Here is a 57671-nt window from a genome sequence, read left to right as displayed (position 1 = left end):
CGCCGGAGCGCTCCGGTTTCCGCTGGCCGGGCCGCAGGAAGGCCGTGCCGGGCGCCGACCCGGACGACGCGGCGAACGTCCTGGCGTTCCCGGAGCCGCCGGCGCGCCGGCGGCGGCGGCGTCTGCTGCTCACGGCCGGAGCTGTCGTGGCTGTCGTGGCCGCGCTGGTGGCTGTGCTGGTGTTCTCCCCGCTGCTGGCCGTGCGCACCATCAAGGTGGACGGCCTGAAGCTGGCCACCGCCAAGCAGGTCGACGCCGCCTTGGCGCCACTCAAGGGCAAGCCCCTGCCGCAGGTCGACGCCGCGCAGGTCCAGCAACTGCTCGGCCGGCTGCCACAGGTCCACTACAGCACCATCGAGGCCCGGCCGCCGTCGACCCTGCTGGTGCACATCACCGAGCGCGTGCCGGTCGCCTTGGTGAAGAACGGCAATGCCTTCGTGCAGGTCGACCAGGACGGGGTCCAGGTAGCGACGGTGAAGGACCGTTCAGCGGTGGCGCTGCCGGTGATCGACGGCGGCACGGCGGCCGTCGGCAAGAATATTTTCAAGGCGATCACCGCTGTGCTGGCGGTGCTGCCGCCGGCCATCCTGGCGCGGATGGACCACGCCCAGGCATCCTCGGTCGATTCAGTGCAGCTCACCCTCAACGACGGCAAGACCGTGGTGTGGGGCAACGCTTCGGAGAAGGAACTCAAGGCGAAGGTGCTGCAGGCACTGTTGAACGCTGCGCCGAGCACCTTGCCGGGGGCGGCCCCGGTCCAGGTCTACGACGTCAGCACCCCGCGCGACCCGGTTACCCGTTAGCGCCTCACGCGGTCAGACTTTCCGGGCAAAACGGCGACACGCGGTACTGGTCATTGCAGAACCATCCAATCCTCAATACCGTCGCAGACAGAGCTACTTGACATAACTATAACCTTCAACTTGAAGGTTAAGCTACAAAGCTTCAAGCTTTGGTTGAACCAAATCCAGGAAACGAACAAGGGACACGGAACGTGGCAGCACCGCAGAATTACTTGGCCGTCATCAAGGTCGTCGGCATCGGCGGCGGTGGCGTGAACGCAGTCAACCGCATGATCGAGGTGGGGCTGCGCGGCGTTGAGTTCATTGCGATCAACACCGACGCGCAGGCCCTCCTGATGAGCGACGCTGACGTCAAGCTCGACGTCGGCCGTGAACTGACCCGTGGCCTGGGTGCCGGAGCAAACCCCGACGTCGGACGCCAGGCCGCCGAGGACCACGCCGAGGAGATTGAGGAAGTGCTCCGCGGTGCGGACATGGTCTTCGTGACCGCCGGCGAAGGCGGCGGCACGGGCACGGGCGGCGCGCCCGTCGTGGCCCGCATCGCCCGCTCGCTCGGGGCACTCACCATCGGCGTGGTCACCCGCCCGTTCACCTTCGAGGGCCGCCGCCGCGCGAGCTCGGCCGAGAACGGCATCGACGCGCTGCGTGACGAAGTGGACACGTTGATCGTCATCCCGAACGACCGACTGCTCTCGATCAGCGACCGCAACGTGTCCGTGCTGGACGCCTTCCGCTCCGCCGACCAGGTGCTCCTGTCCGGTGTGCAGGGCATCACGGACCTGATCACCACCCCGGGCCTGATCAACCTCGACTTCGCCGACGTCAAGTCCGTGATGCAGGGCGCCGGCTCTGCGCTGATGGGCATCGGGTCCGCGCGCGGCGAGGACCGTGCCGTCAAGGCCGCCGAACTGGCGATTGCCTCCCCGCTGCTCGAGGCCTCGATCGACGGCGCGCACGGCGTGCTGCTGTCGATCCAGGGCGGTTCCGACCTGGGCCTGTTCGAGATCAACGAGGCGGCACGCCTCGTCCAGGAAGTGGCGCACCCGGAGGCGAACATCATCTTCGGTGCAGTCATCGACGACGCGCTCGGCGACGAAGCACGCGTCACGGTGATCGCGGCCGGGTTCGACAATGTGGACGCCACCAACGCCTCCCCGGAGTCCCACCAGGCCGAGCGCGCGGCAGCGGCCCAGGTCCCCGTCCCGAACCACGCCCCCGCACAGAGCTCCGCCCCGGTGGCCGCGCCGTCGTCGCTCGGTGCCTGGGGCAGGCCGTCCTCCAACGGTTCGCACAGTGACGCCGGTTTCGACGTCGACCTGCCGGCCGTCGTGGAGCCGGACCTGTCCGGCTCCCGGGCCGATGACCTGGACGTCCCCGACTTCCTGAAGTAGGACCGGGCGAATTCGGGTGTTCTGGTGGCGTGAGGAAGTGCGTCCCGGCGTGTCGGTGGCATTCACGGACACCGGCGCCGGGAACATGGCCCTTCATGTCGGCGATGACCCCGACGCGGTGCTGCTCCGCCGGGCCCGGCTCGAACGCGAGCTGGGCCTTGCCGGTGCCCCCCTGCAGTTCATGGACCAGGTCCACGGCAACGAGGTGGCGGTGATCAACGGGCCCGCGCCCGCGCCGACCGCCGACGCGATGGTGTCCACCGGCCGTGCCCTCGCCGTGATGGTTGCTGACTGCGTGCCCGTCGTGCTGGTGGGGGAGACGGCGCACGGCTCGCCGGTGCTGGCGGTGGCGCACGCAGGCAGGCCGGGCGTGGCCTCCGGTGTCGTCCCGCGCACCGTGGAGGCCATGCGGCACGCCGGCGCGGCCGCGATCAGCGCCTGGATCGGCCCCTCCGTGTGCGGGTTGTGCTACGAGGTCCCGGCCGCGATGCGCCAGGAGGTGGCCGCGGCGGTGCCGGCAACGCATGCCGTCACCCGGGTCGGCACTCCCGCCCTTGACCTGCCTGCCGGGGTCGCCAGCCAGCTGGCTGCCGCCGGCGTCAGGTACGAGTTCGCGGGCGGCTGCACCCAGGAGGAGGAGCGCCTCTTTTCGCACCGGCGCGACGCGCCGACCGGACGCTTCGCAGGACTGGTGTGGCTCCATGGCTGAGCCTGCCGACCGCAGCGCGGAACTGGCCGGGGCCCTCGCACGGGTCCGGGAGCGGATTGCCGCCGCGGCTGCCGGGCGAAAGGGGCCGGCGCCCGAACTGATCGTCGTCACCAAGTTCCACCCGGCGTCCGATATCCGCCTGCTGGCCGCGCTGGGCGTGCGGGACGTGGGGGAAAGCCGCGACCAGGAGGCTTCGGCGAAAGCGGCCGAGCTTGAAGGCCTCGGCCTGCGGTGGCACTTCATCGGCCAGCTGCAGAAGAACAAGGCGAAATCGGTGGTCCGCTATGCCCATTCGGTGCACTCGGTGGACCGGGCGTCGCTCGTGGATGCGCTCGGCAAGGCGATGGCTGCCGAACAGCAGGCCAGCGGCAGGCCGGACCTGGCCTGCTTCATCCAGGTCGACCTGCAGGACGGCGGCGGGGAGGGCCGCGGCGGAGCGTCGCCGGCCGGCGTCGCCGCCCTTGCCGACCGGATCGCCGGCACCCCCGGTCTGGCGCTGGCCGGCGTGATGGCGGTGGCGCCGCTGGGTGCGGACCCGGACGCGGCGTTCAGCCGGTTGGCCGGAATCTCGCGGGACCTGAGGCTTTCGCACCCCGCCGCCACGGCGATATCAGCGGGCATGAGCCAGGATCTTGAACAGGCCGTGGCGCACGGAGCGACACACCTGCGCGTCGGTTCGGATGTCCTCGGTGCGCGGCCGCCGGTACGGTAGCGTCAGGCCTGTTGGAGACATGTTTTACCGCACCGTTTGTACCGCACCCGGACTGCACGAAAAGAAGACACGATAGGAGCCAACCATGGCCGGCGCTCTGCGCAAGACAATGATCTATCTTGGGCTCGCCGATGGTGACGAGCACTACGAGTCCGAAACCAGCGACTCCGGGCACAAGAACGAGGATTATTCAGTGGACTACGAGCGCGAAGAGCGCCGTCCGGCCAGCGCGCAGGAACCTGCAGCGGCCGCCGCGGCACCGGCGCAGGAGGAGTACCGGGCACCCGTGACACCCATCAAGCGTGCGGCATCCAGCCGCGAGGACTCCGCAGCCCTCCGCCAGATCACCACGGTGCATCCGCGCTCCTACAACGACGCCAAGGTGATCGGCGAGAGCTTCCGCGACGGGATCCCCGTGATCATGAACGTCACGGACATGGGCGAAGCCGACGCCAAGCGCCTCGTGGACTTCTCGGCCGGCCTGGTCTTCGGCCTGCACGGCAGCATCGAGCGCGTCACCAACAAGGTCTTCCTGCTTTCGCCGTCCTACATTGAGGTCCTTGGCGATGACAAAAAGGCCAGCGAGTCGCAGACCAGCTTCTTCAACCAGAGCTGACGTGGCGGCGCCGCCGGCACGCAGTCACCGGCGCGACGCGGCCGATCGCGCGGTCCTGGCGCCCGCTAGGATGGGAGGACCGTGGGTTGACCCAGAAAAGGATCGTGTTCGAGCGTGTCGATTGTCTTCTCCCTGCTGCATCTCCTGCTCTTTCTGTTCTTCGTGACTCTGCTGGTGCGGCTGGTGTACGACTGGGTGCAGATCTTCGCGCGCAGTTGGCGCCCCCGGGGCGTCGCGCTGGTCGCCGCCCATGTGGTCTACAGCGTGACGGATCCGCCGCTGCGCCTGCTGCGCCGCTGGCTCCCGCCGATCCGTATCGGGGGCATCAGCCTGGATCTGGGCTTCCTGGTGCTCTTTATCGCGGTTTCAATAGCGATGAACGTCACCGGGAATTTGGCCTGATTTCGCTTTACGGGAATGTGGCCGCCAATATCCCCGGCAGCCGTATCCGCTGTGTTAGTCTCCGAACCAAGAAGTAAAAACTCCGAAGCACACTTACTGTGAATTAGAGTTCCCACGACAGTATTCGATACCGTAGAGTCGACCGCCGGCAGGCTGTCAGACGAACCAAACCAATGAGGTGACCAGATGGCTCTGACGCCAGAAGACGTTGTCAACAAGCGGTTTCAGCCGACCAAATTCCGCGAGGGATACGACCAGGACGAGGTCGACGATTTCCTTGATGAGATCGTCGTCGAACTGCGGCGCCTGAACCAGGAAAACGAGGACCTGCGCAAGCAGGTTGCAGACCTTTCCTCCGGCAAGCAGCCGCAGGCTGCAGCAGCCGGCGCCCCGGTGGTCGAAAAGGTCCCGGCCGAGAAGAAGGAAGAGCCGAAGGAAGAGGCCAAGCCGGCCAAGAAGGAAGAGCCCGAGGCCGCGGTCGCCAAGGTCCCGGCGCAGCCGTCTGCCGTGCAGGCTGCCCCCAGCGGCGCCAACGTGGCTGCCGAATCCGCTGCCGGCGTTCTCGCCATGGCCCAGAAGCTGCACGACCAGCACGTCAACGACGGCATCGCGCAGCGCGACAAGATCATCGCCGAAGCACAGATCGAGGCCAGCAGCCTCGTCAACGACGCCCAGGAAAAGAGCCGGAAGGTGCTCGGCGCCCTCGAGCAGCAGCGCTCGGTCCTCGAGCGCAAGGTGGAGCAGCTGCGCGGCTTCGAGCGCGACTACCGCTCGCGCCTGAAGGCTTACATCGAAGGCCAGCTGCGCGACCTCGAATCCCGCGGCTCCGTTGCCACTCCGGAGATTTCGGACGCCAACAGCAACATCTGACAACTGCCGCGGAAGCCGGCGGCTGGGGACTGCCCAGCCGCCGGCTTCTGTCATGTCCACTGCCTGAAGGCCGGGCGACCGTCCAGCCTTCGGCAACGAATATGTGCTAGAACGAAAGCAAGATGAACGAAGAATCCACCGCCCCAGCCCGCCCGGCCCCGCCGCGAGTCCGGCGGCGCGGCCCGCTTCTGGCCATCCTCGCGGGCCTGGCGGTATTCGCCTATGTCTTCGACCAGCTGACCAAGGCGTGGGTGAGCTCCACGATGTACGAAGGCCAGGTCACTGCTGTCCTGCCGCCGCTGCTGAGCTGGCACTACATCCGCAACTCCGGCGCCGCGTTCTCCATCGGCGAGAACTTCACGTGGGTCTTCAGCATCATCATGGCGGTCGTTGCCGTCCTGATCCTCTGGCAGGCCCGGCGGCTCGGCTCCGTCTGGTGGGCCGTCGCCCTCGGGATGCTGCTCGGCGGCGCGCTGGGGAACCTCACTGATCGGCTGTTCCGGCCGCCTTCCTTCGGGATGGGCCACGTCGTCGACTTCATCGCCCTGCCGAACTTCGCCATCTTCAACATCGCCGACTCCGCGATCGTCGGCGCGGTGATCCTGATCTGCATCCTGACCCTGAACGGGCTCGGACTGGACGGCCGCCGGCACGCCGCAGCCAAGGGCGCCCCTGGGGCGGCCCCGGAAGGTTCCCCGGAGGCGCCCGGTGACGCCTGAGCAGTACACGGTTCCGGAGGAGCTCTCGGGCAGCCGCGCCGACGCTGCGCTGGCCCAGCTGCTGGGAGTGTCCCGCAGCGCGGCCGCCCTGCTCTGCAGCGAAGGCAATGTCAGCGCCTCGGGCGCACCGCTGGCCAAGGCGGACAAGGTCTCGGCCGGCCAGCGGCTGGACGTGCAGGTGCCCGAGCGCCGGGACCCGCTCGCCGTCGTCGAGGAGCCGGTCGAGGGACTTGACGTGCTGCTCGACGACGAGCACTTCGTGGTGATCGACAAGCCTGTCGGCGTTGCTGCCCACCCCTCCCCGGGGTGGGTGGGGCCGACGGTGGTCGGCGGCCTCGCCGCCGCCGGCTTCCGGATCTCCACCTCCGGGGCGCCCGAACGCCGCGGCATCGTGCACCGGCTCGACGTCGGCACCTCGGGCGTGATGGTGGTGGCCAAGACCGAACTCGGCTACACCGCGCTCAAGCGGGCCTTCAAGGAGCGCACGGTGGACAAGGTGTACCACGCGCTGGTGCAGGGTCTGCCGGATCCGCTCAAGGGCACCATCGACGCGCCCATCGGCCGGCACCCCGGCTACGACTGGCGGTTCGCCGTCGTGGAGGACGGGCGGCCCTCGGTGACGCACTACGAAGTAATCGAAGCCTTCGGCAAAGCCTCGCTCGTGGAGGTGCACCTGGAGACCGGCCGGACCCACCAGATCCGCGTCCATTTCTCCGCCCTGCGCCACCCCTGTGCCGGAGATCTCACTTACGGCGCGGACCCGAAGCTCGCGGCCGCGCTCGGACTGACCCGGCAATGGCTGCACGCCCGGCAGCTGGGCTTCACCCACCCGTCAACGGGGGAGTGGGTGGTCGTCACGAGCGACTACCCGGATGACCTGCAGTACGCCCTCGACGCGCTGGCCGACGGCCGCGCCTGACCGGCCGGGGACATCGCCGGACTTAGAATGGACGGGTGGCAAGCCAGGACTCCTTCACCCATCTGCACGTCCATACCGAGTACTCGATGCTGGACGGCGCCGCCCGGCTGACGGACCTCTTCGAACACGCGAACGAACTCGGCATGACCTCGATGGCGACCACCGACCACGGGTTCGTGTTCGGTGCGTTCGACTTCTGGTCCAAGGCCAAGGCTGCCGGCATCAAGCCGATCATCGGCGTCGAGGCCTACCTCACCCCCGGTACCGCGCGGCAGGACAAGACCCGCGTGCGCTGGGGCGACGGCGGCCGCAACGACGTTTCCGGCGCAGGCGCTTACACCCACATGACGCTGTTCTCGGAGACCACCGAGGGCATGCACAACCTGTTCCGGATGTCCTCGCTGGCGTCGCTGGAGGGCTACCTCTACAAGCCGCGCATGGACCGCGAGCTGCTGCAGACCTACGGCAAGGGCCTGATTGCCACCACGGGCTGCCCCTCGGGCGAAGTGCAGACCAAGCTGCGGCTCGGGTTGTACAAGGAAGCAGTGCAGGCGGCGTCGGACTTCCGCGACATCTTCGGCCCGGAGAACTTCTTCTGCGAGCTCATGGACCACGGCCTGGACATCGAGCGCAACGTCACCAGCGACCTGCTCAAGCTCGCCAAGGACCTGAACCTGCCGCTGGTGGCCACCAACGACCTGCACTACACGCGCGCCGAGGACGCCGCCTCGCACGCGGCGCTGCTCTGCGTGCAGTCCGGGTCCACGATGGCGGACCCGAAGCGCTTCAAGTTCGACGCCGACGAGTTCTACCTCAAGTCACCGGCCGAGATGCGCTCGATCTTCCGCGACCACCCGGAGGCGTGCGACAACACGCTGCTCATCGCCGAGCGCTGCGACGTCGAGTTCAACACCAAGGCCAACTACATGCCCCGGTACCCGGTGCCGGCGGGCGAGAACGAACAGTCCTGGTTCGTGAAGGAAGTCGAAAAGGGCCTGCACTACCGCTACCCCGAAGGCATCCCGGACAAGGTCCGCAAGCAGGCCGACTACGAGGTCGGCGTCATCTCCCAGATGGGCTTTCCCGGCTACTTCCTGGTCGTGGCGGACTTCATCAACTGGGCCAAGAACAACGGCATCCGCGTCGGTCCCGGCCGCGGCTCCGGCGCCGGCTCGATGGCCGCCTACGCGATGCGCATCACCGACCTCGACCCGCTCGAGCACGGCCTGATCTTCGAGCGGTTCCTGAACCCCGACCGCGTTTCCATGCCTGACTTCGACGTCGACTTCGACGACCGCCGCCGCTCCGAAGTGATCCGCTACGTCACCGAGAAGTACGGTGACGAGCGTGTGGCCATGATCGTCACCTACGGAACGATCAAGGCCAAGCAGGCGCTGAAGGACTCCTCCCGCGTGCTCGGCTATCCGTTCTCCACCGGTGAGCGCCTGACGAAGGCGATGCCGCCGGACGTGATGGGCAAGGGCATCTCCCTCGCGGACGTGCACAACCCGGACGCGAAGCGGTACTCGGAGGCGGACGAGCTGCGCGAGCTGCTCAAGTCCGATGCCGATTCGCAGAAGGTCTTCGAGATGGCGCAGGGCCTGGAAGGCCTGAAGCGCCAGTGGGGGGTCCACGCTGCCGGCGTGATCATGTCCTCGGACCCGCTGATCGACATCATCCCGATCATGCGGCGCGACCAGGACGGCCAGGTGATCACCCAGTTCGACTATCCGACCTGTGAGGGCCTCGGCCTGATCAAGATGGACTTTTTGGGCCTGCGGAACCTGACGATCATCACGGACGCGCTGGAGAACATCAAGCTCAACCGGGACGAGGACCTGGTCCTGGAGGACCTGGCGCTCGATGACAGGGCCTCCTACGACCTGCTCGCCCGCGGCGACACCCTCGGGGTGTTCCAGCTCGACGGCGGCCCGATGCGCTCGCTCCTGAAGCTCATGCGGCCGGACAACTTCGAGGACATCTCCGCCGTGCTCGCGCTCTACCGGCCCGGCCCGATGGGCGCCAACGCGCACACCAACTACGCGCTGCGCAAGAACAAGCTCCAGGACATCACCCCGATCCACCCGGAGCTCGCGGAACCCCTCTCGGAGATCCTCGGCCAGACCTACGGCCTGATCGTGTACCAGGAGCAGGTCATGGCCATCGCGCAGAAACTGGCCGGGTACAGCCTCGGCCAGGCCGACATCCTGCGCCGCGCGATGGGCAAGAAGAAGAAGTCCGAGCTGGACAAGCAGTACGAGGGCTTCTCCGGCGGCATGAAGGCCAACGGCTACTCCGACGCGGCGGTCAAGACGCTGTGGGACATCCTGCTTCCGTTCTCCGACTACGCGTTCAACAAGGCGCACTCCGCGGCGTACGGGGTCGTCTCCTACTGGACGGCGTACCTGAAGGCGCACTACCCCTCCGAGTACATGGCCGCGCTGCTCACCTCCGTGGGCGACGACAAGGACAAACTGGCGATGTACCTGAACGAATGCCGGCGGATGGGCATCACGGTGCTGCCGCCGGACGTGAACGAATCCTCCGTCAACTTCACGCCTGTCGGCACCGACATCCGCTTCGGCATGGCCGCCGTGCGCAACGTCGGGGTGAATGTGGTCGAGGCCATGGTGAAGGCGCGGCAGGAGCAGAGCGCCTTCACCTCCTTCAAGGATTTCCTCATGAAGGTGCCGGCCGTGGTGTGCAACAAGCGCACCATTGAGTCCATGATCAAGGCGGGAGCCTTCGACTCGCTGGGCCATCCGCGGCGCGCGCTGGCCATGATCCACGAGGAGGCCATCGACTCGGTCATCACGATCAAGCGCAACGAGGCCGTGGGCCAGTTCGACCTCTTCGCCGGCATCGGGGACGAGGAACCGGAAGCCTCCCTGACCACCGAGATACCGGACCTGCCCGAGTGGGAGAAAAAGGACAAGCTCTCCTTCGAGCGCGACATGCTCGGCCTCTACGTCTCGGACCACCCTCTGCAGGGCCTGGAGGGGGTGCTGAGCCAGCACGCCGATTCCTCGATTACCCAGATCATCGGGGAAGAGGGCCCGCCCGACGGCGCCATCGTGACCATCGCCGGCATGATCACCTCGCTCTCTCGCCGCATCGCCAAGAACAGCGGCAACGCCTATGCGCGGGCCGAGATCGAAGACCTGGGCGGCTCGATGGAAGTCATGTTCTTCGGCCAGGTCTACGGTCCGATCTCCACCGTGCTGGCCGAGGACCTGATCGTCGTGGTCCGTGGCCGGCTGCAGCGGCGCGACGACGGGGCAGTGACCCTCAACGCGCAGGAAATGACCGTGCCGGACCTGAGCGACGGCCATTCCGGGCCGGTGGTGATCTCGATGCAGAACCACAAGGCGACCGAGGCGGTGGTCACGGCGCTCGGGGATGTGCTGCGCACCCATCCGGGAACCAGCGAGGTGCAGGTGCGGCTGGCCGGGACCCGGTCCATCGAGGTGATGAAGCTCGGCGTGCACCTGCGGGTCAGTCCGACGCCTGCGCTGTTCGGGGACCTGAAGGTGCTGCTCGGTCCTGCCTGCCTGGAGGCCTGAGCAGCCCCCGCCGGCCCCGCAGGCCGGGGGCCAGCTCAGATCTCGTACTCCAGCGGCGAGGGCTGGCCGTAGGCACCCCCGTGGTAGAGCAGCGGAACGTCGTCACGGCCGACGGCGCCGTCGACGACTTCGGCCACGATGACGGCGTTGCTCTCGAAGGACAGCCGGGCGACGATCCTGCCGACCAGCCAGCCGGTCACGTCATGGAGCAGCGGCACGTCCTGGGCGCCGCGCCGCCAGTGGTCCCCCTCGAACCGGTCGCGGCTCCGGGCGAAGCGGTCGGCCAGGCCGCGGTTCATCAGCCCCAGCATGTGCACCCCGACGAAATCGGCATTGGCCACCGCGGACCACGAGGAACTGGTCCGGGCCATGTTGAACGTGAACCGGGGAGGATCCGCGGACAGCGATGCCACGGACGTCGCGGTGAAGCCGTAGGGCACGCCCCCATGGTTCGCCGTCACGATGACCACCCCCGCGGCATGGCGGCGGAACATCTCCCTGAAGATGTCGCTCCGGTCTGCGCGTGCCTCGGTCACTGGCCGCCTTCCCCTCGTTGCTGACAGCTTGCTCCCAGTTTCCACGCAATGCGCCGGGCCGTCCATGCCCGGACGACAGGTTTGTTAATGTGGATCCATGACGCAGCCCGCCTCCTCCGGCCAGCCGGCCTACCCTCCGGCCGCCTACACCCCTGCGGTTCCCGCCGACCTGACGTCGGCGCCCCCGGCATCCCTGATCCGGTGGTTCAGCCTCACCGCCGCCGCGGGCATCCCGGTGGGCCTGCTCTGGTGGTTCCTCGCTCCGGGCGGAGCCTTCTACGCCTCAGGGGAGAACGCCGACACCTGGCTGCCCCGCGACCTGACGCTCGGGCTCATCGGGCTCGTGGCCGGCCTTGTGGTCGCGGGCCTGCTGTTCCCGAAGCGGCGCGCGCCCGGCGCGTCCTCGAAGGTGAACGCCGCCGTCGTCGGCAGCATCGTCGGCTCACTGGTGGCGTGGCAGGTCGGCGTGCTGGCCGGCTCCTGGTGGGGCCATGCTCCGGCGAACCCTGTGAGCGACAGCGTTCTGTTCTCCTTGCGTTCCTACAGCGTGCTGGCGATCTGGCCCGGGGCGGCGGCCCTCGCTTCGTTCTTCCTCAACCTCGGAAGCCTTCTGCGCTCCTCGCCGGCGCGGGCTGCCTAGGGCCGCCCGCGTAAACTGGAGCGGTGACTATCGAAGACACCGCCACCGTCAGCATCCGCGGCATCGACCTGCGCGGGGAGCACCTCAGCCTCGCCGAACTCCGGCGCGCCGTGCCCCGGGCCCGCAACGAGCGCGCCGCCGACGCCGAACAGCAGGTCGCGGCGATCATCGCCCAGGTGCGGTCCGGCGGCTTCGGGGCCCTGTCCGCGCTCGCTGAAAAGTTCGACGGCGTCCGCCAGGACCACCCGCGGGTGCCGGCGTCGGCTCTCGCGGAGGCGCTGGAGATGCTCGACCCCGCGGTCCGGAGCGCCCTGGAGGAGTCCATCAGCCGGGCCCGTGCCTTCGCTGATGCGCAGCGTCCCACCGCCGCTGAAGTCGAGCTGGGTGCCGGCGCGAAAGTGACGCAGAAATGGGTTCCGGTGGGGCGGGTCGGGCTGTATGTTCCCGGCGGCCTGGCGGTCTATCCTTCCTCGGTCATCATGAACGTGGTGCCCGCCCTCGCGGCGGGCGTCGAATCGATTGCCCTGGCCTCCCCGCCGCAGAAGGCTTCCGGTGGGCTGCCGCACCCGACGATCCTGGCTGCCGCGGAACTGCTTGGCATCGAGGAGGTCTACGCGATCGGCGGAGCCCAGGCCATCGCGGCCTTCGCCTACGGTGTGGACGCCGCCCCGGACGCCCCAGGGATCGACCCCGTCGACGTCGTCACCGGCCCGGGAAACATTTTCGTGGCCACAGCCAAGCGGCTGGTCAAGGGGGTTGTCGGGATCGATTCGGAGGCCGGCCCCACGGAGATTCTGATCCTCGCCGATGCGACGGCCCGCCCGGCGCTCGTCGCGGCGGACCTGATCAGCCAGGCCGAGCACGACCCGAACGCGGCGTCCGTGCTGGTCACCGATTCCGAGGAACTCGCCGCTGCCGTGCGCACCGAGCTTTCCGCACAGGCGGCGGCGACCAAGCACTCCGGGCGCGTCCGGCAGGCGCTGTCCGGGGAACAGTCAGCCATTGTCCTGGTGGACGACGTCGAGCAGGGCCTGCAGGTGTGCGACGCCTACGCTGCCGAGCACCTCGAGGTGATGACCGCGGATGCCGGCGCGGTCGCTTCCAGGGTCCGCAGCGCCGGCGCCATTTTTGTGGGGGACTACAGCCCGGTGAGCCTGGGTGACTACTGCGCCGGTTCCAACCACGTCCTCCCCACCAGCGGCACCGCAGCATTCTCCTCCGGTTTGAACGTGGCGACTTTCCTCCGCGCAATCCAGGTCATTGACTACGACAAGGCGGCGCTGAACGAGGTGAGCGGCCACATCGTGAGCCTTTCGCGCGCCGAGGACCTGCCGGCGCACGGGGACGCGGTCAGCATCCGCTTCCTCGGAGGCTGAGCACCTTGGTCCCATCAAATTGGTCCCGGCAGATCCGTCCCGGCAAGGCCGCGAACCACTACATGTGGTAATGACAGTCTTGTAATTCAACAATATCTAGTCCTAGAATGGGTGGACTGGCCCATCACATCAGGCGCGGAGCGGAAAGCGGGGAAACGGCGTGTACTGTCCTTTCTGCCGCAACCCGGATTCGCGGGTCGTGGACAGCCGCGTCACGGATGACGGCTCCGCCATCCGCCGGCGCCGCCAGTGCGCCCAGTGCGGGCGGCGCTTCACCACGGTGGAGACAACCAGCCTGACTGTGATCAAGCGCTCGGGGGTGGGGGAGCCGTTCAGCCGCTCCAAGGTCATCAACGGCGTCCGCAAAGCCTGCCAAGGCCGGCCCGTCACGGACGACGACCTCGCCCTTCTGGCCCAGGAAGTGGAAGAAGCCATCCGGGCCAGCGGAGCCGCGGAAATCGAAGCCCACGAGGTGGGCCTGGCTATCCTCGGCCCGCTGCAGAAGCTGGACCAAGTGGCCTATCTGCGCTTCGCAAGCGTCTACCAGGCCTTTGAATCGCTCGAGGACTTCGAGGCTGCCATTGCGGTGCTTCGCCGCGAGCAGCGCCCGGGAACGGGCAGCAAGGCGCAGAGCGCCCTTTAGACTCCGGTGGTGGCTGCGGAGGGGAAGCCGGAGCCACCACCGGCATCCAATTACTTGATGATCTTGTCGCTGATCGCCACCTGAAGCGCAGCGCCGACGATGCCGGCGTTGTTCCTCAGCTTGGCCGTCACGATCGGGGTCTGCAGCTTCAGTGCGGGCAGGAAGTCCTCGCTGCGCTTCGAAATCCCGCCGCCGACGATGAACAGTTCGGGGGAGAAGAGGAACTCGACGTGCGAGAAGTAGCGCTGCAGTCGCACGGAGTATTCTTCCCAGTCGATGCCGTCGCGTTCGCGTGCCGAGGCCGAGGCCTTGGATTCGGCGTCAAAACCGTCGATTTCCAGGTGGCCCAGCTCGGCGTTGGGCACGAGCTTGCCGTCCATGATGAAGGCCGAACCGATGCCGGTGCCCAGGGTGATGACGAGCACGACGCCGTCGACGCCCTTCCCGGCGCCGTAGCGCACCTCGGCCAGGCCGGCGGCGTCGGCGTCGTTGAGCACGTGGACCTTGCGGCCGATCCGCTCCGTGAAGAGCTTGTCCACGTCGGTGCCGATCCAGGACGGATCCACATTGGCGGCCGAGCGCGCGACGCCGTGGGAGATAATGGCCGGGAAGTCGATGCCGACCGGGACGTCCTTGCCGGGGGCCTGCGGACGGGAATCCAGTTCCGCCACCACCTGGGCGAGCACCTCCGCGACGGCTTCGGGGGTTGCCGGGCGCGGGGTATCAATGCGGAACCGGTCCCCGATCAGCTGGCCCGACTTGAGGTCGACAATGCCGCCTTTGATGCCGGTGCCACCGATATCGATGCCGATGACGGTCTTCGAACTCTTCTTGCCGGCTTTGTCGTCCTTGGGCATTGTCTCTCCGGATTCGGGGTCGGAATGGGGGTGGCGGGGCCGAGGCGGCTGTGCCGCGGCCGGGTCAGGGCAGGGTCAGGATTTCCGCGCCGGAATCCGTGACCACCAGGGTGTGCTCAAACTGGGCGGTGCGCTTCCGGTCGCGGGTCAGCACGGTCCAGTCATCGTCCCACATGTCCCATTCAATGGTGCCGAGCGTGAGCATGGGTTCGATCGTGAACACCATCCCGGGTTCCATGACGGTGTTGTAGGCCGGGGCTGCATCGTAGTGCGGAATGATCAGCCCCGTATGGAAAGCCTCGCCGACGCCGTGGCCGGTGAAGTCCCGCACTACACCGTAGCCGAAACGCTTGGCGTAGGAGGATATGGCACGTCCTATTACATTGATTTCCCGGCCGGGCGCTACTGCCTTGATCGCGCGGTTGAGGGATTCCTGCGTCCGTTCGACCAGCAGCCGCGATTCCTCGTCCACATCGCCGACCAGGAAGGTGTAGTTCGTGTCGCCGTGCACGCCGTCCTTGTAGGCCGTGATGTCGATGTTGATGATGTCCCCGTCCTGCAGGACGGTGCTGTCCGGAATGCCGTGGCAGATGACCTCATTCAGGCTCGTGCACAGCGACTTGGGGAACCCGCGGTAACCCAGGGTGCTGGGATAGGCGTTGTGGGCGACCACGAACTCGTGGCCGATCCGGTCCAGTTCATCGGTGGTGACCCCGGGCCGGATGTGCTTCCCGACCTCGACAATGGCTTGTGCGGCGATCTTGGAGGCCGCGCGGATTTTTTCCAGCGTCTCCGGGCTCTTGACCTCCGAGCCGGTGAACTTCGCCGGCGTGGGGCGGCCGACGTACTCGGGCCGGGGGATCGACGCCGGCACCGGGCGGAGCGGGCTGATCGTCCCCTGTACCAGCGTGCCGATGGGAGCGGTGGAGACAGAGTGAGGCATACCCTCGATCATATAAGGCGCGGCCCCGGCCGGCTGACTCCACCAAGCCGGCCAAGGCATAGGATCGTGCCGAGAGATCAGAGAGCCGCGACGAACCTGAGGAGGCTGCCATGCCGCAGTACTGGTACAACGTGAAGACCCACCAGGTCGAGGAGGACGCCCAGTCCGACTGGACTCAGCTGATCGGCCCTTACCAGACGCGCGAGGAAGCCGAGCACGCCCTGGAAAAGGTGCGTCAACGGAACGAGAGCTGGGAAGCCGGAGACGAGGACTGACCGGGCCCCGGCAAGGACCGCGGGGCGGCGGCCCGGCGATTCCCGCACGGTGAGCGTGACCGCCCCCAGGCGGCCACGCTCACCGCTCCCGCCCACAGCAGCTTGATGGCTTCCGCGCTCAGCGAGCACGGTACAGTCGGGCCGCCACCGTCGCTCCTGTGAGCATCAGCATTGCCCCGGGAGGCAGCGGGAATGCCCTCCGGCATCCCCGGCCGGTAAGGCAATGCCTGTCTTCGGGCCGGTACCGCGCGCGGCCAGATGAGGCGGCGGCACCTTCGAGGAGGCAGCAGGCCCGGCGGCAGACAACGACGGCCGGTGCCGTTCACAGAACCCACCCCCCAGCGAGATCGTTCCGGATTCAACCGTACGACCCGGTCGGGAAATAAGTCCAGAGATTTGCGGAACAGTCCTGCCGGCCGGCACCGGAGGTGCAGGCAGTCTAGAAGCTGTGCTCGGGCCCGGGGAACGAGCCGTCGAGGACGTCCCGCCGATAGGCCTTGGCCGCGTCGGAAAGGACGGTGTGCAGGTCCGCATACTGCTTGACGAACTTGGCGATTTTCCCGGTGCGCAGGCCGGCCATGTCCTGCCAAACCAGCACCTGGCCGGTGGTGGAGCTGCCCGCCCCGATGCCAATCGTGGGAACGGCCACCGCTGCGTCCACGCGGGCGGCGGCTTCGGCAGGCACCATTTCCATCAGCACGCAGAACGCGCCGGCATCCGCGAGGGCAACCGCATCGTCCACGAGCCGTTCGGCGGCGTCACCGCGGCCCTGGACCCGGTAGCCGCCCAGGGTGTGTTCGCTCTGCGGGGTGAACCCGATGTGCGCCATGACCGGGATGCCCGCCGCCACCATGGCGCGCACGTAGTCGGCGTAATACGCGCCGCCTTCCATCTTCACGGCATGGGCCAGGCCCTCCTTCATGAGCCGCACGGAGGACTCGATGGCCTGTGCCGGAGAAATTTCGTAGCTTCCGAAGGGAAGGTCGACGACGACGAGGGCGCGCTTGGCGGAGCGTGCCACCGCGCGGCAGAGCGGGATCATTTCGTCCAGCGTCACGGGAAGGGAGGTTTCGTTGCCGTACACGTTGTTCGAGGCGGAGTCTCCCACCAGCAGCACCTCGATGCCGGCGTCGTCAAAGATCGACGCGGTGTACTGGTCATAGGCCGTCAGCATGGCGAACCGCTCGCCCTTGAGCTTGGCCTGCTGCAGATGGTGCGTCCTGATCCGGGCTGCGGCGAGGCCGGACGGCCCGCTGCCGTAGGGGGCGACGGTTTCGGGGCCCGCGGCGTCCGGTTGCGGCGCGGATCCCGGTGCGGATTTCGGGGCGTCCGGCACCGGGGACGGGGAGTTATCAGCCATCCCCCGAGCCTAGCCTCAGGCCGCGTTCTTTAGCCACATGACCGGCGGCCGCTTCCCCTGCCGGATGCGCCGTCCCCAGGCTTTCTCTTAGTAGAGTAGACGCCAGAGACTGCGGCCTCTGTTTCGACGGCGGACCCGGGGAACAGCCGGCCCGCGCTGCCAGCCGCAACAGCCCGAACAGAAGGACGCCATGGACCGCCAGCAAGAGTTCGTTCTCCGCACGATTGAAGAGCGCGATGTCCGCTTCGTACGGCTTTGGTTCACTGACGTCGTCGGCTCGTTGAAGTCCGTGGCGCTGGCGCCGGCCGAAGTCGAGGGTGCGTTTGAGGAGGGGCTCGGGTTCGACGGTTCCTCGATCGAGGGCCTGGCCCGCGTCTTCGAGTCCGACATGCTCGCACAGCCGGACCCGTCCACCTTCCAGATCCTGCCGTGGCGCGGCGAGACCGAGCAGACCTCCCGCATGTTCTGCGACGTCCTGACCCCTGACGGCCAGCCGTCCGCCGCGGATCCGCGCAACGTGCTCAAGCGTGCGCTGGCCAAGGCCGCGGACATGGGCTTCACCTGCTACACCCACCCGGAAATCGAGTTCTACCTGCTCAAGTCCACCGAACTCGGACCCGACGGCGCGCCGGTGCCTGTGGACGAGGGCGGCTACTTCGACCACGTCCCCGGCGGCGTCGCGCAGGATTTCCGCCGCACGGCCGTCACGATGCTCGAATCGGTCGGCATCTCGGTCGAGTTCAGCCACCATGAGGCCGGCCCCGGCCAGAACGAAATCGACCTGCGCTACGCCGATGCCCTGCAGACGGCGGACAACATCATGACGTTCCGCACCGTCATCAAGGAAGTCGCCCTGATGCAGGGCACCTATGCGACCTTCATGCCGAAGCCTTTCACCGCCCACCCCGGCTCGGGCATGCACACGCATTTTTCACTGTTCGAGGGCGACACCAACGCGTTCTATGAAGCGGGGGCGGAATTCCAGCTGTCGAAGACGGCGAAACAGTTCATCGCCGGCATCCTGCGGCACGCCCCGGAGTTCACCGCCGTGACGAACCAGTTCGTGAACTCCTACAAGCGCCTCTGGGGCGGGGGAGAGGCGCCGAGCTACCTGTCCTGGGGGCACAACAACCGTTCGGCCCTGGTGCGCGTCCCGCTCTACAAGCCGGGCAAGGGGCAGTCCGCGCGGATCGAATACCGCGGCATCGACTCGGCGGCCAACCCGTACCTGGCGTACGCGGTGCTGCTGGGCGCCGGGCTGAAGGGCATCGAGGAAGGCTACGACCTGCCGTCCGCGGCCGAAGAGGACATCTGGTCGCTGACCTCGGCCGAGCGCCGCGCGATGGGCCACGACCCGCTGCCCTCGAGCCTTCATGACGCGATCCGGATTATGGAGGATTCGGACCTGATGGCCGAGATCCTCGGTGAGCAGGTATTCGAGCACTTCCTGCGCAACAAGCGCCAGGAATGGCAGGACTACCGCCTGGAGGTCACTCCTTTCGAACTCCAGCGGCATTTCGGCATCCTGTAGGACCGCACCGTGAGCCTGCAGCGCCAGCTGATCGCGATCGGTTTCGGCGACCTGGACAAGAGCACCCGGTTCCTGGCCGCGCCGGAGCTGGCCGGCCTCGACGAGGACCGGCTGTTCGAGGGATTGGCCCTGGCTGCGAACCCCGATCTGGCCCTGCAATCGCTGGTGCGCCTGATCGAGAAACACCCGGCGCTGCATGAACTCGCCGGTGCAGGCACCGAACGGTCCGAACCGATGTTCCGGCTGCTGGGCGCGTCCGAAGCGCTCGCCGAATTCCTGATGCGGCACCCGCAGCACATCGAGGTGCTGGCGCAGCGCGGCACACCGGAACCGCGCGGCGCCGACCCCGCTGAGCTGCGCGCGTCCCTGCTGCGGTCCGTAGGGGCCGATCCCGCAGCGCGGCGGCCGGTGGCCGCCGCCACCGGGCCCGAAGCGTACGCGGCGCTGCGGACCCAGTACCGGCGGCACCTGACCGAGCTGGCAATCAAGGACCTCTGCGCCGCTTCACCGGTGGACTTCCTGCCGACCGCCGCCGCGGAGCTTGCCGACCTCGCCGGGGCCGCGCTGGAAGCCGCGCTGGCCGTTTCCCGCGCGGAGCTGGCGGCGAAGGAAGATCCGGAGACGGTGCAGTCCGTACGGTTCACCGTCATCGGCATGGGCAAGTGCGGAGCGCGGGAGCTGAACTACATCTCCGACGTCGACGTCATCTACGTCATCGAGGCACCCGGCCTCGAGGAGGCCACCGCCGTCCGTCTCGGGTCGGCCCTGGCGACGGGGCTCTCCCGCGCCATCAGCGCTCCGGGCAGGGAACCCGGACTGTGGGAGGTGGACGCGAACCTGCGGCCCGAAGGCAAGGACGGCCCCCTGGTGCGCACCCTCGAGTCGCACTTGACCTACTACAAACGCTGGGCCGCGAGCTGGGAGTTCCAGGCACTGCTCAAGGCCCGGACCGTCGCCGGCGACGCCGAACTCGGCGCCCGCTATGAAACCGCCGTCGCGCCGATGATCTGGTCCTCCTCCGAGCGTGAAGGGTTCGTCGAATCCGTGCAGGCGATGCGCCGGCGGGTCACCGACTACATTCCGCCGAACGAGGAGGGGCGGCAGATCAAACTCGGCGTGGGCGGCCTGCGCGACGTCGAGTTCACCGTGCAGCTGCTGCAGCTCGTGCACGCCAAAGCCGATGAATCGCTGCGCTGCCGGGACACGACGTCGGCGATCGCGGCGCTCTCGGGCCAGGGCTACATCGGCCGTTCGGACGCCCAGGAACTGGACCGTGCCTACCGCTACCTGCGCGTGCTCGAACACCGCATCCAGCTGGTGCAGATGCGGCGCACGCACCTGATGCCTGTCGCCGAGACAGCCCTGCGCGCCCTGGCCAAATCCTCCGCCGGGCCGATGAGCGCCGCCCGGCCGAGCGCCGAGGCGCTGCTTGAGAACTGGCAGCGGACCAAGCGCCGGGTGCGCGAGCTGCACGAGAGCATCTTCTACCGTCCGCTGCTGAACACCGCCGCCCACCTCAGCGCAGAGGACGTCAAGCTCACGCCCGAAGCCGCACAGGGGCGGCTGGCGGCGCTGGGCTACCGCGACCCGCAGGGCGCGATCCGCCACATCGAGGCGCTGACCGGCGGGGTGAGCCGCCGGGCAGCGCTGCAGCGGCAGCTGCTCCCCATCCTGCTGGGCTGGCTCGCGGACGGCGTCGACCCCGACGCGGGGCTGCTGGGCTTCCGCCGGATCAGCGAAGCGCTGGGCACCACCCACTGGTACCTCGGCATGCTGCGGGACTCGAAGGCTGCCGCGGAGCGGCTGTGCCACGTGCTCTCCAGTTCGCGCCTGATCACGGACCTGCTTGAAGTCTCCCCGGAAGCGACCGCCTGGCTGGGGACCGACAAGGACCTGACCCCGCTGAAGTTCGAGGCGCAGTGGCAGGAGATCCGGTCCAAGATGTCCCGGCACGAGAACCCGGAGGCGGCGATGCGGCTGATCCGGCTGATCCGGCGCCGGGAAACCCTGCGCATCGCGATCGCGGACAGTTCCGGGCTGTTGGACCAGGACGCGGTGGGCGCTGCCCTGGCCGACGCGGACCAGGCCGCCATTCTCGGCGCGCTGCACGTGGCGGAGAACATCGTGCGCGGCGACGGCGAGCTTCTTGCCGAGGTCCTGGTCGTGGCGATGGGCCGGCAGGGCGGCAGGGAAATAGGCTACGGTTCGGACGCTGACGTGCTGTACGTCTACCGGGCGAAGGCGGGTGCGGAGGACACCGACGCCCGGCGCCAGGCGGAGCAGATCGTGGCGCGGCTCTCCGTCCTGCTCACGCAGCCGCTCAAGCCCGCCATCCTCAATGAACGGGTGCTGACCCTGGATGCGGACCTGCGCCCCGAAGGCAAGAGCGGAGCCATGGTCCGTTCGCTCGATTCGTACCGCGAGTACTACCAGCGGTGGTCCCTGGTGTGGGAAGCGCAGGCCCTGCTGCGGGCGCGCCCGATCGCCGGCAGCAACGAGCTCGCCGAAGACTTCATCCGCCTGATCGAGCCGGTGCGCTATCCGGAACACCTCGAAGACAAGGACGTGCGGGAAGTGCGGCGGATCAAGGCCCGGGTGGAAGCCGAGCGGCTGCCGCGCGGCGCCGACCCGGCGCGCCACCTCAAACTTGGCCGGGGGGCGATCAGTGACGTCGAATGGCTGGTCCAGCTGCTCCAGCTCCAGCACGGCCGCCGGCATGAGGAGCTGCGGACCACTTCCACGGTCGCGGCGCTGCACGCGTGCGCCGGCCTCGGACTGATCGACCGGGCGGACGCGGAGTTGCTGCTGGAGGCCTGGCATCTGGCCAGCAGGATCCGTTCAGCCAACGTGATCTGGAGCGGAAAGTCCTCGGACCTGCTGCCGGCCAAGCGGCGGGATCTGGAAGCCGTCGCCCGCTGGTGCGGCTACCAGCCGGGCCAGGCGGCGGTGATCGAGGAGGACTACCTCAGGCTCACGCGCCGCAGCCGGGGCGTCTTCGAACGCCTCTTCTACGGCCACGCCTAAGCCCCCGGCCGGTTCCGGGACCGGGCCACGATTACTGGCCCTGCACGCGAGCGGGTACCCTTTTGGGGTACTTTGCATTTCCTCATAGCCCCCGGTGCCCTCCGCGCCCCGGGCACGCCGCTGCCTGTCGGGCGCGGCCCTTCCTCAAAAGGGGTTGTTGGACCTTGAAAATCCACCCACGCGGCAGTCTTATGCGCCGCGCCCAGGCGTTCGTGGCAGGCACCGTCCTCGCCGTGTTCGCCCTGGTCGGCGGCGCCGCGGGCGCCAGCGCGGCTCCGGCGGCGAGCCACGCGCCCTCCGCCGTCAGCGGCAAGACCTATGTGATCGGGACGGACACGACGTTCGCGCCGTTCGAGTTCCGCGACGGCAGCGGCGAGCTGATCGGCATCGACATGGACCTGATCCGGGCCATCGCCAAGAACCAGGGGTTCTCCGTCGAAATCCGCTCCCTCGGCTTCGACGCCGCCCTCCAGGCGCTGCAGTCGAACCAGGTCGACGGCGTGATCGCCGGCATGTCGATCACGGACAAGCGCAAGCAGATCTTCGACTTCTCGGACCCCTACTTCGACTCCGGCGTCCAGATGGCCGTGGCAAAGTCCAACAACGACATCAAGGGCTATGCGGACCTGAAGGGCAAGACGGTCGCGGTCAAGCGCGGCAGCGAAGGGGAGACCTTCGCGAACTCCATCAAGGACAAGTACTCCTTCACCGTCAAGCCGCTGGACCAGTCGGCGACCATGTACGACGACGTCAAAGCCGGCAACTCCGTGGCGGTCTTCGACGACTACCCGGTACTGGCCTACGGGATCAGCCAGAACAACGGACTGAAGGCGGTCACCGCGAAGGAACGCGGAAGCTCCTACGGCTTCGCGGTGAACAAGGGCAAGAACCCTGAGCTGCTGGCGGCCTTCAACAAGGGCCTGGCGGAGCTGAAGGCGAACGGGCAGTACCAGCAGGTGCTGGACAAGTACCTCAAGGACCCGTCCAAGGCGGCGAACCAGAGCTTCATCGACCTGCTGGTTGCCAGTTTCCCGGCCCTGCTCAAGGGGCTCGGACTGACCCTGCTGGCCACCCTGCTCTCGCTCATCATCGCGCTGGTGCTCGGCGTCGTCTTCGGTTTCTTCAAGGTGTCCCACCTGGTGGTGCTGCGCGGCATCGCCACCACGTACGTGAGCATCTTCCGCGGGACTCCGCTGCTGGTGCAGGCCTTCTTCTTCTACTTCGGCCTGCCGCAGCTGACCGGCATCCCGATCAACGTGCTCACCGCGGGCGTGCTCACCCTGAGCCTGAACGCGGGCGCCTACATGACCGAAATCGTCCGCGGCGGCATCCAGTCCGTGGACCCGGGGCAGCTGGAAGCCAGCCGCAGCCTTGGCCTGGGGTACGTGACGTCCATGCGCCGGGTCATTGTCCCGCAGGCCGTGAAGATCATGACTCCCTCTTTCATCAACCAGTTCGTCATCACCCTCAAGGACACCTCGCTGCTGGCCGTGATCGGCTTCGCTGAGCTGACCTACCAGGGACAGCAGATCTACGCCTCCAATTTCCGGACCGGCGAAACCCTGCTGATCGTGGCGGCGCTGTACTTCATTGTCATCACGCTGCTGACGCAGCTCTCCAACGTCCTGGACCGGAGGTTCAACAAATGAGCAAGGTTCAGGTCACGGGCCTGCGGAAGTCCTTCGGATCGAACGAGGTCCTCAAGGGCCTGGACGTCAGCGTCGCCGAGGGTGAAGTCGTCTGCGTGATCGGCCCTTCCGGTTCCGGCAAATCGACGTTCCTGCGCTGCCTGAACAAGCTGGAGGACATCTCCGCCGGCAAGGTGGTGGTTGACGGGTTCGACCTGACCGACCCGAAGGTGGACCTGAACGCTGTCCGCCAGCACATCGGCATGGTCTTCCAGCACTTCAATCTCTTCCCGCACATGAGCGTGATCCAGAACATCATGCTGGCCCCGGTGGAGCTGAAGAAGGGGACAAAGGAACAGGCACGTGCCAAGGCGATGGAGCTGCTCGCGCGGGTCGGCCTGACGGAGAAGGCGGACGCCCGTCCGGCGTCGCTCTCGGGCGGCCAGAAGCAGCGCGTGGCGATCGCCCGGGCGCTGGCCATGAACCCGGACATCATGCTGTTCGATGAAGCCACCAGTGCCCTTGACCCCGAAATGGTGGGCGAAGTGCTGCAGGTCATCCGCGACCTGGCCCGCGAGGGGATGACCATGGTGGTCGTCACGCACGAAATGGGCTTCGCCCGGGAGGTGGCCGACCGGGTGATCTTCATGGCGGACGGCCTGATCGTCGAAGAGGCAGCGCCCGAGGCTCTCTTTGGCAACCCGCAGCAGCCGCGCACGCAGGACTTCCTGTCCAAGGTGCTCTGACCCGGCAGTCCGCGGCCGCTGTGCCGGGCTCGTGACACATTGCGTCACGAGCCCGACACGGCGCCCCTTCGCCGGTGCCCTTCACCGGGCAGGAGCCGGGCTCGCCGGTAGCATGCGATAGAGCAGCATCGTGGGGAGAAATTCAATGAGCAGCAGCCAGCGCCGCAGCCCGCGGCTCGTCCTGACCGCTGCCGCAGCCCTTCTGGCGCTGGCAGCATGCTCGGGCCAGGGCCAGCCGGCCGCCCCCTCCGCGTCGACGGCGGCGGCCTCGCCGTCGCCTTCGGCGCCGGAAGCGGGGTACTACGACCAGGCGCCCGACAACGATCCCGCGGCGGCCCGCAAATGTGCCGGGCTGGGGGTGGGCGAGGAGGTCTACGCGCTGGTCGGCAGGACCACGCTCGCCAGCCAGCTGCCGGCGGCCTCCAGCGGGATCTCCTGCACCTTCTTCCTGCCCGGACGGGACCCGAAGGACAAGACCTTCGCGACTCGGGACTCCATCAGCGTGACCCTGCAGCCCGGGGACAAGGCCGACGTCGAGCGCAATGCGGGCCTGATTACCGCCGCTCCGCCGGTCACCCGGCTGACGCTGGGGGAGGACGCCTGGTGGTGGGCCGGCAGCACTGTTCCCTCGATCGCCAACGGGCAGTGCGAGGTGCTCTCGGAAGGCCAGGTCCTGGGGGTGTACTTCGTTAGCCTGGCGGGCAGGACGCTGCTCACTTCGGCCGACTGCAGCAGGATCGCCCGCAAGGTCCTGGGCCTCTAGGAAGACTCTGCCGGGCCACTCTGTTTCGGCTGCGGCGTGTCTGGGATGATGGCATGATCACGGACCATCGGGCCCGGGCAGGGAAGGGAAGCCGATGAGCAGACTCGTGGCTGCCGCCGCAGCCGTCGTTGCTGCCACCCTGCTTGCCGGCTGCACAACGCCCGCAGCCGTGCGCAGCGGTCCCGCTCAGGCGCGGACGGCCGCGGCTGCCCCGGCGCTGCCGTCGCCCACCCCGACCGGGCCGGCCGCCCCCTTCGCCAAGGTGATAGCGACGTACGAGAAGACCTGGCAGGACTACGATGCCGGCACCGATGCCTGCAACAAGGCGGCCGACGGTCGCACCGCCGACGACGTCATCAAAGCGATGAATTGCGTCAAGAGTGCTCAGGCCGCGGCCCAGGCCGCGCGGGCGGCCACCGACGCGCTCAACGGTCTGGGGACCCCGCCGGCGGAGATCCAGGCCCTGCTCACGCGCACCCTTGCCGCCCTGGCTCCGCTGCGGGACTCGGGTGCCGAGGCGGCGTGCCAGGACGCGGGGAGCGAGCCCTGCCGGCAGGCGGTGGACAAAATCGACCTGGCAGTGTCCCCGTTGGCGGACGTGCTCGACTCGTGGGATACGTACATCAACCCGTAAGGGTCCTTAAACGCGGGTCCGCCCGGGCGGCCGTTGCTGGCTGCCCGGGCGGACCTGGTGGCGATTCCTCGCGGAACGACGTGGCTAGACGCCGTAGTACAGCTCGAACTCGTAAGGGTTCGGGCGTGCCGCGAGCGGCTTGATCTCGTTTTCGCGCTTGTATTCGATCCAGGTGTCGATCAGGTCCTGGGTGAACACGCCGCCGGCCTGCAGGAACTCATTGTCCGCCTCGAGGGCGTCAAGGGCTTCCTCGAGGCTGCTCGGAGCCTTGGGGATGTCCTTGGCTTCCTCGGCGGGAAGCTCGTAGAGGTCCTTGTCGATCGGGGCCGGCGGTTCGATCCGGTTCTTGATGCCGTCCAGGCCGGCCATCAGCTGGGCCGAGAACGCCAGGTACGGGTTCGAGGAGGGGTCCGGCGCACGGAACTCGATGCGCTTGGCCTTCGGGTTCGAGCCGGTGATGGGGATGCGGATACCGGCCGAGCGGTTGCCCTGCGAGTACACCATGTTCACCGGGGCCTCGAAGCCCTTGACGAGGCGGCGGTAGGAGTTCACGGTCGGGTTCGTGAACGCCAGGATCGCGGACGCGTGCTTCAGGACGCCGCCGATGTACCAGCGGGCGAGGTCGGAGAGGCCGCCGTAGCCCTTCTCGTCGTAGAATAGCGGCTCGCCGCCGTTCCACAGCGACTGGTGGCAGTGCATGCCGGAGCCGTTGTCGCCGAAGATCGGCTTGGGCATGAAGGTGACCGACTTGCCCCAGGCATTGGCGACGTTCTTGATGATGTACTTGAACTTCTGCAGGTCATCGCCGGCGTGGACCAGGGTGGTGAACTTGTAGTTGATCTCGGCCTGGCCGGCGGCGCCCACCTCGTGGTGGGAGCGCTCGACCTCAAGGCCGGCGGCGTCGAGCTCGATGCACATGGCGTCGCGCAGGTCGGCCTGGTGGTCCACCGGAGCCACCGGGAAGTAGCCGCCCTTGAACGGGGTCTTGTTGCCGAGGTTGCCGCCCTCTTCCTCCGCGCCGGAGTTCCACGGAGCCTCGATCGAGTCCACCTTGTAGAAGGAACCCTGCGGGGAGGACTCGAACTGGACGTTGTCGAAGACGTAGAACTCGGCCTCGGGTGCGAAGAACGCGGTGTCGGCGATGCCGGTGGAGGCCAGGTAGGCTTCGGCGCGCTCGGCCACGCCTCGCGGATCGCGGTGGTACGGGTCACCGGTGCGCGGGTTCACGATGGAGAAGTTCAGTGCGAGGGTCTTCTCAACGCGGAAGGGATCGACGAACGCAGTCGTGGGGTCCGGGATGAGCTGCATGTCCGACTCGGCGATGCCCTGGAAGCCGCGGATCGAGGATCCGTCGAACAGCTGGCCGTTGACGAAGAAGTCGGCATCCACGCTCTTGGCGGGAACATTGAAGTGCTGCTGGACGCCCGGGAGGTCGGTGAAGCGAATATCGACGAATTTGACGTCTTCGTCTTTGATGAACTTGAGGACTTCGTCCGCGTTCTTGAACATCTATGCTCCTTACGCATAAGAGGTTTCGTGCATGCACGCCATCGTCCGGCCCGGACCGCGTGGCGGGGCCAGGTACGCCTGCAACTGCCACCAAGCGTAGGAAGAGGGGATTTCCCGCCAGTGTCGGCATTGTTTCAGGCATGTTACAGATGGCGCACTGGGAACCACCCTACCGGGTCGCCGGTAAACTTGGACGGTGGTTAATCGCAGAGATATTGGGTCCTGGCTGAGCGGTCCGGACAAGAAACACGCGGCTTCGTACCCGGGCAAGCGCTTAGGCCTGCCGGAGGCGGGTCCGGGCTCGGTGGCGCGGCCGGGTCGTCGGGTGGTCGCCCTCTGCATCGACTGGTTGCTTTGTTACGCGATTGCCGGCGCTCTGTTCGAGGGAAACCAGTGGGCGATCCTCGGTATTTTTGCCGTGGAACAGATCGTGCTGGTCGGCACGCTGGGGTACAGCATTGGCCATCGGATCGTGGGCATCCATGTCCGCCGGCTGGACGGCCGGCCCGCAGGTCCGGTGGCCGCGGTTGTCCGCACACTGCTGCTGTGCCTGCTGATTCCGGCCGTCGTCTTCGACCAGGACCAGCGCGGTCTGCACGACCGGGCGATGAACACGGTGTTGACCCGCATGTGAGCAGACGACGAAGGAGGCCGCCCCCTCGGGACGGCCTCCTTCGTCGTGTCAGGAAGTTGTTCTCTGGTTAGCGGCCCTTGGCGGCCCTGCGGTCCGGGCGCGCCTTGTACGGGTCGACGCCCTTGGGGATCGGCATCCGGTTGGCGCCCAGCGAGGCAATGCGCTTGCTCACCGTGTGCACCTCCACCTTGGTCAGCTCCGGCTTCAGCTTCTGGATCTTCCGCGCCACCTGGCCCAACGGGGTCTGGCCCTCGCCGTGCCCGGTCTCGATGACATGCACCGGAACATTCGGCAGGATGCGGTTCAGCCGCTTGCGTTCGCCGTCCACCAGTTGCCGCACGCGGTGCGAAGGTCCTTCGGTGACGAGGACGACGCCGGGCCGGCCGACGGTGCGGAAGACAACGTCCTGGGTGCGCGGGTTCACCGCCACGGGCTGTTCCTCCGTGACCCAGCCGCGGCGGAGAGTGCTCAGTGCCGCACCGGAGGCGCCTGGCTGGTTCTCGATTTGGGCGAACGCGGCGCGCTCGGCCCGGCGTGAGAGGACAAAGGTCGCCGCGAGCAGGCCCAGCGGGATCGAGATGATCAGCGCAGTGATCCAGTTGTTGATCAGGAACCCGACCAGCAGCCCGATGGCGACGATGCCAAGGAACACCAGAAGCATCAGCCAGACCACATTCGGGTCATGGCGGCGGGTCATCTTGAAGACCTCAAGGACCTGCTTGACGCGGCCGGACTGCTTGGGGACAGCGGTGCTGCCCTTTCGGCGTCCGAAGAGGCCGCGCTTGGGCGCGTCGGAGGAGGAGGCTGCGGAGTCTGTGCGGTTGGCCATAGTGCTACTAATTCTAAGGGATCGGGCGTGCCCTTCCTGCGCCGGAAAAGATGGCGTAGGAACCTTCGGGCAGTGATGGAAAACGGCTGCGGGGAAGCCCTCCGCGACCGTCAGCGGCCGGCGACGAGGCTTGCCGCTTCCTGGCGGGTCGACCCGGAGTCACCGATGTGCGCCAGCTCCGGGGGCAGCTCGAGCCCCTTCTTGCGCATCGCCGTGGCCCACAGGCGCCCGGCCCGGTAGGAGGAGCGCACCAGCGGTCCGCTCATGACGCCAAGGAAGCCGATTTCCTCGGCCTCGTCGCGCAGTTCCACGAATTCCTGCGGCTTGACCCAGCGCTCCACCGGATGGTGCCGCTCGGACGGACGCAGGTACTGGGTAATGGTGATCAAGTCGCAGCCGGCCTCGTGCAGGTCCCGCAGCGCCTCGGAGACTTCCTCGCGGGTTTCACCCATGCCCAGGATCAGGTTGGACTTGGTGACCATGCCGTGGTCGCGGCCCTGCGTGATGACGTCCAGGGACCGCTCGTAGCGGAAGGCGGGACGGATGCTCTTGAAGATGCGCGGCACTGTTTCCACGTTGTGGGCAAACACCTCGGGCCGGGTTTCGCAGATCGCGGCGATGTGCTCAGGCTTGCCGGAGAAGTCCGGAATGAGAATTTCGACGCCGGTGCCGGGGTTCAGTTCGTGGATCTTGCGGATCGTCTCAGCGTAGAGCCAGACGCCTTCGTCTGCCAGGTCGTCGCGGGCGACGCCCGTGACCGTGGCGTAGCGCAGGCCCATGGACTGGACGGACCGGGCCACCTTGGTGGGCTCCATGATGTCCAGCGGGGAAGGCTTGCCGGTATCGATCTGGCAGAAGTCGCAGCGGCGCGTGCACTCCGAGCCGCCGATCAGGAAGGTGGCTTCCTTGTCTTCCCAGCACTCGAAGATGTTCGGACAGCCGGCTTCCTCGCAGACCGTGTGGAGGCCTTCCTTCTGCACCAGCTTCTTCAGGCCGACGTACTCAGGGCCCGTCTTGACCTTGGTGCGGATCCATTCCGGCTTGCGCTCGACGGGCGTCTGGGCGTTGCGCGCCTCGATGCGCAGCATGCGCCGTCCTTCGGGGGCCAGGGTCACAGCAGTGCTCCTTCTGAAGCGGGGGCGGCGAACTGGTCCTGGCGGGAGCGCAGTTCCTCGGTGATGGCGGCGACGAGGTCCGCGGGGGAAACCTCGCGTCCGGTTTCGGCGGCGATGGTCGTCACGCCGGCGTCGGTGATGCCGCAGGCGATGATCTGGCCGTAGGGGGCCAAGTCGTTGTTCGCGTTGATGGCGAAACCGTGCATGGTCACTCCGTTGTGCACACGGATGCCGATGGCGGCGATCTTGCGGGCCGGGCCGCGCCCGTCTGCCGGGATCCAGACGCCGGAGCGCCCCTCGATGCGGCTGCCTTCGACGCCGAAGCGGAGCAGCGTGGCGATGATCGCTTCCTCCAGGATTTCGACGTAGCCGCGGATGGCCTTAGGGTCCTGCAGCCTGACGATCGGGTAGCCGACGAGCTGTCCCGGGCCGTGCCAGGTCAGTTTGCCGCCACGGTCCACGGCGATCACCGGGGTGCCGTCCAAGGGCCGTTCGTGGTCCTCGGTACGTTTACCTGCGGTGTAGACAGCGCTGTGCTCCAGCAGCAGCACCGTGTTCGGTGCCGTGCCGGCGACGACTTCCTCGTGCAGCCGGCGCTGCATGTCCCAGGCGCCCTGGTAATCGACCAGATCCGGCGCGAGCCCTACCACGGAAAACTCAAGACTCATGGGATCCAGCCTAGACCCAACGGCGCACGGCAACCGCATCGTGAACCCCCGGGCCCACGGTCTGTGGATAATCTCACGCGGCCGGCCGGCCAGGAGTATGACGGTGCCTATGGAAACCGGTATGTCCCCCACCATGAACGTTGAGCAGTCTGCAGGCGCGCAGCCGCGGGCGCCGGAGGTGCGCGGGTGGCGGGTGCTGCGGCTGCTCGGCGTCGGCGGGGCAGCCGCCGTCTGGCTGGTGGAGCCCGCCGCCGGCGGCGAGCCGCGGGCACTCAAATGCCTGCGCCAATACGCGGGCAAGGAGGCTTCCGCGCAGGCCGACCTGCGGCGCGAGGTGCGGCTGCTGGGGCGCTACGAGCACCCCCACCTCGTCCGCGTCCATGACGCACTGGCGCTGCCCGGCGCCCACGGGTGCGGCCTGCTGATGGACTATGCGGCCGGAGGTTCGCTGGGGGCCTTGCTCGCGGCCCGCGGCCGGCTTGGGGTGGGGGAGACGGTGACGGTGCTGCCCCCGCTGCTGCAGGCGCTCGCCTTCCTGCATGCCGACGGTGTGACGCATGCGGATGTTGCCCCCGGGAACGTGCTGTTCACGGCCGAAGGCAAGCCGCTGCTGGCGGACCTCGGCCTCGCCAGGATAGTCGGCGAGGCGCGCGGAGCCGGCAGGGCCGGCACTCCGGGCTTTACCGATCCCGCCGGCGCCGGACGGGGCTTGCGGCTGGCGCCCGAGGCGGACGTGTACGCCGCAGCGGCCCTCGGCTGGACCTGTCTGGCGGGCACGGCACCGCCGGAGGCTGCGGTCCGGCCCCCGCTGCCGGTGATCGCTCCTGCGGTCCCCGCGGAGCTGGCGGCCGCCCTTGAGGCCGGGCTCGACCCGGACCCGGCATCACGGCCGTCCGCGGCCGAACTGGCCCATGCGGTGTACCGCAGTGCCCGCGCCGAACCACTGGATCTCTCAGCCGCAGTGCACGAAAGCGTGTTGCCGGAGCTTCTCACCCGTGAGCAGGCGGCGGCGCCGCGTCGGCCGCACCGGCGGAGGCGCAGCACACCCCCGGGCCCGCGCCGTATCGCCCGCCGTGGACGGCTCAGTGCACGGCCGGGTGGACCGCCCGGCACCCGGCGCGGTGCCGGGCGCAGTGCCGGGCCCGGTGCCCGGCGGTCCGCCCTGCCTGTGCTGCTTGGTGCCGCCGTCGTCCTCGCCCTGGGGGCGCTGGCGGCGGTGGGGCTGCACCTGCCCGGCGGGGGCAGCGCGGCTCCTGCGGCGGCTGCGCGGACCGAACCCGCCGCCGTCACCGATGCTCCGCCGGCAACACCGGGCGATGCCGGGATTCCGGCCGAAGTCCGGGCGCGGCTTGCCGCCGCGGATCCCGCGACGGCCCTCACCGGCCTGGCGTGGCTGCGCGCCTATGCGCTGCGCACCGGGCGGCCCGAGCTGCTGGCCGAGGTCAACGCTTCCGGATCCCCGGCGGCCGTGCGGGACAGTGCGCTTGCCGCTCGTCTGGGCGGCCACCTGTTCGCCGGCCTCGGGATCACCGTCAGCGGCGTTTCGGCCGCGCCCGCGAGCGGCGGACGCTCGGACGTCACCGCTACCGCCGTAACGTCCGGGTTCACCGAGCGGGACCGGCTGGGCGGCGCGTTGCGGATGCAGCCGGCCGCCACCGTGCAGCGCCTGACACTGGTGCTGCGCAACGACGGCGGGAGGTGGCGGATCGAAGACGTGCGCCAGGCCCGCTGACAGAGCCGAAGTCAGCGGGCGGACTCAGCGGGCGGACTCAGCGGGCGGGGCCGTCGCCGCCGGCAGCCAGCCAGCGCGCCACCGACGGAAGATCCGGGTGCCTGAACCGGTAGCCGGCGTCCTCCAGTGCAGCCGGCCGCACCCGCGCGCTGGCCAGGACCAGTTCGCGGGCGAGCCGGCCCAGGGCAGCGGACAGGACTGGTCCCGGAACGCGCAGCCGCGACGGACGGTGGTAGGCCTCCCCAAGGGCGGTGGTGATGTCGCTGAGCCGGGCAGGTTCGGGTGCGGACAGGTTCACCGGCCCGGAGCGGTCGGAGGTCAGCAGGAAGGCCGCGGCCCCGGCCGTGTCCGGAAGCGACAGCCACGGCCACCACTGCCGTCCGCTGCCAAGCGGTCCGCCGAGGCCGAGCCGCAGGGGCGGGAGCAGCCGGCCCAGGGCGCCGCCGCGCGGACTGAAGACGACGCCGGTGCGCATCAGGACGGTCCGCGTCGCGGCCGGGGCCTGCAGCGCCTCGGCTTCCCAGCGCCGGCAGATGTCCGAAATCAACAGGTCCCCGGACCCGGACTCCTCGGTGAGGACTTCGTCGCCGCGGTCCCCGTAGTAGCCGGACGCCGACTGGCTCAGGAACACCGCCGGGGGCCGGTCAGCCTGCTGCATGGCGGCGACCAGGGTCCGGGTGGGGCGCAGCCGCGACGAATAGAGTTCCTCCACGTAGCTGCGTGTCCACGGCCGGTCGCCGATGCCGGCGCCCGAGAGATTGACCACGGCGTCGGCGTCGTCCATCAGCGCCGGGTCGAGCAGGCCGGAAGCCGGATCCCACTGAACTTCGTCGCCGCGGCCGGGGCGGCGGCGTACGAGCTTGCGAACCGAGTGGCCCTGGGCGCTGAGCTCGCGGGAGAGGGCGTTGCCGATGAGGCCCGAGGCCCCCGAAATCAGTACCTTCATGCTTCATCTCACCACGGCGCCGGGCCGTTTCCAACGCCGGGCGCGGCAGCCCCGCTGACTATGATCGAACAATGACCTCATCGAACTATTTCCGGTACCCCCACGTCCATGGCGGCCTTGTCACTTTCGTAGCCGAGGACGATGTCTGGGTGGCGGAGCTGGCCGGCGGCCGCGCCTGGCGCGTGTCGGCCATGCAGCTGCCTGCACGGAACCCGCGGTTCAGCCCGGACGGCAGCCGGCTCGTCTGGACCGTCGTGCAGGGCACCGCGCCGGAGGTTGTGACCGCGCTCGTCGACGGCGGCGACTACCGCCAGCTCACGTTCTTCGGGCACGCCGGCACCAAAGTCAAGGGCTTTACGGCGGCGGGCGACGCCGTCGTCACCAGCGCGCACGAGCGCGCCGAAAGCCGGCACACCTGGGCCTACGCCGTACCGCTGGACGGTTCTCCGGCCCGCGAACTTCCCTATGGCCCGGTGGATTCGGTTGCCTTCGCCCCGGAGGTCGGGGACGAACGGCCCGTCGTCGTCGGCAGCGTCCTCTCCCGCGAGCCGGCCTGGTGGAAGCGGTACCGCGGCGGCACCGCGGGCAAACTGTGGATCGACATCGACGGCGGCGGGGAGTTCCGCCGGCTGCTGCCGGAACTCGAGGGCAACCTGTGCGACCCGATGTGGATCGGCGGCCGCGTCGCCTTCCTTTCGGACCACGAGGGCTACGGGAACCTCTATTCCGTGAAGCCGGATGGCAGCGACCTCCGGCGCCACACGGACCACGAGGACTTCTACGTCCGGCACGCGTCGACCGACGGCACCCGGGTCGTCTTTGAATCGGCAGGGTCCCTCTGGCTGCTGGACGGGCTCGACGACGAACCGCGCCGGCTCGAGATCAACCTCGCCTCGGCCTCGACGGCGCGCCGGGCCAAGCCGCTGAACGTCGGCAAGCACCTGGGCAGCGTCGCCCCGGACCGCACCGGGCGTGCCAGCGCCGTTGAAAGCCACGGAACCGTCCACTGGCTGACCCACCGCGACGGGCCCTCGCGGATCCTGGAGGCGGCGCCGGGTGTGCGGGCCCGGCTGCCGCGTCCGCTCGGTGAGGACCGGGTGATCTATGTGGCCGACCACGGCGGCGTCGAGGCCATCTACATCAAGAGTGCTGCCGCGCCGGTGACGCCCGCGTCGGTGCGCTCGCTGGACGCCGAGCAGCCTCCGGCCGAGCCCCGGATGGACCCGGACCTGCCCCGGCCGGTATCCGCGACCGGGGTCAACCGGGACACGGCAGGCGCGCCGCTGGGCGACGACGCGGGCGTTCCGCTCGACGGCCAGGACCCGGCAGCCGCAACCGCTCCGGAGACCGGCGCCGACAGCCAGGGCGGCGACACCCTGGGCGGCGACGGCGCGGCGGACACGATCCGAATCGACTACGACGGGGTGGACCGGGCCAGCGAGATCGTCGCCAGCCCCGACGGCCGGCTGGCCGCCGTCGCCACCGAATACGGTGACGTGCTCGTCGTCGATGTCGAGACCCGGTCCATCCGCCGCATTTCACGGACCACCCACGGTGCAGTCGTCGAGCTCGCCTTCGCACCGGACTCCACCTGGCTGGCCTGGGCGGAACCGGTGACCGGAGAGGCCAGCCGCAGCAAGCTCCGGCTGGCCGACGTCCGGGCCGAGGAGCCGGAGATCATCGACCTCACCGACGGCCGGTTCCACGACCATGCCCCGTCGTTCACGCCGGACGGGCGCTTCATCGCGTTCCTGTCCGAGCGCAGCTTCGACCCGGTCTACGACACGCTCCGGTTCGACCTGAGCTTCCCGTCGTCCACCAAGCCGTTCCTGCTCGCGCTCGCCTCCGACACGCCGTCGCCCTTCGGCCCCTCCGTCGCGGGTGCTCCTTCCGAGCCGGAGGACCTCTCGGCCGGCGACGCCGGGGATGGTCCGGACGCGCTGTTCGACGGCCCAAAGCCGCTGGTGGTCGAGCCCCTGAACATCGGCGAACGCCTCATCCCCGTGCCGGTGCCGCAGGGCACCTACGAGAAGCTCAGCGCCGTCAAGGGCGCGCTGCTCTGGCTGGCAGGGGAGCCGGAAGGCGTGACCGGGGACGGACGGGCGTCCTCCGCGGACCGCCCGAAGGCCCGCCGGCTCGAACGGTTCGACATCGCCAAGCGCAGCGTGAGCACCCTGGTCCCGGCCCTTACCAGCTACCGGCCGGCCGGGGACGGCAAGCGGATCGCGGTGGTGCATGAGGGCAAGGTGCGCGTGGTGCCCACAGCGGGCAAGGTCGAGGAGGACTCCAACGACAACGTCAGCGTCGATCTGGGCCGGATCCGCGTGCTCCTCGATCCGCTGGCCGTCTGGGCGCAGGCCTTCGATGAGACCTGGCGGCTGCAGCGCGACTTCTACTGGACCGAAGACATGGCCGGCCAGGACTGGCAGGACGTGTACAACCGTTACCGGCCGCTCGTCGACAGGCTCGGCTCGCATGATGACCTGGTGGACCTGCTCTGGGAGGTGCACGGCGAACTCGGCACCTCGCACGCCTACGTCACGCCGTTCGCGGTTTCCGAGCCGGGCGCCGGCAAGCAGGGACGCCTCGGCGCGGACTTCCGGCACACGGCGTCGGGCTGGGAGGTCGTGAAGGTGCTGCCTGGGGAGTCCTCCGACCCGCAGGCGCGCTCGCCCCTGAATGCCCCCGGCGCCGGTGTGCTGCCCGGGGACGTGCTGCTGGCGATCGACGGGGTGGACATCCCCGCCGCGGGCCCGCAGAGCCTGCTCGTGGCGGCCGCGGACAAGACGGTCGAACTCACCGTGCGCAACGGCGAGGGCCGCGGCGAGGATGCGGGCAGAGTGCGCCGCATCGCGGTCGTCCCGGTCAAGGACGAGGAGCGCCTGCGCTACCAGGACTGGGTGGCGGCAAACCGCCGCACCGTGCGCGAGGCCTCCGGCGACACCTTCGGCTACCTGCACGTTCCGGACATGCTGGCCCGCGGCTGGGCGCAGCTGCACCGGGACCTGGACGTGGAAACGGCAAAAGACGCACTGGTGATCGACGTTCGCCGCAACCGCGGAGGCCACACCTCGCAGCTGGTGGCCGAGCTGATCGGGCGCAAGGTCACCGCATGGAGCGTCGTGCGGGGCGAGGAGCCGACCACCTACCCGGCGCACGCGCCGCGCGGTCCCGTGGTGCTGCTGACCGACGAATTCGCCGGCTCGGACGGGGACATCATCGCGCAGGTGGCCAAGCTGCGCGGGATCGGCCCGGTGGTCGGAACCCGCACCTGGGGCGGCGTGATCGGGATCGACGGGCGCTTCAAACTCGCGGACGGGACGGCCGTGACCCAGCCGCGGTACGCGACCTGGTTCACCGGCGGCGTCGGCTGGGCAGTGGAGAACCACGGCGTCGACCCGGACATTGAGGTGCCCTTCCCGCCGCACGCTTACGCGGCGGGGGAGGACCCGCAGCTGGAGTACGGCGTCGGCATCCTGAAGGAGATGCTCAAGGAACTGCCCACCGACCGGCCGCCGGCCCGCGCGGACTACCCGTCGCGCCGGCCCGGGCCGCTGCCCAAGCGCACGGCCGGCTGAGCAGCCAGGCATGCGAAAGGCCCGCCCCTGACCGGGGGCGGGCCTTTCGCGTTTCGTGTGCCAGCCCGGGGGCTGCCGGGCGGGTCAGGCCTGCAGGGACGCCTCGAGCGTGATGGTGGTGCCGGCCAGCGCCTGGGACACCGGGCAGTTCTTCTTGGCGTCCTCGGCGAGGCGCTGGAAGTCCTCCTCGGAGATGCCCGGGACGGTAGCGTTCAGGGTCAGATGGATGCCGGTGATGCCCTCGCCCGGCTGGAAGGTGACGTCAGCCTTGGTCTCGAGGCGCTCCGGGGTCTTGCCCTCCTGGCCCAAGGCGTTGCTGAACGCCATCGAGAAGCAGGCGGAATGCGCCGCGCCGATGAGTTCCTCGGGACTGGTCTTGCCCTCGGCCTGCTCGGCCCGGGCCTTCCAGGTCACATCGAAGGTGCCGAGTCCGGAGCTGTCCAAGGTGGTCTGGCCGCTGCCGCTGGCGAGGCTGCCGCTCCATACAGTGTGTGCTGTGCGAGTTGTTGCCACGTGAACTCCTTTTATCGAAAGGTGACGCTACAGGGTGGCCCTGCAGCCTCCACTTCATCCTAGGGAGTTTCCTCCCCGCCCGCACGGCGGCCGCCGCCATGCGGACAGCCCGCCCCCGCGGGGACCGGAACGGTCAGCTCCAGAGGGTGGCGATGGCGACGTTCACCAGGCCCAGGCCGCCGACGGCGTGCGCCAGGCCGACGGACACGGTCTCACCCTTCTTCTGCTTGCGCACCGCGATGAAGGCGGCCACGGCGACGATGAGCCCGATCACGAACTTGATCCCCAGCTTGGCGTAGTTCGGCGAAGCGTCCGGCAGCAGCGGCAGGATACCCATCATGGCGACGCCGGTGATGACCTGCACGAGCGCGCCGTCGAACTGCCGGCGGTGCACCAAGGGCTTGCGGATGTTGGCAATCCAGATGCCGACGACCATTGAGGCGCCCAGGATGTGGAGGAAGAGAAGGATGTTGAAGACGATAGTCATACCCCCAGTTTAGCCACACGCTGTCAGCAAATCCGGAGGCCTTAAAGGCGTCAGGGCGCCCACCTGACGGTGGACGCCCTGACGTCGGGCTGCGGCTTCCCGGGTCAGAGCCCCAGGTCCGCTTCGAAGGCGCCGGCTTCGAGCCGGGCCTTCAGGGTCTGCAGGAAACGTCCCGCATCGGCGCCGTCGACCAGCCGGTGGTCGTAGGTCAGCGACAGGTACATCATCGAGCGGATCGCGATGCTGTCGTCGCCGTTCTCATCGGTGACGACCACCGGGCGCTTGACGATGGCGCCCGTGCCGAGGATGCCGACCTGCGGCTGGTTGATGATCGGCGTGTCGAAGAGGGCCCCGACGCTGCCGATGTTGGTGATGCTGAACGTACCGCCGGAGAGTTCGTCGGGTCCGATCTTGTTGTTGCGGGTGCGCTCGGCAACGTCCGCGATCTTTGCTGCCATGCCCGCGAGGTTGAGGTTGCCGGCGTCGGCGATGACCGGCACCAGCAGGCCCTTGTCGGTGTCGACAGCGATCGCCAGGTGCTCGGCGTTGTAGTAGGTGATCTCCTGCTTGTCCTCGTCGTAGGAGGCGTTGAGCTTCGGGTGCTGCTTCAGGGCCTCGGCCACGGCCTTGGCGATGAAGGGCAGGAAGGTCAGCTTGACGCCGTTCTGCGCCTGGAACGAGTTCTTCGCCTTGGCGCGCAGCTTGGCAACCTTGGTCATGTCGACCTCGTGCACCTGGGTCAGCTGGGTGGAGACGTCCAGCGACTCGCGCATGCGGCGGGCAATCACCTGGCGGATGCGCGGGGCCTTCTGCGTGGTCCCGCGCAGCGAGGACGCTGCCGCTCCGGCTGCCGGTGCCTGGGCAGCGGGCGCCTGGGCTGCGGGCGCAGCCGAGGGCGCAGCCGGTGCGGCGGCGGGGGCCTTGGCGGCTTCAGCCGCCGCGAGCACGTCCTGCTTGCGGATGCGTCCGCCGACGCCGGTGCCGGTGACGGCGGCGAGGTCGACGCCGTGCTGGTTGGCCAGCTTGCGCACGAGCGGGGTTACATAGCTGGACTCGGACGAGGCAGCTTCGGTCTGCGCGGCGGCCGGAGCCGGCGCAGCCGGTGCCTCAGCCTTCGGTGCCTCAGCCTGCGGGGCCTCTGCCTGGGGGGCCGGGGCGGCCGGTGCCTCAGCCTTCGGTGCCTCAGCCGGCGGCGCGGCGACGGGAGCTTCCCGGTCACCGGAGGGCGCTGCCGCAACGGGCTCGGCGGCAGGTGCCGGCGCCGGGGCCGCGGCGGCTGCCGGAGCAGCACCCGAGCCGATCACGGCGAGGACCGAGCCGACCTCGGCGGTCTCGTCTTCAGCGACGCGGATTTCCTGCAGCGTGCCGGCGACGGGGGACGGAATTTCGGTGTCGACCTTGTCCGTGGACACCTCCAGCAGCGGCTCGTCAACCTCGACGGAGTCGCCGACGCTCTTCAGCCAGCGGGTGACCGTGCCCTCGGTCACGGATTCGCCCAGTGCGGGAAGGGTGACTTCATGGCTCTCGCCGGACGGTGCTGCTTCGCCGGACGGTGCTGCAGCCGGCGCCTGCTCCTGCGGGGCAGCCTCTTCGGCGGGAGCGGGCTCTTCGTAGCCGCCCGGCTGAGCCTGAGCTGCCGGGGCTTCTTCCTGCGCCGGGGCAGCAGCCGGAGCTTCGGCCGCGGGGGCGCCGGATCCGGAGCCGTCGCCGATGCGCACCAGCGGGGCGCCGACCTCGGCGGTCTCGTCTTCGGCGACGAGGATTTCTTCAATCACGCCGGCAATCGGAGACGGGATCTCCGTGTCGACCTTGTCGGTCGAGACTTCGAGCAAGGGCTCGTCGACTTCGACCCGGTCACCAACCTGCTTGAGCCAACGAGTGACAGTACCCTCGGTGACGCTCTCACCAAGGGCGGGCAAGTTCACGGATTCAGACATTTCGTCCCCGTTCTCCTTTTGATTCTGGTGCTTAGCTCGGGCTAAGGCTTCGTTAACTGTTTTGAGCTTAGTCCACCCGGCTCCGGGGGCCGGAGCCGGGTGGACGCGGGGGACTAGCCGTGCAGCGGCTTGCCGGCGAGGGCCAGATGGGCCTCGCCGAGGGCTTCGTTCTGGGTCGGGTGCGCGTGGATGAGCTGGGCGACGTCCTCGGGGTACGCCTCCCAGTTCACGATCAGCGATGCCTCGCCGACCTGCTCGCCCATCCGGGCGCCGATCATGTGCACGCCGACAACCGGGCCGTCCTTTTCCCGGACGAGCTTGACGATGCCGCTGGTGCCCAGGATCGAACTCTTGCCGTTGCCGGCCAGATTGTATTCCTGGGTCTGCACTGCGTCGTCGCCGTACTTGGCCTTGGCGGCCTTTTCGGTCAGGCCGACGGACGCGATTTCGGGGTCGCAGTAGGTGACCTTGGGAATGTTGACGTCCTCGACGATCACCGGCTTCAGGCCGGCGATCTCCTCGGCGACGAAGATGCCCTGCTGGTACCCGCGGTGCGCCAGCTGCAGCCCGGGGACGATGTCGCCGACCGCGTAGATGTTGCCGACGCCGGTGTGCAGGCGCTCGTTGGTGATCACGAAGCCGCGGTCGATGGTGATGCCCGCTTCCTCGTAGCCCAGGTTCGCCGTCACCGGGCCGCGGCCGACGGCGACGAGCAGCAGCTCGGCTTCGAAGGTCTTGCCGTCGACGAGGGTGACCTTGACGCCGTCGTCGTTCTGCTCGACGCCCTGGAAGAAGACACCCGTGCTGAAGTTGATGCCGCGCTTCTTGAAGGCGCGCTCGAGGTTCTTCACGATCGCCGCGTCCTCGTTCGGAACGAGGGAGGGCAGGCCCTCGACGATGGTGACGTCCACGCCGAAGGACTTCCACACCGAGGCGAATTCAACGCCGATGACGCCGCCGCCGAGGATGATGGCGCTCTTGGGGATGTAGTCCATCGTCAGCGCCTGGTCGGAGGTGATGACCCGTCCGCCGATTTCCAGGCCCGGCAGCGTGCGGGAGTACGAGCCGGTGGCCAGGACGATGTTCTTGCCGGTGTAGCTGGTCCCGTTGACCTCGATGGTGCTCTGGCCCGTCAGCCGGCCTTCGCCCTCGATCACGGTGATTCCCTTGGCCTTGATCAGGCCCTGCAGCCCGCGGTACTTGCCCGCGATGATGCCGTCCTTGTAGGCGTTGACAGCCTTCATGTCGATCGACTGGAAGTCGACGTTGACGCCGTACTTGGCTGCGTCCTTGGCGTGGTCCGCGACCTCGGCCGAGTGCAGCAGCGCCTTGGTGGGGATGCAGCCGTTGTGGAGGCAGGTGCCCCCGAGCTTGCCCTTCTCCACCAGGCCAACACTGAAGCCCAGTTGCACCGCCCGCAGGGCAGCGGCATACCCGCCGCTGCCGCCGCCGAGGATCAGGATGTCGAATTCTTGCGCAGCTGCCGATTCGGCCACTTAAACGCTCCCTCGCGTGTAGGGTGACGCGCCCTTTGGCGCGCCATCTGGTCAATGAACACGTTCCCGCGGCAAATGTCGGCCGCCGGACGATGCTTCCTTGCAGTTGTGGCCTGCGCCGGTTCCGGCCGGATCGGCGGCCTTCCGGGCAGCAGGCACAAAAGCTGTCACGGTTCACCATATCCGCCACGGTTTCCATGCTCCACCCGAAACGGCGCGCGCGGCGGCCGTTTGTGGCCATCCTCACGCGCGCCGGTGACGCAGCCCTCAGGAAGCGCGGGCGACAACGTCCTCCACGTAGGCGACGAGGGTGCGCACTGCCACGCCGGTGCCCTGCTTCGGGGTGTAGCCGTAGGGGCTGCCCTCGTTGAAGGCCGGCCCGGCGATATCCAGGTGCGCCCACGGGATCTGCTCGCCGTCCTTGCCCTTGCCGACGAATTCCTTCAGGAAGACACCTGCGGTCATCATGCCGCCGAACTTCTCGCCGATGTTGGCCAGGTCCGCGACCTGGGAGTCGAGGCTGGCGCGCAGCTCCTCGGGCAGCGGCATGGGCCAGAACAGCTCGCCCGCCCGGTCCGCGGCGGCCTTCACGGCCGCACTGACGCCTTCGTCGCCCATGACCGCCGACACCCGGTTGCCCAGGGCGATCATCTGCGCGCCGGTCAGCGTGGCGACGTCGAGGATGGCGTCGGGCTGTTCCTCGCTGGCAGCGGCGAGGCCGTCGGCCATGACCAGACGGCCCTCGGCGTCGGTGTTCAGGACCTCCACGGTGCGGCCCCCGTACATGGTCAGCACGTCGGAGGGGCGAGAGGCAGTGGCGGAGGGCATGTTCTCCGCCAGGCACAGCCAGGCGGTCAGCTTGACCGGCAGGCCGAGCTGGGCGACGGCGAGCAGCGCGTTGAGAATCACCGCGGCGCCGGCCATGTCGCATTTCATGGTCGTCATGCCGGTGGCCGGCTTGAGCGAAAGACCGCCGGAATCGAAGGTGATGCCCTTGCCGACAAAGGCCAGCTTCAGCTTGGCCCGGGCGGGGGCGTATTCGACCTTCACCAGCCGCGGTGGCCGGCTGGAGCCCTTGCCGACACCCAGGATGCCGCCGTAACCGTCCTTCTCGAGCCGCTTTTCATCCAGCACCGTCACCTTCACCGGCAGACCCTTTGCGAGCTCCCGCGCGGCGTCGGCGAACGACTCCGGGTAGAGGTGGCTCGGCGGCTGGTTCACCAGCGTGCGGGTCGCGTTCACTGCCTTGCCCAGCAGGGCGGCCCGGTCCAGGGCAGGCCGCAGGGACTTGTCCTCGGCGACCGGCGTGAAGACGACGACGGTGCCTACCGGGGCGCCCGCGGCGGGGTCGGCGCGGCGGTGTTCGGTGTAGGCGTAGGAACCCAGGGCTGCGCCCTCAGCCACCGCGGCGGCCTGCGCCACGGTGGGGGCCGGCAGCGCAATAGCGACCGAGGAAATGCCCGAGAGCTGCCGCACGGCGGAGCCGGCGGCGCGGCGCAGCGTCTCCGCCGCCAGGTCGGTCGCCGAAGAGACCTTGCCGACGCCGGTCAGGACGAGCACGTTCGTGTTCAGCTCGGGCAGGCCGGGCAGGCGCCGGACCTCGTCGACGGCGCCGGTCACGCCCAGCAGCCCCAGGGAATCCGAGAGAGCCTCCGCGGCCTTGGCGCTCAGCGGGTTCGCGAGCAGCACCGGGCCGTTGGCGGACTGGCCCACGCCGACCACCAAGGCGTCGCATTGTGCCCTCTTAATGTCCTTGGATACTGCGCTGAGCGAGATCTCGTTGTGCTTCACCACGCGGATCGGTCCTTTGCTTCGGTTGTCGAACGGTGCGGAATCATGCGGCCTGCCGGGCGTCCTGTCACGGTTCCGGCAAACAATTCTTCGATCCTAGCGGGAGCGCGCCTGGCATCGCCGCTGCCCCGTTCTATGCCGGGAGCGAAACGTGCCGCGGTGCGGGATGATGGAGGGGCATGAGGTTGTTCTTGTGTATGTCACCCAGAAGGAGGTTCCCATGTTTGGCCCGTTGCTCGACCCGCAGAGCCTGTACGCCAGCAATGCCGAGCTCCTCGGCCGGGAGGACCTGACAGGCTTGACCATGCTCGTCGGATTCACCGGCTTCGCCGACGCCGGCCAGGTGGTCACCCAGGTCAGCCGGGAACTGCTGGAGAACCTCGACAGCGAGGTGGTGGCCGTTTTCGACGCCGACCAGCTCATCGACTACCGCTCACGACGTCCCCGCATCACCTTCATCGAAGACCATCTGCAGGACTACCAGGCGCCCCGGCTCGCCCTGTACCGCCTCATTGACGGGCTCGGGCACCCTTTCCTGCTGCTGACCGGCTTCGAGCCGGACTTCCAGTGGGAACGGTTCTGCAGTGCGGTGCTGCAGCTGGTGCGCCAGCTCGACGTCGGCCTCGTCGTCTGGACCCACTCGATCCCGATGCCCGTGCCGCACACCCGGCCGATCGGGGTCACGGTGCACGGCAACCGGCCGGACCTGATCGAGGGCATCTCGGCGTGGAAGCCCACCGTCGAGGTGCCGGCCGCCATCGGCCACCTGCTCGAAGTGCGCCTCGCCGAGGCCGGCCGCGACGTCGCCGGGTATGTCGTGCACGTGCCGCATTACCTTGCCGACGCCGAATACCCGCCTGCCGCCGTGGCGGGGCTGGAATACCTCGGCGCTGCCGCCAACCTGATGCTGCCCACCGACCGCCTGCGCGAAACCGGCCGCGACGTCGAGCGCCAGATCGCTGAGCAGGTGGCCGGATCCGAGGAGGTCAGGGGAGTGGTGGCCAACCTGGAACAGCGCTACGACGAGCACGCCAGCGGCATCGCCCGCCGGTCCCTCCTGGCCGACGAGAACGACCAGCTTCCGGATGCCGACGCCCTGGGCGCGGCCGTGGAGGCATACCTGGCCACGCGCGACGTCGACGAAGACTCCTCCGTGCCCCGGACCGGCGACCGGCCGGACGAGGAAGGGCATCCCGACGCATCCTGACACGGATTTGGCCGTTGCCGTGCGCCCGCTTGCATAATTGACGGGTGGATTCCAAACGCGCCTATGTCATCTGGGGCGTGGGTGTCTTCGCCTATCTCGTCGCCGTCACCCAGCGGACCTCCTTCGGGGTCGCCGGCCTTGACGCGACCACGCGCTTCAACGCCACGGCGTCGGCCCTCTCGGCCTTCTCAGTGGTCCAGCTGCTGGTCTACGCAGGGCTGCAGATCCCGGTAGGCGTGCTCGTGGACCGGTTCGGATCACGATCCATTGTCGCCATCGGAGCGCTCGTCATGAGCCTGGGCCAGCTCCAGCTCGCCGCGGCGACCTCGGTGCCCGCCGGCGTGATCGGCCGGGTGCTGGTCGGCGCCGGCGACGCCCTGACCTTCATCGCCGTCCTGCGGCTGCTGCCCGCCTGGTTCGACGGCCGTCGGGTACCGGTGCTGACCCAGTGGACCGGCATCCTCGGCCAGCTCGGGCAGCTGATCTCCGTGATCCCGTTCGTGCTGCTGCTGCACACCGCCGGCTGGGGGCCGGCGTTCCTGAGCCTGGCCGGGCTGAGCGTGCTGGCGTTCGTCGTCGCTGCGGCGGCCCTGCGCAACCAGCCGCCCGGCGTCGACGCGGACCGGAACGCCTCCGGCCTGCGCGAGACGGGCGTGTCGCTCGCGCGCGCCTGGAAACAGCCCGGCACCCGGCTGGGTCTGTGGACCCACTTCACGGTGCAGTTCTCCGGGACAGTGTTCGTGCTGACCTGGGGCTATCCGTTCCTCGTCTCCGGACAGGGTGTTCCGCCCGCGGCCGCCTCCGTGCTGATGAGCCTGTTCGTCTTCGTTGGCATCATCTGCGGGCCGTGGCTGGGCGGCTGGGTGTCCCGCCATCCGCTCCGGCGCTCGACGATGGTGCTGCTGATCGTCGGTGCCACCGCGCTCGCGTGGCTGGCGGTCCTGGTGTACCCGGGGCGAGCTCCGCTGTGGCTGCTCGTGGTGCTGGTGCTGGTGCTCGCGGTCGGCGGCCCGGGTTCGATGATCGGCTTCGACTTTGCCCGCACCTTCAACCCGGCGCACCGGCTCGGGACCGCGTCCGGCATCGTGAACGTGGGCGGGTTCTTCGCCGCCCTGCTGACCATGTACGTCGTGGGGCTGACGCTGGACCTGCTGTTCAACAGCGGATACTCCCACGGCCAGCTTTATGCCCTGGATTCCTTCCGGATCGCGCTCAGCGTCCAGTTCGCCGTCATGTTCGCCGGTGCCGTCGGCATCCTGGTCTCGCGCCGCGAGGTCCGCCGGCGAATGGCCCTGGAGGGGATCACGGTTCCTCCGCTGCGCCAGGCGATCGCGGCCAACCGGGCGCGGCGCCGGACCTACCGCGAACAGGTCAAGGCCCGCCAGTCCGGCAGCTGAGCCGTCCGCCGGCTTGGACCGGGCCGTCCGCCGGCTTGGACCGGGCCGTCCGCCGGCTTGGGCCGGCCGTCCGGTCCGCGGGCCCGGCGAGGATCCTTGACCTCCAGTTGAGGAAAACCAGAGGGTTTGCCAAGTGTCCGCTGGAAGGATGCGGAAAAGCCGATGGCGGATTCACCCTTTGAGACCGGGTACGGTCCGCCATCGGCGCCCGCTGCCGCGCCACTTCTCCTCCCCAGCACTGCGGTTCCGGCCTCCTGCCCACATGGACCAGCCGGGCACCGCTCTGGAACCGGCGCCGGCCCCAAGCTGGGGACATGTCGATTGCGAAGCTCCCCGTTCAAGGTCCGGAAGACCTGCTCAGCTACATCCCTCACGCCCTCGGCTACTGGCCCGAGGAGAGCCTGGTGTGCGTCACGCTCGGCCGCAGCCGTGTCGGCGCCACGCTCCGGCTCGACCTGCCCCGCGCGCGCAGCCGCGCCGCGCTGGCCTCGTATGCCCGCCAGGCCGCCAGCTACCTGAGATCGGACGGTTCAGCCGACGGCGTCCTGGCAGCCGTCTTCACCGCCGAGGCCTGGGCCAGAGGCGCCGCGCCGCCGCACCGCAGGCTCCTCGATGCGCTCACCGGGGCCCTCGCGGACGCTGGGCTGCCGATCCGTGACGCGTGGTATCTCGGGCCGGCGGCGTGGCGGAACTATGACTGCGAAGACGCCGAATGCTGTCCCTGGCCCGGCAGGCCGCTGGAGGACATCACGGGCAGCCGGCTCAGCGCCGAACTGGTCTACCGCGGCAGCAGCTATGAGCCCGATGCCGCCGCGGCTGCCCGGACCGGATCCCGGGCGCTTCCGGCGGACGAGGCCGGGCGCGTCGCCGCGGCTGCGGCGGAATACCGCAAGCAGATCGGCACGGGATGGGCCGAGGAGCAACAGTTCTCCGCAGCGCTGCTGGTGTGGGAATCCCTGCTCGGCCGGACGCTCCCGGAGCCGAACGCGTCCGCTGTCCCCGACACCGCGACAGCGGGATTCCTGCTGGCAAGCCTCGACAGCGTGGCGGTGCGCGATACCGTGCTCGTGCAGGCGGCCACTGGGCTGCTGGCGGCAGCAGCAGGAGCGCGCGGCTGCGGTCTTCCCGGTGGCCCGGCGCGCGCGGCCGAGGCCGTGCTCCCGGCGGGGTTCGCCGGCCCGGCACCAGGCGCTGACGCCCCCGGTGGGCAGGCTGCGACGGGCCCGGTGCCCGGGGCGGTGCCCGGGTCCGCGCCCGGGTCGTCGGCGGGGGAGCGGAAAACAGGAGGGAAGCGGCAGGAGCAGCGGCCGGCGGCGCTGGCCGCCCAGTACGGCGCCGTGCTTGTGGGGGAGTCCTTGGTGCGGCCGGACTGGGAGCGGCTGGAACGTGCTGACCGGTTGCTGGCTCTGCTCGCCTCGTGTCCGGGCACCGACGGGCGGGCAGCAGCGCTGACGATGCGCAGCTGGATCGAGTGGTGCCGCGGGCGCGGGTCGCGCGCGGATGCGCTGCTCGCAGAGGCGCTCCAGGCGGCCCCGGGCTACCGGCTCGCCGTCCTGCTCCGGGAACTGCTCTCCACCGGCCACCTGTGCGCGTGGGCCCGGGACAGGGAGCTTGCCTGGCAGCGGGCTTCGGGCTGAGCGGGACCCCTGCCGGTAGCCGGCGCCGGCGTCCTGCGCGGGATACCGGCAAACGTGATGGGTGCAGGGCGGAAAATCGTGAGACAATGTATGGCGAGACCCGGTTGGGTCCGTGAATCAAGAGCCGAACATTTCCCTGCGGGGAACATTCGGAGACCGTCGGCAGTTCTACTAAGTGGCCCTGCCTGCGGTGAACGAGCTTGATATCGATCACGGACTTGACAGGGTCATAGTGGTGTTGCCCCCTTGGTGACTCCGCAAACCGCTGCATGAAAGGTTTTCAGTGTCCCCGACTTCCGCGAAGAACGAACCCGCAACGGCAACCGAGACTCCCAAGTCCGGCCGCGCCGCTCAGGCGAAGACCGCCGGCGCTGCCAAGACCACCGGTGCCGCCAGGGGCCGCAAGCCGGCCGCCTCCAAGGCCGTGTCTTCCGCTGATGAGGCGAAGGACGCAACTGCTGCTGCCCCGCGCAAGACCACCCGCGGCCGCAAGCCCAAGGACGCCGCTGCCGAGACCAAGGCCCCGCGTGGCCGCGCCGCCGGAGCCGGGGTCGACGAAGAGGTGGAGGATGAGCCTTTGGAGGCTGCCGAGGTAAGCGACGAGGATGTCGCCGACGCCGCCGATGAAGCCGACGAAGAAGAGGGTGCGGCCAGCACCACGACCTCCGGCTCGGGCTTTGTCTACTCCGACGCCGATGACGACGACGCCCCGGTGCAGCAGGTCATGTCGGCCGGCGCCACGGCGGACCCCGTCAAGGACTACCTGAAGCAGATCGGCAAAGTCGCGCTGCTGAACGCTGAGCAGGAGGTCGAGCTTGCCCTGCGCATCGAAGCCGGCCTGTTCGCGCAGGAGAAGCTCGCGCACGACGACGGTTCGATCGACGCCAAGCTCAAGCGTGAGCTCGAATGGGTCATCCACGACGGGCACCGCGCCAAGAACCACCTGCTTGAGGCCAACCTGCGCCTCGTCGTGTCCCTGGCCAAGCGCTACACCGGCCGCGGCATGCTCTTCCTGGACCTGATCCAGGAAGGCAACCTTGGCCTGATCCGCGCGGTCGAGAAGTTCGACTACACCAAGGGCTTCAAGTTCTCCACCTACGCGACCTGGTGGATCCGCCAGGCCATCACGCGTGCGATGGCGGACCAGGCCCGCACCATCCGTATCCCGGTGCACATGGTGGAGGTCATCAACAAGCTCGCCCGTGTCCAGCGCCAGATGCTGCAGGACCTCGGCCGCGAACCAACCCCGGAGGAGCTGGCCCTCGAGCTGGACATGACGCCGGAGAAGGTCGTCGAGGTGCAGAAGTACGGCCGTGAGCCGATCTCGCTGCACACCCCGCTGGGCGAGGACGGCGACTCGGAGTTCGGTGACCTCATCGAGGACTCGGAAGCTGTTGTTCCCGCCGACGCTGTCAGCTTCACCCTGCTGCAGGAGCAGCTGCACTCGGTGCTGGACACCCTCTCGGAGCGTGAAGCTGGCGTCGTGGCCATGCGCTTCGGGCTGACCGACGGACAGCCGAAGACTTTAGACGAAATCGGCAAGGTCTACGGCGTCACCCGTGAACGCATCCGCCAGATCGAATCCAAGACCATGTCCAAGCTGCGGCACCCGTCGCGGTCCCAGGTCCTGCGGGACTACCTGGACTAAGTCCGCCTGGCGGCCGGCCGGTTATGACGCGGTTTCCCGTTTATGACGCGCTACAAAGCGCGTCATAAACGGGAAACCGCGTCATTTCTTTAACGACTGGCGGAAACGGCATGCGCGAAGACCGCCGGGCCCGGGGGCTGCGCCCGTGCACCTGCGGTGCATACAGGTAGGGCCCCTCCAACCGGAGGGGCCCTACCTGTATGCGCATATGGCCTGTTGGCCGCACCGGCTAGTCGTCGACCAGGACCGGTTCCTTCTCGTGCAGGCGCTCACGCTCGTCCTGCCACTGCGAGGTCAGCGGCCTCAGCGTGGCCTCGACCGTGCGTGCGTGGTGGCCGCAGAAAAGCAGCTCTCCGCCGGAGGCTTCCAGAACGGCCCGGACGTATGCCTGGGCTCCGCAGCGGTCGCAACGATCCACCGCAGTCAGTTCGCGGCTGGCAACTGCTGTACTCATGATGGCCTCCTCATTTGCCTCGATCAGCAATCAATACGTCTATATAACCAGTGTTCGTTGCCAAACCATGGCAGGTTTGCTGCTCTTTCGCTGGCGGCGTACTCGCCGGTTCGCCGCACCGGGCATCTCCGCAGGGCGCGGCTGGAGTGGCGCGTCGGCTGCCGGGCCGCGGGGAGGCTAGCCTAGAAGGTGCGGACGCAGCCCGATGTCCGCCGTCCGTCGTCACCGCAAGGAGTGCGCCACCCGTGGCACCAAATTCCGACTACACCGCCCGCCACCTTTCCGTCCTCGAAGGTCTGGAAGCCGTGCGCAAGCGGCCGGGTATGTACATCGGATCCACCGATTCCCGCGGCCTGATGCACTGCCTGTGGGAGATCATCGACAACTCGGTGGACGAGGCGCTGGCCGGTTTCGGACAGAGCATCAAGATCATCCTGCACGCGGACAACTCGGTGGAGATCCATGACGACGGCCGGGGCGTGCCGGTGGACATCGAGCCCAAGACCGGCCTGACAGGTGTTGAGGTCGTCTTCACCAAGCTGCACGCCGGCGGCAAGTTCGGCGGCGGCTCCTATACCGCGTCGGGCGGCCTGCACGGCGTCGGCGCCAGCGTCGTCAACGCGCTGTCGGCGCGTCTGGACGTGCAGGTGGACCGGGGCGGCAAGACCCACCAGATGTCTTTCCGGCGCGGGGAGCCCGGCAAGTTCGCGGACAACGGCAGCCGGCTGAGCCCGACGTCGGAGTTCACGCCCTTCCTGGACAGTTCGCGCCTGGAGATCGTCGGCACCACCAAGCGCGGCGTCACCGGCACCCGGATCCGCTACTGGGCGGACCGGCAGATCTTCACCCCGGACGCCAAATTCTCCTACGACGAGCTCGCCGCCCGGGCCCGGCAGACCTCCTTCCTGATCCCGGGGCTGGCCATCACCATCCGGGACGAGCGCCGGCTCCCGGGCACGCCCGGCGAAGCAGGCCCGCACGAAGAGGTTTTCCACCACGACGGCGGCATCTCCGAATTCGTCGAATTCCTTGCCATCGACGCGCCGGTCACGGACGTCTGGCGGCTGCACGGCTCCGGCAAGTTCAAGGAGACCGTGCCGGTGATCGACGAACGCGGCCACAGCCAGCTCGCGGAGGTCGAACGGGACTGCGAGGTGGACATCGCGCTGCGCTGGGGGATCGGCTACGAGACCAGCGTGCGAAGCTTCGTGAACATCATCGCCACGCCCAAGGGCGGAACCCACCAGGCGGGCTTCGAGCAGGCGCTGGTCAAGACGTTCCGCAAGGTGGTTGAGGCCAATGCCCGCAAGCTCAAGGCCGGCAACGACAAGCTCGAGAAGGATGACATCTTCGCCGGGCTGACGGCCGTGCTGACGGTCCGCCTGGCCGAACCGCAGTTCGAAGGCCAGACGAAGGAGATCCTCGGCACCTCCGCGGTCAAGGCGATCGTGGCCCGGGTGGTGGAGAAGGAGATCACGGCCCGGCTGAACCCGGCCAGCCGGGGCGACAAGGCACAGGCGGCCCTGCTGTTGGAGAAGGTCGTCAGCGAGATGAAGTCCCGCATCTCGGCCCGCGTGCACAAGGAAACGCAGCGGCGTAAGAACGCGCTGGAAACGTCCTCGCTGCCCTCCAAGCTGGCCGACTGCCGCACCGACGACGTGGCGCGCTCGGAACTGTTCATCGTCGAGGGCGACAGCGCCCTCGGCACGGCGCGCCTGGCGCGGTCTTCGGATTACCAGGCGCTGCTGCCCATCCGCGGCAAGATCCTCAACGTGCAGAAGGCGTCGGTGGGGGACATGCTCTCCAACGCCGAGTGCGCGGCGCTGATCCAGGTGGTGGGCGCCGGGTCGGGGCGCAGCTTCCAGCTCGAGGCGGCGCGCTACGGCAAGGTCATCCTGATGACGGACGCCGACGTCGACGGTGCCCACATCCGCACGCTGCTGCTGACGCTGTTCTTCCGCTACATGCGCCCGCTGGTTGAAGAGGGCCGGGTCTTCGCGGCCGTCCCCCCGCTGCACCGCGTGGAAGTGGTCAACTCCGGCGCGAAGGCCAACGAGATGGTCTACACCTATTCCGAGGCCGAGCTGCACCGGCTGCTGGCGCGGCTGGAGAAGGAGGGGCGCCGCTTCAAGGAGCCCATCCAGCGCTACAAGGGGCTCGGGGAGATGGATGCCGACCAGCTCGCAGAGACCACGATGGACCCCCGGCACCGAACCCTGCGCCGTGTGAGCATCGAGAACGCCGAGATGGCAGAGCGCACCTTCGACCTGCTGATGGGCAGCGACGTCGCGCCGCGCAAGGACTTCATCGTCGCCGGCGCCACCCAGCTGGACCGCGAGCGGATCGACGCCTAGCTAGCCCAGCAGGCCCGGCACGACCAGGACTGCGGTGGGGGCGGCGAGCAGCAGTCCCGCGGCCGCCAGAATGAGGCCGCGCCGCGCGTTCTCCAGCGGCGGCTGCGGCTCCACCAGGCGGCTCAACCGGCCGGCAACGGCAACGGAATCGGCCGCCGGCTCCGCCAGAGCCCCCTCGCCCGCAGCGCCGGCGGGGTCGTCGGCGGGATTGCCACTGGCGACGATCATGATTGCCTTGATCAGGGTGGCCTCGTCCACTTCCTTAAGCGCGACGTCGTCGGCCAGCATCTCGATCAGGCTGCTGACCGAGCGCTGGGCCAGACGCGAGGTTGGCAGCCAGGGCAGCGCCGAGCGCCAGGCCGCGAAGGCCCACAGCAGCAGGTGGTGGCGCTGCTCCAGGTGCGCATTCTCGTGGACCAGCACGGCGCGCAGCTCGGCCGGCTCCAGCAGGTCCATCAGCCCGTCGGAGAGCACCGTGACGGACCGGGCGCCGCCGGGAAGGCAGTAGGCAACCGGCGTGGGGTGGTTGATGACGACGGTCCCCGGCCGCTCGATGTCGGGGGAGCTGAGCAGGTGCAGCAGCTCGCGGTGCCGGAACCGCTGGCGCTGGATCCGCACATAGGTGACCAGCAAGGTGAAGAGCAGGTGGGCGGCGAGCAGAGCCGCGGTGCTGAGAGCGAAGACATGCCAGAAGCCCAGCCGGTCCACGGAACCGTTGCTGAACAGGATGCGGGCCAGCCCGCGCAGCCCGGAGACCAGGTTGTCGCCGAGCGGTTCCAGTCCGTAGACCAGCATGGCGCCGATCATCGACAGGCCGCCGGCCAGCGCCACGGCCTGCCAAAGGACCATGGCGGGGAAGGGCGAGCGCGCCGGCCAGCGGGCCCGCGAGAGCAGGATCGGAACAGGCCATGCCAGCAGCACGGCCAGGAGCGCCAGGAAATATGACGTCCAGAACATGGACGGTTAGTCGCGGCCGAGCAGTTTGCGCAGCGTCGCTGCCTCGCCGTCGGACACGGAACCGATGAACCGTGCCAGCACGGCCTCCCGGTCGGTGGCGGTGCCGAGCACCTCATGCATGAGCTCGGCCGTGTGTTCGGCGCGGCTGGTCACCGCCTGGTAGCGATGCGGGCGGATGCCGCGCTCACGCTCGACGAGGCCCTTCTTCTCCAGCCGGGAAAGGACCGTCAGCACGGTGGTCACCGCGAGCTCCTTGGCTTCTTCGCCCTGGGAGGGACGCTGTGCCAGCAAGTCGCGCAGGGTGTTAGCCGTAACAGCTTCCTGCGTCTCCCACAGCAGATCCATGACCGCGCGCTCCAACTCGCCCAGCGATGCCATTCTTATTCCTCTATCCTTGTGCCCTAGCCAGCGGCGAACCGCTCCCCGAAGATGTCTGCATCTAATTTACCCGTTTTCTGGAAATTGTTCTACACTCCGTAGAAGTTAGTTTTTCTACAAACCGTAGAACTAGGCGCAACCCACCTCAGGGGGTCCGATGGAAGCTCTGGATATTGCCCGCTGGCAGTTCGGCATCACGACTGTCTACCACTTCCTCATGGTGCCGCTCACCATCGGCCTCGGCCTGCTGGTGGCCATCATGCAGACGCTGTGGCACCGCACCGGGAAAACCGAGTACCTGCGGATGACGAAGTTCTGGGGCAAGCTGTTCCTGATCAACTTCATCATGGGTGTGGCGACCGGCATCGTGCAGGAGTTCCAGTTCGGCATGGCCTGGAGCGAGTACAGCCGGTTCGTCGGTGACGTCTTCGGGGCGCCCCTGGCCATGGAGGCTTTGCTGGCGTTCTTCGTCGAATCGACCTTCCTGGGACTGTGGATCTTCGGCTGGAAGAAGCTGCCGGCGGCCGTCCACCTGGCCTGCCTGTGGACCGCCGTCATCGGCTCGGTCCTTTCCGCCTACTTCATCATTGTGGCCAACTCCTGGATGCAGCACCCGGTCGGCGTCAAGATGGTCGGCGGCCGCCCCCGCATGGTCGATGCGTGGGCGGTCTTCACGAACAACACCGCCATCGTGGCGTTCTCGCACACCGTGATGGGGGCGCTGGCCGTGGCGGGCGCGTTCCTGCTGGGCATCGCCTGGTACCACCTGTGGCGCCGGCGCCGGGACGGCATCGACACGGTCGGCCCCGACGGGCGGGTGATCCCGGGCGAGGCCAGCCTGCCGGGCCGGGACCGCATCGACCACAGCGTCTGGATCCGCTCGCTGCGCATAGGGGCCGTGGTGGCGATGATCTCCTTCGCGGGCACCGCCGTCACGGGCGACCTGCAGGGCAAGCTGATGTTCATCCAGCAGCCGATGAAGATGGCCGCCGCGGAAGCGGCCTGCCACGACGGAACCAGCTTCTCGGTGCTCTCCATCGGGGACCCGGGCGCGCGCAACTGCAACGACGTCGTCGCCGTGATCGAGATTCCCGGCCTGCTCTCCTTCCTGGCCAACGGCAACTTCGACACCGACGTCAAGGGCGTGAACACCCTGCTTCCGCAGTACCAGGCCAAGTACGGCTCGGCGCTGCCGCAGAATCCCGTTTACGGGGACCGCGCCGGCCAGCCCATCCAGTACGTGCCCGTCATGGCCGTCACCTACTGGGGGTTCCGCATGATGATCGGCTTCGGCGGCCTCGCCGCGCTGGCAGCGCTGGTGGCGCTCTGGGTCACCCGCAAGGGCACCGTGCCGCGCTCGGCGTGGCTGATGCGACTGGCGGTGTTCGGCATCCTCGCCCCGTTCGGAGCGAATTCCGCGGGCTGGATCTTCACCGAGCTGGGCCGCCAACCCTTCGTTGTCGCCCCCAACCCGGACCCCTCCGGCGTGGACCAGGTCTTCATGTTCACCGCGGCGGCGGTCTCGCCAGGCGTCTCCGCCGGTGAGCTCATCTTCTCCGTCGTGACGCTGGGCCTGGTCTACCTGGTGCTGCTGGTGGTCGAAGTGAAGCTGCTGTTCACCTACGTGCGCGGCGGCGTCGCCTCCGCCATGCCGGAACTGGCCGCCCCGCACGGGCCCGGGGACGGCAAGGAGCACGACGATGTCCTCGCCTTCGCCTACTAAGCCGTTGCTCCGCCGGAATCGAGAAGGAAGCTGAGATGGATCTCCTGCCCACTGTCTGGTTTGTGCTGATCGCGGTCCTGTGGACCGGTTACCTGTTCCTGGAGGGCTTCGACCTGGGCGTCGGCATGCTGATGAAGCTCTTCGCCCGGGACGAAACCGAGCGCCGAGTGCTGCTGAACACTATCGGCCCGGTCTGGGACGGCAACGAGGTGTGGCTCCTCACCGCCGGCGGAGCGACCTTCGCCGCGTTCCCGCTCTGGTACGCCTCCTTGTTCTCCGCCCTGTACGTGCCGCTGGTGATCGTGCTGCTCGGGCTGATCTTCCGCGCGGTCGCCTTCGAATACCGCGGGAAGGTGGACGACCAGCGCTGGCGCAACCGCTGGGACTGGGCGATTGCCGCAGGCTCCTTCATCGCCGCGTTCGGCGTCGGCGCCGCGCTCGCCCTCACCACCACCGGCCTGCCGCTGGACGCGAACGGGGACCGGGTGGGCGGGCCCTTCGCCTGGTTCAACGGCTACGCAGTGCTCGGCGGCCTCGCCGTCGTGGGATTCTGCCTCATGCATGCAGCGGCGTTTCTGGCCCTGAAGACCGACGGCGAGGTGCGTCGCCGCACGGGCGCGCTGGTGGTCCGGTTCCTCCCGCTCGGGGTGCTGCCGCTGCTCGCCTGGGTGCTCGCCGTCCAGCTGCGCGACGGGAAGCCGCTCACCTGGCTGCTGGTCGGGGTCGCGGCGCTGGCACTGGTGTTCGCCTGGGTCTCCGGCCGCCGCAGCCGCGAAGGGTTCAGCTTCCTGGGACTTGGCATCTTCCTGATCAGCGGCGCGGCGTCCATCTTCGGCGCCGTCTACCCGAAGGTGCTGCCCTCGACCCTCAACGCCCAGTACAACCTCACGGTGCAGAACGCCTCGTCGTCGTCCTACACGCTGGGCCTGATGAGTATTGTCGCCTGCATCGGGGTGCCGCTGGTGCTGGCCTACCAGGCGTGGACGTACTGGGTGTTCCGGAAGCGGATCTCCGGCGCCCACATCCCGGCGGCGCACGCCGTGCAGCCGGCCACCGGCCGCCAACAGGGCTGAGGGCGGCGTGCGGCCCCAGCTCCCTCCCGCCGGCCCGGCCCGCCGTGCCCTGTACCTTCTTGGGCTGCTCAGCGCCCTGCGGGCCTGCGCGATCGTGGTGCTTGCCCAGGCTGTCGCCTCCGCCGTGGTCTCCATCATCGCGGCGGACGGGCGGTGGCAGCAAAGCCTGACGGCCGGAGCCGCCGCGGTGGTGGTCCGGGCCGCCCTGGCCTGGGCGCAGCAGGTCACGGCCCGGCGCACGGCCGCCGGCGCCAAGGAACGCCTGCGTGCCGAACTGCTGGACCACCTGGTGGGCCGCGGCCGCAACGCCGGTGGCGGGGAGGGCAGCATCAGTGTGCTCGCCGTCCGGGGTCTCGACGCCGTCGACAACTACTACACGCAGTTCCTGCCCGCCCTGGTGGCGGCCGCCACGGTCCCGCTGATCATCGGCGCCCGGATCCTCTGGGCGGACTGGCTCAGCGCCCTGGTCATCGTGCTCACTGTGCCGCTCATCCCGCTGTTCATGGCCCTGATCGGCTGGCACACGCAGGAGCGCGTGGAGCAGGCTTCGGCGTCCCTGGCGCGGCTGTCGAACCATCTGGTCGAGCTCGCCAAGGGCCTCCCGGTGCTGGTCGGGCTGGGCCGGGCCGGCGCGCAGTCCCGGGCCCTGCGCCGGGTCAGCGAGGACTGCCGGACGCGCACGCTGGCCACCCTCCGCGTCGCCTTCCTCTCCGCGCTGGCGCTGGAACTGATCGCGACGCTGTCGGTGGCGGTGGTCGCAGTGGTCATCGGGGTGCGGCTGGTCAACGGCCAGCTTCCGCTCGAGGTGGGCCTGCTTGCGCTGATCCTCGCCCCCGAGTGCTACGGGCCGCTGCGCGACGTCGGGTCTGCCTTCCACGCCAGCGAGGACGGCATCGGCGCCTTCCGCCGGGTGCAGGAACTGACAGGGGCGCCGCTGCCCGCGCCCCTGACCGGCACGGTTGCCCCCGCCGCGGCTGCACCGGAGGTCACCGTCCGGGACCTGACGGTCCGGTTCCCCGGCCGGTCGCAGCCGGCGCTCGCAGGCTTCTCGCTGACCGCCCGCGCAGGGGAAGTGACCGCCCTCGCCGGCCCCAGCGGCTGCGGGAAGTCCACGGTGCTTGACGTGCTGGCCGGTCTGCTGGGTGACGAGCCTGGCGCCGGCGGCACCCGCGTGGCCGGCAGCGTCTCAGGGGTGGCCGCCGGTGCCCTCGCCTGGGTGCCGCAGCACCCGGTCACCATCGCCCCCACCGTGCTGGAGGAAGTGCTGCTGTACGCCCGGCCGCTCCCGGACGCCGAGGCTGCCCTGGTTGCCCGGTCCGTCCTGGCCGACGCCGGCGCAGCCCACCTCGCGGACCGCGACCCGGCCGAGCTGAGCCAAGGCGAGCTGCGCCGGGTGGCCGTTGCCCGGGCGCTGGCCAGGGTGGCGGCCGGGGCGCGCGTGGTGCTGCTCGACGAGCCGACCGCGCACCTGGACCCCGGAACGGCCCGCGCCGTCGAGCGGGCCGTGGGTTCGCTGCGCGGCCGCGCCACCGTCCTGCTCGTGGCGCACGACCCGGCGACCCTGGCCCTGGCGGACACTGTGCTCCGGATGGGGCCGGAGGTGAGCGGTACGGAAGCACAGGCCGCGGCGGGTGCTGCGGGGCGCGACGGGCACGGCGCCCCTGAGGACCCCCGCCGCGCACCGGCGGAGGAACCCCGGCGCGACGGCGGCCCGGACCGGACGCCGGCAGGGCAGCCCGGCGGGGCCGAGGTGCTGCGGCTGCTGGCCGGCATCCTGCGGCCGGGCCTGTCCCGGTTGGCCGCTGCGGCCTTGTTCGGAGTGCTGGCGAGTCTCTTCGCCGTCGCCCTCGCCGCGCTCTCCGGCTGGTTGATCGTGCGGGCCAGCCAACAGCCGCCGATCCTGTACCTGATGACGGCCATCGTCGGCGTGCGCTTCTTCGGCATCGGC

48 protein-coding genes (2 of these 48 only partly in view) are annotated in these 57671 nt (G+C 68.8%); 31 read left to right on the top strand and 17 right to left on the bottom strand.

Features of this window, described 5'->3' with window-relative positions:
- The 10 genes from KIH31_RS06000 to dnaE form a co-directional block, all read left to right on the top strand.
- Nucleotides 1-803: the 3' portion of a cell division protein FtsQ/DivIB gene (locus tag KIH31_RS06000; protein ID WP_214426154.1), read on the top strand. 340 nt of this gene lie to the left of the window's left edge; the window shows 803 of its 1143 coding nt (coding positions 341-1143); its start codon lies beyond the left edge, outside the window; the stop codon is at nucleotides 801-803.
- Nucleotides 804-994: 191 nt separating this feature from the next.
- Nucleotides 995-2194 carry a cell division protein FtsZ gene (ftsZ, locus tag KIH31_RS05995; protein ID WP_214426153.1) on the top strand — a complete coding sequence of 400 codons (1200 nt, stop codon included), beginning with the start codon at nucleotides 995-997 and terminating at the stop codon, nucleotides 2192-2194.
- A 16-nt stretch (nucleotides 2195-2210) separates the two neighbouring features.
- Nucleotides 2211-2903: a polyphenol oxidase family protein gene (locus KIH31_RS05990; protein ID WP_214426152.1), complete on the top strand. Its 693-nt coding sequence runs from the start codon at nucleotides 2211-2213 to the stop codon at nucleotides 2901-2903.
- The gene (locus KIH31_RS05985; protein WP_214426151.1) at nucleotides 2896-3615 is read left to right on the top strand and encodes a YggS family pyridoxal phosphate-dependent enzyme; all 720 of its coding nucleotides are present in this window, start codon (nucleotides 2896-2898) and stop codon (nucleotides 3613-3615) included. The genes KIH31_RS05990 and KIH31_RS05985 overlap by 8 nt, the downstream gene beginning before the upstream one ends.
- Nucleotides 3616-3700: 85 nt before the next feature.
- Nucleotides 3701-4231, top strand: coding sequence for a cell division protein SepF (locus KIH31_RS05980; protein ID WP_214426150.1), 531 nt, complete (start codon nucleotides 3701-3703; stop codon nucleotides 4229-4231).
- Between the two features lie 114 nt (nucleotides 4232-4345).
- Entirely contained in the window at nucleotides 4346-4633 is a 288-nt protein-coding gene (locus KIH31_RS05975) for a YggT family protein (RefSeq protein ID WP_214426149.1), read from the top strand.
- Nucleotides 4634-4819: 186 nt separating this feature from the next.
- Complete coding sequence (locus KIH31_RS05970) at nucleotides 4820-5503, top strand: DivIVA domain-containing protein (protein WP_214426148.1); 684 nt, start codon at nucleotides 4820-4822, stop codon at nucleotides 5501-5503.
- 122 nt (nucleotides 5504-5625) lie between these two features.
- Nucleotides 5626-6222 carry a signal peptidase II gene (gene lspA, locus KIH31_RS05965; protein ID WP_214426147.1) on the top strand — a complete coding sequence of 199 codons (597 nt, stop codon included), beginning with the start codon at nucleotides 5626-5628 and terminating at the stop codon, nucleotides 6220-6222.
- Nucleotides 6212-7141 carry an RluA family pseudouridine synthase gene (locus tag KIH31_RS05960; protein ID WP_214426146.1) on the top strand — a complete coding sequence of 310 codons (930 nt, stop codon included), beginning with the start codon at nucleotides 6212-6214 and terminating at the stop codon, nucleotides 7139-7141. Before lspA ends, KIH31_RS05960 begins: the two co-directional genes overlap by 11 nt.
- A 35-nt stretch (nucleotides 7142-7176) precedes the next feature.
- Complete coding sequence (gene dnaE, locus KIH31_RS05955) at nucleotides 7177-10704, top strand: DNA polymerase III subunit alpha (protein ID WP_214426145.1); 3528 nt, start codon at nucleotides 7177-7179, stop codon at nucleotides 10702-10704.
- A 35-nt stretch (nucleotides 10705-10739) separates the two neighbouring features.
- Here the strand turns inward: dnaE and KIH31_RS05950 are convergent, their stop codons facing one another.
- Nucleotides 10740-11198: a flavin reductase family protein gene (locus tag KIH31_RS05950; RefSeq protein WP_214426261.1), complete on the bottom strand. Its 459-nt coding sequence runs from the start codon at nucleotides 11196-11198 to the stop codon at nucleotides 10740-10742.
- Between the two features lie 139 nt (nucleotides 11199-11337).
- Here KIH31_RS05950 and KIH31_RS05945 point away from each other — a divergent pair, with 139 nt between their 5' ends.
- The 3 genes from KIH31_RS05945 (at nucleotide 11338) to nrdR (ending at nucleotide 13899) form a co-directional block, all read left to right on the top strand.
- The gene (locus KIH31_RS05945) at nucleotides 11338-11880 is read left to right on the top strand and encodes a hypothetical protein (protein ID WP_214426144.1); all 543 of its coding nucleotides are present in this window, start codon (nucleotides 11338-11340) and stop codon (nucleotides 11878-11880) included.
- A 23-nt stretch (nucleotides 11881-11903) separates the two neighbouring features.
- Nucleotides 11904-13256 carry a histidinol dehydrogenase gene (gene hisD, locus KIH31_RS05940; protein WP_214426143.1) on the top strand — a complete coding sequence of 451 codons (1353 nt, stop codon included), beginning with the start codon at nucleotides 11904-11906 and terminating at the stop codon, nucleotides 13254-13256.
- 160 nt (nucleotides 13257-13416) lie between these two features.
- Nucleotides 13417-13899 (top strand): transcriptional regulator NrdR, encoded by a 483-nt coding sequence (gene nrdR, locus KIH31_RS05935; protein ID WP_214426142.1) that lies wholly within the window; start codon nucleotides 13417-13419, stop codon nucleotides 13897-13899.
- Between the two features lie 50 nt (nucleotides 13900-13949).
- Here the strand turns inward: nrdR and ppgK are convergent, their stop codons facing one another.
- Together ppgK and map are read right to left on the bottom strand one after the other, a co-directional pair.
- Entirely contained in the window at nucleotides 13950-14756 is an 807-nt protein-coding gene (gene ppgK, locus KIH31_RS05930) for a polyphosphate--glucose phosphotransferase (RefSeq protein ID WP_214426141.1), read from the bottom strand.
- Between the two features lie 64 nt (nucleotides 14757-14820).
- Nucleotides 14821-15699, bottom strand: coding sequence for a type I methionyl aminopeptidase (gene map, locus KIH31_RS05925; RefSeq protein ID WP_214426140.1), 879 nt, complete (start codon nucleotides 15697-15699; stop codon nucleotides 14821-14823).
- A gap of 110 nt (nucleotides 15700-15809) precedes the next feature.
- Here map and KIH31_RS05920 point away from each other — a divergent pair, with 110 nt between their 5' ends.
- On the top strand, nucleotides 15810-15974 hold the full coding sequence (locus KIH31_RS05920; protein ID WP_214426139.1) for an SPOR domain-containing protein: 165 nt from the start codon (nucleotides 15810-15812) through the stop codon (nucleotides 15972-15974).
- A 439-nt stretch (nucleotides 15975-16413) separates the two neighbouring features.
- On the opposite strand, the gene panB is transcribed toward KIH31_RS05920, so the two are convergent.
- Entirely contained in the window at nucleotides 16414-17334 is a 921-nt protein-coding gene (gene panB / locus KIH31_RS05915) for a 3-methyl-2-oxobutanoate hydroxymethyltransferase (protein WP_214426138.1), read from the bottom strand.
- Nucleotides 17335-17524: 190 nt separating this feature from the next.
- Here panB and glnA (KIH31_RS05910) point away from each other — a divergent pair, with 190 nt between their 5' ends.
- The 6 genes from glnA (KIH31_RS05910) (at nucleotide 17525) to KIH31_RS05885 (ending at nucleotide 25660) form a co-directional block, all read left to right on the top strand.
- The gene (gene glnA, locus KIH31_RS05910; protein ID WP_214426137.1) at nucleotides 17525-18865 is read left to right on the top strand and encodes a type I glutamate--ammonia ligase; all 1341 of its coding nucleotides are present in this window, start codon (nucleotides 17525-17527) and stop codon (nucleotides 18863-18865) included.
- A 9-nt stretch (nucleotides 18866-18874) separates the two neighbouring features.
- Nucleotides 18875-21889 carry a bifunctional [glutamine synthetase] adenylyltransferase/[glutamine synthetase]-adenylyl-L-tyrosine phosphorylase gene (locus KIH31_RS05905; protein WP_214426136.1) on the top strand — a complete coding sequence of 1005 codons (3015 nt, stop codon included), beginning with the start codon at nucleotides 18875-18877 and terminating at the stop codon, nucleotides 21887-21889.
- Nucleotides 21890-22080: 191 nt separating this feature from the next.
- A complete protein-coding gene (locus KIH31_RS05900) occupies nucleotides 22081-23538 on the top strand; it encodes an amino acid ABC transporter substrate-binding protein/permease (protein WP_214426260.1) in 1458 nt (485 codons plus the stop codon).
- Nucleotides 23535-24263, top strand: a complete 729-nt coding sequence (locus tag KIH31_RS05895; RefSeq protein ID WP_214426135.1) for an amino acid ABC transporter ATP-binding protein — start codon at nucleotides 23535-23537, stop codon at nucleotides 24261-24263. The genes KIH31_RS05900 and KIH31_RS05895 overlap by 4 nt, the downstream gene beginning before the upstream one ends.
- A gap of 145 nt (nucleotides 24264-24408) precedes the next feature.
- Entirely contained in the window at nucleotides 24409-25026 is a 618-nt protein-coding gene (locus tag KIH31_RS05890) for a hypothetical protein (RefSeq protein ID WP_214426134.1), read from the top strand.
- Nucleotides 25027-25120: 94 nt separating this feature from the next.
- Complete coding sequence (locus KIH31_RS05885) at nucleotides 25121-25660, top strand: hypothetical protein (RefSeq protein ID WP_214426133.1); 540 nt, start codon at nucleotides 25121-25123, stop codon at nucleotides 25658-25660.
- 84 nt (nucleotides 25661-25744) lie between these two features.
- Here the strand turns inward: KIH31_RS05885 and glnA (KIH31_RS05880) are convergent, their stop codons facing one another.
- On the bottom strand, nucleotides 25745-27169 hold the full coding sequence (glnA, locus tag KIH31_RS05880) for a type I glutamate--ammonia ligase (protein ID WP_214426132.1): 1425 nt from the start codon (nucleotides 27167-27169) through the stop codon (nucleotides 25745-25747).
- 196 nt (nucleotides 27170-27365) lie between these two features.
- On the opposite strand from glnA (KIH31_RS05880), the gene KIH31_RS05875 reads away from it, so the two are divergent.
- Nucleotides 27366-27803 carry an RDD family protein gene (locus tag KIH31_RS05875; RefSeq protein WP_214426131.1) on the top strand — a complete coding sequence of 146 codons (438 nt, stop codon included), beginning with the start codon at nucleotides 27366-27368 and terminating at the stop codon, nucleotides 27801-27803.
- A gap of 67 nt (nucleotides 27804-27870) precedes the next feature.
- On the opposite strand, the gene KIH31_RS05870 is transcribed toward KIH31_RS05875, so the two are convergent.
- The 3 genes from KIH31_RS05870 to lipB form a co-directional block, all read right to left on the bottom strand.
- Nucleotides 27871-28632 carry a DUF4191 domain-containing protein gene (locus KIH31_RS05870; protein ID WP_214426130.1) on the bottom strand — a complete coding sequence of 254 codons (762 nt, stop codon included), beginning with the start codon at nucleotides 28630-28632 and terminating at the stop codon, nucleotides 27871-27873.
- A 110-nt stretch (nucleotides 28633-28742) separates the two neighbouring features.
- Nucleotides 28743-29747, bottom strand: a complete 1005-nt coding sequence (lipA, locus tag KIH31_RS05865) for a lipoyl synthase (protein WP_214426129.1) — start codon at nucleotides 29745-29747, stop codon at nucleotides 28743-28745.
- Nucleotides 29744-30415, bottom strand: a complete 672-nt coding sequence (gene lipB, locus KIH31_RS05860; protein WP_214426128.1) for a lipoyl(octanoyl) transferase LipB — start codon at nucleotides 30413-30415, stop codon at nucleotides 29744-29746. The genes lipA and lipB overlap by 4 nt, the downstream gene beginning before the upstream one ends.
- Nucleotides 30416-30536: 121 nt before the next feature.
- Here lipB and KIH31_RS05855 point away from each other — a divergent pair, with 121 nt between their 5' ends.
- On the top strand, nucleotides 30537-32147 hold the full coding sequence (locus KIH31_RS05855; RefSeq protein ID WP_250545497.1) for a serine/threonine protein kinase: 1611 nt from the start codon (nucleotides 30537-30539) through the stop codon (nucleotides 32145-32147).
- Nucleotides 32148-32184: 37 nt separating this feature from the next.
- Here the strand turns inward: KIH31_RS05855 and KIH31_RS05850 are convergent, their stop codons facing one another.
- A complete protein-coding gene (locus KIH31_RS05850) occupies nucleotides 32185-33093 on the bottom strand; it encodes a TIGR01777 family oxidoreductase (RefSeq protein ID WP_214426127.1) in 909 nt (302 codons plus the stop codon).
- 71 nt (nucleotides 33094-33164) lie between these two features.
- Here KIH31_RS05850 and KIH31_RS05845 point away from each other — a divergent pair, with 71 nt between their 5' ends.
- Nucleotides 33165-36671 carry a S41 family peptidase gene (locus KIH31_RS05845; protein WP_214426126.1) on the top strand — a complete coding sequence of 1169 codons (3507 nt, stop codon included), beginning with the start codon at nucleotides 33165-33167 and terminating at the stop codon, nucleotides 36669-36671.
- Between the two features lie 84 nt (nucleotides 36672-36755).
- Here KIH31_RS05845 and KIH31_RS05840 read toward each other — a convergent pair whose 3' ends face one another.
- The 5 genes from KIH31_RS05840 to KIH31_RS05820 form a co-directional block, all read right to left on the bottom strand.
- Complete coding sequence (locus tag KIH31_RS05840; protein WP_214426125.1) at nucleotides 36756-37184, bottom strand: OsmC family protein; 429 nt, start codon at nucleotides 37182-37184, stop codon at nucleotides 36756-36758.
- 133 nt (nucleotides 37185-37317) lie between these two features.
- Nucleotides 37318-37671 (bottom strand): hypothetical protein, encoded by a 354-nt coding sequence (locus tag KIH31_RS05835; RefSeq protein ID WP_214426124.1) that lies wholly within the window; start codon nucleotides 37669-37671, stop codon nucleotides 37318-37320.
- 104 nt (nucleotides 37672-37775) lie between these two features.
- The gene (sucB, locus tag KIH31_RS05830; protein ID WP_214426123.1) at nucleotides 37776-39608 is read right to left on the bottom strand and encodes a 2-oxoglutarate dehydrogenase, E2 component, dihydrolipoamide succinyltransferase; all 1833 of its coding nucleotides are present in this window, start codon (nucleotides 39606-39608) and stop codon (nucleotides 37776-37778) included.
- 113 nt (nucleotides 39609-39721) lie between these two features.
- Nucleotides 39722-41104, bottom strand: coding sequence for a dihydrolipoyl dehydrogenase (gene lpdA / locus KIH31_RS05825; RefSeq protein ID WP_214426122.1), 1383 nt, complete (start codon nucleotides 41102-41104; stop codon nucleotides 39722-39724).
- 267 nt (nucleotides 41105-41371) lie between these two features.
- Nucleotides 41372-42898, bottom strand: a complete 1527-nt coding sequence (locus KIH31_RS05820) for a leucyl aminopeptidase (RefSeq protein WP_214426121.1) — start codon at nucleotides 42896-42898, stop codon at nucleotides 41372-41374.
- A 217-nt stretch (nucleotides 42899-43115) separates the two neighbouring features.
- Between KIH31_RS05820 and KIH31_RS05815 the strand changes: the two genes are divergently transcribed.
- The 4 genes from KIH31_RS05815 to KIH31_RS05800 all read left to right on the top strand — a co-directional run bounded on the left by KIH31_RS05815 (nucleotide 43116) and on the right by KIH31_RS05800 (nucleotide 48784).
- A complete protein-coding gene (locus KIH31_RS05815) occupies nucleotides 43116-44102 on the top strand; it encodes a proteasome assembly chaperone family protein (RefSeq protein WP_214426120.1) in 987 nt (328 codons plus the stop codon).
- A gap of 44 nt (nucleotides 44103-44146) precedes the next feature.
- Complete coding sequence (locus KIH31_RS05810) at nucleotides 44147-45499, top strand: nitrate/nitrite transporter (protein ID WP_214426119.1); 1353 nt, start codon at nucleotides 44147-44149, stop codon at nucleotides 45497-45499.
- A 314-nt stretch (nucleotides 45500-45813) separates the two neighbouring features.
- Nucleotides 45814-47136 (top strand): DUF4192 domain-containing protein, encoded by a 1323-nt coding sequence (locus KIH31_RS05805; RefSeq protein ID WP_214426118.1) that lies wholly within the window; start codon nucleotides 45814-45816, stop codon nucleotides 47134-47136.
- Nucleotides 47137-47419: 283 nt separating this feature from the next.
- Nucleotides 47420-48784, top strand: coding sequence for an RNA polymerase sigma factor (locus KIH31_RS05800; RefSeq protein ID WP_214426117.1), 1365 nt, complete (start codon nucleotides 47420-47422; stop codon nucleotides 48782-48784).
- 229 nt (nucleotides 48785-49013) lie between these two features.
- On the opposite strand, the gene KIH31_RS05795 is transcribed toward KIH31_RS05800, so the two are convergent.
- Complete coding sequence (locus KIH31_RS05795; RefSeq protein WP_214426116.1) at nucleotides 49014-49238, bottom strand: hypothetical protein; 225 nt, start codon at nucleotides 49236-49238, stop codon at nucleotides 49014-49016.
- Between the two features lie 245 nt (nucleotides 49239-49483).
- Between KIH31_RS05795 and KIH31_RS05790 the strand changes: the two genes are divergently transcribed.
- A complete protein-coding gene (locus KIH31_RS05790) occupies nucleotides 49484-51592 on the top strand; it encodes a type IIA DNA topoisomerase subunit B (RefSeq protein WP_214426115.1) in 2109 nt (702 codons plus the stop codon).
- On the opposite strand, the gene KIH31_RS05785 is transcribed toward KIH31_RS05790, so the two are convergent.
- A complete protein-coding gene (locus KIH31_RS05785) occupies nucleotides 51593-52549 on the bottom strand; it encodes a M56 family metallopeptidase (protein WP_214426114.1) in 957 nt (318 codons plus the stop codon).
- 6 nt (nucleotides 52550-52555) lie between these two features.
- The gene (locus KIH31_RS05780; RefSeq protein ID WP_214426113.1) at nucleotides 52556-52927 is read right to left on the bottom strand and encodes a BlaI/MecI/CopY family transcriptional regulator; all 372 of its coding nucleotides are present in this window, start codon (nucleotides 52925-52927) and stop codon (nucleotides 52556-52558) included.
- Between the two features lie 157 nt (nucleotides 52928-53084).
- Between KIH31_RS05780 and KIH31_RS05775 the strand changes: the two genes are divergently transcribed.
- The 3 genes in view from KIH31_RS05775 to cydD are tightly spaced (at most 35 nt apart) and all read left to right on the top strand, a layout consistent with a single transcriptional unit that may run on beyond the window.
- Nucleotides 53085-54650, top strand: coding sequence for a cytochrome ubiquinol oxidase subunit I (locus tag KIH31_RS05775; RefSeq protein WP_214426112.1), 1566 nt, complete (start codon nucleotides 53085-53087; stop codon nucleotides 54648-54650).
- Between the two features lie 35 nt (nucleotides 54651-54685).
- A complete protein-coding gene (gene cydB, locus KIH31_RS05770) occupies nucleotides 54686-55723 on the top strand; it encodes a cytochrome d ubiquinol oxidase subunit II (protein WP_214426111.1) in 1038 nt (345 codons plus the stop codon).
- Between the two features lie 7 nt (nucleotides 55724-55730).
- A protein-coding gene (cydD, locus tag KIH31_RS05765; protein ID WP_214426110.1) for a thiol reductant ABC exporter subunit CydD crosses the window boundary here: on the top strand, nucleotides 55731-57671 show its 5' portion. 1482 nt of this gene lie beyond the right edge of the window; the window shows 1941 of its 3423 coding nt (coding positions 1-1941); its start codon is at nucleotides 55731-55733; its stop codon lies beyond the right edge, outside the window.

The organism is Paenarthrobacter sp. DKR-5 (genome assembly GCF_018531425.1).
Classification (GTDB): domain Bacteria; phylum Actinomycetota; class Actinomycetes; order Actinomycetales; family Micrococcaceae; genus DKR-5.
The sequence above is the reverse complement of the archived record's forward strand: the minus strand, read 5'-3'. Positions and strand labels throughout refer to the sequence as shown.

Excerpts from the sequence above, each read along its gene's own strand:
- panB (WP_214426138.1), bottom strand. The coding sequence starts at position 17,334 with ATGGCTGATAACTCCCCGTCCCCGGTGCCGGACGCCCCGAAATCCGCA.
- KIH31_RS05785 (WP_214426114.1), bottom strand. The coding sequence starts at position 52,549 with ATGTTCTGGACGTCATATTTCCTGGCGCTCCTGGCCGTGCTGCTGGCA.
- KIH31_RS05795 (WP_214426116.1), bottom strand. The coding sequence starts at position 49,238 with ATGAGTACAGCAGTTGCCAGCCGCGAACTGACTGCGGTGGATCGTTGC.
- KIH31_RS05780 (WP_214426113.1), bottom strand. The coding sequence starts at position 52,927 with ATGGCATCGCTGGGCGAGTTGGAGCGCGCGGTCATGGATCTGCTGTGG.
- KIH31_RS05900 (WP_214426260.1), top strand. The coding sequence starts at position 22,081 with ATGCGCCGCGCCCAGGCGTTCGTGGCAGGCACCGTCCTCGCCGTGTTC.
- glnA (WP_214426132.1), bottom strand. The coding sequence starts at position 27,169 with ATGTTCAAGAACGCGGACGAAGTCCTCAAGTTCATCAAAGACGAAGAC.
- sucB (WP_214426123.1), bottom strand. The coding sequence starts at position 39,608 with ATGTCTGAATCCGTGAACTTGCCCGCCCTTGGTGAGAGCGTCACCGAG.
- cydB (WP_214426111.1), top strand. The coding sequence starts at position 54,686 with ATGGATCTCCTGCCCACTGTCTGGTTTGTGCTGATCGCGGTCCTGTGG.
- KIH31_RS05855 (WP_250545497.1), top strand. The coding sequence starts at position 30,537 with ATGTCCCCCACCATGAACGTTGAGCAGTCTGCAGGCGCGCAGCCGCGG.
- KIH31_RS05845 (WP_214426126.1), top strand. The coding sequence starts at position 33,165 with ATGACCTCATCGAACTATTTCCGGTACCCCCACGTCCATGGCGGCCTT.
- KIH31_RS05815 (WP_214426120.1), top strand. The coding sequence starts at position 43,116 with ATGTTTGGCCCGTTGCTCGACCCGCAGAGCCTGTACGCCAGCAATGCC.
- KIH31_RS05985 (WP_214426151.1), top strand. The coding sequence starts at position 2,896 with ATGGCTGAGCCTGCCGACCGCAGCGCGGAACTGGCCGGGGCCCTCGCA.
- glnA (WP_214426137.1), top strand. The coding sequence starts at position 17,525 with ATGGACCGCCAGCAAGAGTTCGTTCTCCGCACGATTGAAGAGCGCGAT.
- KIH31_RS05775 (WP_214426112.1), top strand. The coding sequence starts at position 53,085 with ATGGAAGCTCTGGATATTGCCCGCTGGCAGTTCGGCATCACGACTGTC.
- KIH31_RS05835 (WP_214426124.1), bottom strand. The coding sequence starts at position 37,671 with ATGACTATCGTCTTCAACATCCTTCTCTTCCTCCACATCCTGGGCGCC.
- KIH31_RS05885 (WP_214426133.1), top strand. The coding sequence starts at position 25,121 with ATGAGCAGACTCGTGGCTGCCGCCGCAGCCGTCGTTGCTGCCACCCTG.
- ppgK (WP_214426141.1), bottom strand. The coding sequence starts at position 14,756 with ATGCCCAAGGACGACAAAGCCGGCAAGAAGAGTTCGAAGACCGTCATC.
- map (WP_214426140.1), bottom strand. The coding sequence starts at position 15,699 with ATGCCTCACTCTGTCTCCACCGCTCCCATCGGCACGCTGGTACAGGGG.
- KIH31_RS05890 (WP_214426134.1), top strand. The coding sequence starts at position 24,409 with ATGAGCAGCAGCCAGCGCCGCAGCCCGCGGCTCGTCCTGACCGCTGCC.
- lipB (WP_214426128.1), bottom strand. The coding sequence starts at position 30,415 with ATGAGTCTTGAGTTTTCCGTGGTAGGGCTCGCGCCGGATCTGGTCGAT.
- KIH31_RS05805 (WP_214426118.1), top strand. The coding sequence starts at position 45,814 with ATGTCGATTGCGAAGCTCCCCGTTCAAGGTCCGGAAGACCTGCTCAGC.
- KIH31_RS05870 (WP_214426130.1), bottom strand. The coding sequence starts at position 28,632 with ATGGCCAACCGCACAGACTCCGCAGCCTCCTCCTCCGACGCGCCCAAG.
- KIH31_RS05970 (WP_214426148.1), top strand. The coding sequence starts at position 4,820 with ATGGCTCTGACGCCAGAAGACGTTGTCAACAAGCGGTTTCAGCCGACC.
- KIH31_RS05980 (WP_214426150.1), top strand. The coding sequence starts at position 3,701 with ATGGCCGGCGCTCTGCGCAAGACAATGATCTATCTTGGGCTCGCCGAT.
- KIH31_RS05950 (WP_214426261.1), bottom strand. The coding sequence starts at position 11,198 with ATGTTCCGCCGCCATGCCGCGGGGGTGGTCATCGTGACGGCGAACCAT.
- KIH31_RS05920 (WP_214426139.1), top strand. The coding sequence starts at position 15,810 with ATGCCGCAGTACTGGTACAACGTGAAGACCCACCAGGTCGAGGAGGAC.
- KIH31_RS05850 (WP_214426127.1), bottom strand. The coding sequence starts at position 33,093 with ATGAAGGTACTGATTTCGGGGGCCTCGGGCCTCATCGGCAACGCCCTC.
- lspA (WP_214426147.1), top strand. The coding sequence starts at position 5,626 with ATGAACGAAGAATCCACCGCCCCAGCCCGCCCGGCCCCGCCGCGAGTC.
- KIH31_RS05895 (WP_214426135.1), top strand. The coding sequence starts at position 23,535 with ATGAGCAAGGTTCAGGTCACGGGCCTGCGGAAGTCCTTCGGATCGAAC.
- KIH31_RS05945 (WP_214426144.1), top strand. The coding sequence starts at position 11,338 with ATGACGCAGCCCGCCTCCTCCGGCCAGCCGGCCTACCCTCCGGCCGCC.